Origin of the sequence: Pseudomonas sp. NPDC088444, assembly GCF_044900175.1 — a bacterium.
GTDB lineage: Bacteria > Pseudomonadota > Gammaproteobacteria > Pseudomonadales > Pseudomonadaceae > Aquipseudomonas.
Genome location: NZ_JBJDNK010000003.1, coordinates 286,927 through 344,230, shown reverse-complemented (window position 1 = coordinate 344,230; position 57,304 = coordinate 286,927). Strand labels below are relative to the sequence as shown.

Below are 57,304 nucleotides of genomic sequence, written 5' to 3'. Positions count from 1 at the left end.
GTCGAACCCGGCAGGCAGCAGACCAGCGTGCCATTGGCCAGACCGGCCAGCGCGCGGGATTGAATGGTGGAACTGCCGATGTCCGGCACCGAGATCTGGCGGAACAGCTCGCCAAAACCATCGACCTGTTTGTCCAACAGGCAGGCCACGGCTTCAGGGGTACTGTCGCGCCCGGTGAAACCGGTGCCGCCGGTGATCAGCACGACCTGCACTTCGTCATCGGCAATCCAGGTCGCGACCTGAGCGCGGATCTTGTACAGGTCGTCCTTGAGCAGTTTGCGCTCGATCAAGCCATGACCGGCGGCGGTCAGGCGATCGACGAACATCTGCCCGGAGGTATCATTTTCAAAGGTGCGGGTGTCGCTGACGGTGAGCACGGCAATGTTCAGCGGCACGAATGGGGTATCAGCCTTGGCTTTCATCGGCGAGGTCCAGTTGTAGGGAAAACAGACCGGTGTTATATCACAGGGCCTCCTTTTTCTCTGCTGAACGAGTGCACCATGACCCCGTCCGCCCCCCTGCCCCCCTGCTCGATCCTGCTGCTCGCCGGAGGTCAGGGCCAGCGCATGGGTGGCCGCGACAAGGGCCTGATCGAATGGCGCGGCGAGCCGTTGATTCAGCACCTGCACCGCCTGACCCGGCCCCTGACCGACGACCTGATCATTTCCTGCAACCGCAATCACGAGCACTATGCGCCGCTGGCCGATCAATTGGTGCGGGACGACGAGCAGGATTTTCCCGGCCCCTATGCAGGCATTCGTGCAGGCCTGGCCGTGGCCCGGCATGAATTTCTGCTGGTGATGCCTTGTGACGCCCCGCTGCTGGATGTCGAACTGTTGAAAGGGCTGCGACAAACCGCCGCTGATCATCCCGGCCAACCGGTGATGATTCGCCAAGGTGAACAATGGGAGCCGCTGTTGTGCTGTATTCCGACCGTGCATCGCGCGGTGTTCGAGCGACACTGGCAACAAGGCCAGCGCAGTCCCCGCCAAACCATGGCCGAACTGGGCGCGGTCGCGTTGCAATGCGAGGCTGGCGACCGGCGTTTGGCCAACCTGAATACACCGGATCTATTGATCGATATCACGCCGTAGCCCGGCAGCCGATGTTTCATGGAACTTTGCGCACAACCGCTGCGTCAGAAACCTCACTACACAAAGAATTATCCTCGGAGACACAGTAATGAAACAACGGACTATTCCCGCAGCCTTCCTGCTCGCACTTGGCCTTGCCACCCTCGCTGGTTGCTCTTCGCCCACTGTGATCACCCTGAACGACGGCCGTGAAATCCAGGCAACGGACACGCCGAAGTACGATGAAGACTCCGGTTTCTATGAGTTCAAACAACTGGACGGCAAAGAGACCCGCATCAACAAAGATCAGATCCGCACTGTTAAAGAGCTGTAATAACGGATCGAGATTGAAAAAGACCCGCCTGATCAGGCGGGTTTTTTATGGATCCGCCGTTGGCGCGACACCCTGAGGCACATCGCTCGTCGTCCTGACCTTGAGGTGTCGCCCTCAAAATCGCTGCCGTCGGCAAGACGGACTGCCACAGGGGCTTGGCGCCTGTGAAGCTTGAGGATTGAGGCCTCACAGCGACGAATTGAGCTCGGATATCAATGTCTCCCGGTACTTGAGCGCCGCCACCGATGCCTCGCCCAGCGAGCTGGCCACGGCACTCAACAAGCCCTGCGCCAGGAGCATGAACGCGCACATGCTGTTGCTGAAGAACAGGCTGTGATTAGGCACATAGAAACTGTGAATCGCGCTCTTGGCCAATGGTGAGCTGGCGGAGTCGGTCAGGGCCACGACGTCGATGCCGTGTCGGGCGGCGACTTCTGCAGTCGCTAACACGCTCGGGGTGTAGGGAAAACAACTGGCGACCACCAGCAGGTCCCCTGTTTCCAGTTGTGCAAGGGCATCGGCCACCCCCTGACGGCTGGAATCCAGAGCGCTGACGTCCGGGCGCAGCATGCCCAAGCCATAGGACATGAACAGCGCCAGTGAGTTGAACTGACGCATGCCGTGAATCCGCACCCGCTTCGCGCTGCACAAGCGTTGCACCACATCACCAAACGCGACCGGGTCCACTTGCTCGATCATGCTGGCGATGTTGGCGCTTTCCTGACGGCCGAGGCGGGTCAGTTGATTCAGCGTGCCCATGTCATCGGCGTTCACCACCAGCCGCGACGCCTGGTCGCTGTAGAAACTCTTGCCCTCGGTCAGTTCGCGACGAAACACGTCCTGCAACTTGCTGAACCCCGAATACCCCAACCGCCGCGCCAGCCGCGACAGCGTCGAGGCGTTCACCCCCAGTTGCTCGGCGAGCTCGGTGATCGACGACACCGCTGCGCGCTGTGGTGATTCGATCATCGAGGTCAGCACGCGGGTCGAGCTGCCACCCAGCACGATGTCCACTTCCTGATGCTCGATGGCCGAGAGCAGTTGTTTCAGGTCGGCCACGGTTTCAGGCAGGGATTCGTTGGGCTTGGTCATCGGGGCAATCCACTATCAGGCAAGAGAAACGACACCCCAGGCGTCAGGATGGTCCGTGACGCGGCGCGTATGAACCCGCCATTCTACAGCGCTGGCGGTCAGGGTGAAGACCGCGGTGGCCAAGGTGTTTTCATCGTCCGGGTCATCGGCGGCGCACCGGTAGATCGGCAATACCGAATGATGCTCGTCACGCAGAATCGCCACTGCCCGCTGCGCATCGAACCTCTGCGCCGACTCTGCCAGCAATTGATTCACGCGCTGTTGGCGGGCACCGGAACTGCCTGTGATCACCTGCCCCACGCCATCGAGGGCGTCGTGAACCAAGTGGTTCGAATGCCCCCCAATGGTTGTGACTTCCACCACCGCAACGCCTTCGCTGGTGGCCTCGACGCTGACCACGCGTGACGTCCCGGCCTGCCCGAACGCATGGTGAAACGCGCCCGCTCTGGGCCCATCCCACACCGCCGTAATGGCCTCGTCGACCGATTTGGCGTCCAGAGAAGCACGCCCCAGAATCTGTCGAGGTATGCCTGTTGGAATGTCCATCGGACGAATGTTGTTAACCGTCGCGACCACCCCGAATTCATTGACCGCGAAGGTATGCCCCGGAATCGAGCCCGGATAGATGAAGCTGGTAAACGCCGCTCCCTCGTCAGGACGGGCATGCAGCAGTGCGCAATCGCCCCGCAGTTGCGGCAGACCGTCTTCGTTGTGGGCGATCAAGGTGCCGTGGTCCGTCTGGCCAAACACCGTGGTGCAACCGTCGACGCTGGCCGTGCGGGCGAAATCGCCGCGACAGTTCCACAGGAATACCTCATCGAGCGGCAACGCCAGCCCCGACGCCAGACCTTCTATTTCCTGCCAGTAACGAGGGTAATGCTCGCGCACCAGACGCTGCATCTGCTGCGCCTTGTCGGTGTGCGCCTGGGCTGCCAGATAACGCCACAGCGCCAGCGGCCGCAATTTGGCGTGTACGGCCTCGCGGCCAAATTCGCCCAGACGCCGCCCCAGGTCGAACGCACTGCCACCCGCGTGAATTTCAGTGAACATGGCTGGGCAACCTCAAGAAACGTGCTGAAGAAATTCCCGCAGGCGCGGGCTGGGCGGGTTGGCTATCAGCGTTTCGGGCGCGCCATCCTCGGCAATCCGGCCCTTGTCGATGAAGATCAGACGGCTGGCGACCTTGCGCGCAAAATCGACTTCGTGGGTGACGATGACCATCGTCATGCCCTCCTCGGCGAGCGACTTCATCACCGTCAGCACCTCATGGCGCAACTCGGGGTCGAGGGCGGAGGTCGGCTCGTCGAACAACATCATCTTTGGCTTGACCGCCAGCGCCCGGGCAATTGCCACGCGCTGCTGCTGCCCCCCGGAAAGCTGCGAAGGGTAATGATCGGCGCGCTCTGCCAGACCGACCTTGGCCAACAGTTCACGGGCCAAGGCCTGTGCGTCCGCCTTGCTGGCGCCGCGCACACGAATCGGGCCAAAGGCGACGTTCTCTAGTGCGGTCATCTGCGGGAACAGGTGAAATTGCTGAAACACCATGCCGGCTTCCTGCCGAATCAGCCGCTCATCCACCTTCGGATCGTTGACCTTCAAGCCATCGACCACCAGATCACCTTCGGTGATTTCTTCCAGCTTGTTGATGCAGCGCAACAGCGTGGACTTGCCCGAGCCCGACGGGCCGATAATGACCACCACTTCCCCGCTGTCGATGCTCAGGTTGATGTCGTGCAGCACCTGAGTGCTACCGAAGTGTTTGGAAACGTTCTTGAATTCGATCATAGGAGTTTCAGCCTGGCTTCTGTGCGTCGCAGGATGTAGCTGAGGATCAGCGTGATGATCAGGTAAATCGCAGCCACTGCCGTCCAGATTTCCATGGCCCGGAAGTTACCGGCGATGATTTCCTGCCCTTGGCGCGTCAGCTCGGCCACGCCGATCACGATGAACAGCGAGGTGTCCTTGATGCTGACGATCCACTGGTTGCCCAACGCCGGGATCATGCGGCGGAAGGCCAGAGGCGCGATGACATAGCGCAAGGTGTCGCGTCGGGACAAGCCCAGCGCCAGACCCGCTTCGCGAAAGCCATTGTTGATCGACAGCACGGCGCCACGGGTGATTTCGCCGATGTAGGCCCCGGAGTTGAGCATGATGGTCGTCACGGCAGCACCGAACGGATCGATCCGCACCGGGATCATCAGCGGCAAGGCGAAATAGATGAACATCACCTGCACCATGATCGGGGTGCCACGGATCAGTTCGATGAAAACCAGCGCTACCCGGCTGCTGAAGAAACCACCGTAGGCACGGGCAAAGCCCGCGACCACGCCGATGATGGCGCCACCGATCAACCCCAGGATGGAAATCCACAGGGTGAGTTTGGCGCCGTCCAGCAGAACGGGGAGCGCATCCCAGATGGCGCTCCATTGAAATTGCATAAATAAGACTCTCGATTGACGCGGACAGGATTTACTGCGGCTGGGTGCCGAACCATTTTTCGTAGATGCGGGCGTAGGTGCCGTCTGCACGCAGCTTTTTCAGCGCCGCGTTGACCGGCTCGCGCAGTTCGCTGCCCTTGGGGAAGCCGATGCCGTATTGCTGCGCCATCATCTGGCTGCCCACTGCTTTGACCTGCCCTTCGCCAGCGGTCTTGATGTAATACAGCACGTTCGGCGTGTCGTGCATCGCAGCGTCTACCCGCCCGGTGCGCAGTTCAAGGTAAGCGTTGTCGATGTTCGGGAACTGGCGCAGATCACCAGCCTTGAGGTTGGCCTTGGCATAGTCTGCCGCCGACGTGCCACTTTTCACCGCCAGGCTTTTGCCAGCGATATCGGCTTCACCCTTGATCGAGGTGTTGTCGCTTTTGACCATCAGCAGAAAGCCGCTGTCGTAGTAGCCGTCAGAGAAATCGATGACCTGCTTGCGCTCTTCCTTGATGGTGATACCGGCCAGCGCCGCATCGACGTTTTTCGTTTGCAGGGCCGGGATGATGCCGTTGAAATCCATCGGCTTGAGCTGATAGCTCACGCCCATTTCCTTGGCGATGGCCGCCCACAGGTCAATGTCAAACCCGACGTATTCATTGCCCTGCTTGAACTCAAACGGCACGAACGCGGTGTCCGTCGCGATCAACAGCTCTTTGCCCGCCGCCAGCGTTGAGCCCGCGAACACCAGCGCAACGGCTGCAGCCGATACCTTGAGAAATCTTTTCATCGTCTTTCCTCTGCAAAAAAGGGAGCTCGGTCGCCGTTGTCGGGCCGAGGGAAAGCGGCAGTAAGCAATGCGTCGGGGCTGGCCCCTGATTGTTATGGGCGGCATGTCCATGCCTGGCTGCGTGCTGCTCATCGATCGCAGGCAACGCGTTGGGCGCGTCAGCAGTCAATCCCTGTGCATCGCGCCGAATGCAAATATCCGTTGCTTGTTAACTCAATGCAAGTAATATTTGCACCAACTTTGGAGGGGATCATGAGCCACGTACTGCATCGCAGCTTCAACCACACCTACCCCACAGCCGTTGCCGGGGATGGCCCGTATCTGATCGACAGCACGGGCAAGCGCTATCTGGATGCCAGCGGCGGCGCGGCGGTTTCGTGCCTGGGTCACAGTGATCCGCAGGTCATCGAAGCGGTGCGTCAGCAGATTGGCCAACTGGCCTACGCCCACAGCTCCTTCTTCACCACCGAGGTCATGGAAGAACTGGCCGACTTTCTGGTGGCACGTGCGCCGGCGGGGCTGGAGTCGGTGTACTTCGTGTCCGGGGGCTCGGAAGCGGTGGAAACCGCACTGAAACTGGCGCGGCAATACTTCGTGGAAATCGGCCAGCCTGCACGCAAGCACGTCATCGCCCGACGCCAGAGCTACCACGGCAACACCCTGGGCGCCCTGGCCGCAGGCGGCAACGAATGGCGTCGTCGCCAATTCGAACCGTTGCTGATCAACGTCAGCCATGTCAGCCCGAGCTACGCCTACCGCGATCAACAGCCCGGTGAGACCGTGGAGCACTACGCTCAACGGCTGGGCGACGAACTGGAAGCCGAGATTCAACGGCTGGGGCCGGACAACGTCATGGCGTTCATCGCCGAACCCGTGGTCGGTGCCACGCTAGGCGCGGTGCCCGGCGTGGCGGGCTATTTCAAGCGCGTGCGTGAGGTCTGTGATCGCCACGGCGTGTTGTTGATTCTGGATGAGGTCATGTGTGGCATGGGCCGCACCGGCTCGTTGTTCGCGGCCGAACAGGAAGGCATCACCGCCGACCTGATCACCATCGCCAAGGGTCTCGGTGCTGGCTATCAACCGATTGGCGCGACCATGGTCAGCGGCAAGATTCGTGACGCCATCGCCAACGGCTCGGGTTTCTTTCAGCACGGCCACACCTACATCGGCCACGCCACCGCGTGTGCTGCAGCGCTGGCCGTGCAGAAAGCCATCGAGCAACGCGGACTGTTGCGCCAGGTCGTGACCTTGGGTGAAACGCTGCGAACGCGCTTGAGTGAGCGTTTCAGCGAGCACCCTCATGTGGGCGATGTTCGCGGGCGCGGGCTGTTTCGCGGCATAGAACTGGTGGCCGACCGCGGCAGCAAAGCCCCCTTCGACTCTGCGCTCAAACTGCATGCACAGGTGAAGAAAGCCGCCATGAGCCAAGGCCTGATGTGCTACCCCATGGGCGGCACACTCGACGGGCAGCGCGGCGATCACATCCTGTTGGCACCGCCGTTCATTATCGACTCGGGCCACATCGACGAGATCGTGGATAAACTGGCCACCGCCATCGACCACGCCATCAACGGCATTTGAGAGGTCTCTCACAGACATCATGGACATCCAGTCACGCTTGACCCCGTTGCATGAAGACACCATGAGTGAGGATCAGCGCCGCGTACTCGGCGACATTCTCAAAGGTCCTCGCGGCAACCTGGACGGGCCGTTTCTGGCCTGGGTTCATAGCCCCGCGCTGGCCGATCACGCCCAGCGCCTCGGCGCCTTCTGCCGCTATGGCACGCGTCTGGAACTGCGCCTGACCGAATTGGCAATTCTGACCACCGCAGCCTGGTGGCGGTCCCAGGCCGAGTGGCAGATTCACGAACCCATCGCGCGCGGGGCCGGACTCGGTGAAACGATCATCGACGCACTGAAACAGCAGCAGCCCCCCGTATTCGACTCACCACAAGAGCAATGCGTCTACGACATCGGCAAAGCGCTGTATGACACGCGAAGGGTCGGCGATGAACTGTACCAACGCGCGATCGGCCTGTTCGGCGAAGCGGCGGTGGTCGAGCTGATTGGCGTGTACGGCTACTACACGCTGGTGGCAATGACCTTGAACACCTTTGAAGTCAGGCGTGACCCGAGCGTGCCCTTGCCATTCCCTGAATGAATTCGGTGGCCTCGCATAACCGCGACACAACACCACCGTAGCAGCGCGGCTTGCCTGCGGTGGCGCTCTTGAAATCGCGGCCGTCGGCAAGCGGAACGCCGCCAGGCCGTACTGCTACAGAAGTGGGGTCGCAGGGCCGGAAGATCTCCGGCCACTGCACTTGGCGCAATGGATTACCCCACCAGTTCCTTCAGCCGATACCACATCATCCCCAACGCCAGCAGTGGCGAACGTAAACGCTCGCCTCCGGGAAAGGTGCGATGGGGCACGCGGCTGAACAGGTCGATGCCTCGGCTGTCCTGCTCGGCAATCGCCTGGGCAATGACCCGCGCCGCAAAGTGCGTGACATTCAAGCCGTGCCCAGAGTACCCCTGTGCGTAATACACATTCGGCGCCGACGGCACCCGCCCGATCTGCGGAAAGCGATTGGCGCTGATGCCGATCATCCCGCCCCACTGAAACTCAATGCCCACTCCCTTGAGCTGCGGGAACACCCGCTCCATTTTCGGCCGCATGTATTCGGCGATGTTCTTCGGGTCGCGGCCCGAGTAATTACAGGCACCACCGAACAGCAAACGGTTGTCCGCAGACAACCGGTAATAATCCAGCGCCACCCGCTGGTCACACAGCGCCATGTTTTGCGGAATCAGCGCCCTCGCCCGCTCTTCGCCCAACGGCTCGGTGGCGATGATGTAACTGCCCGCAGGCAACAGCTTGCCGGTGAGTGCGGGTTCCAGTGTGTTGAGAAAGGCGTCGCAGGCCAGTACCACATGCCGCGCCGTGACCCGCCCGTGCTCAGTAAACACCTGCACGTTACTGCCCTTCACGATGCGTTGCACCGGGCTGGCCTCGAACAACAGTGCACCCTTCTCTTCTGCCAGCCGCGCTTCGGCCAGAATCAGCTTGAGCGGGTGTAAATGCCCTGAACCCATGTCGATCAAACCGCCCGTATACACCGATGAGTTCACCACCTCATGCAGCGCGTCCTTTTCCACCAGCCGCATCGGATGCGGATAGCCCTGCTCGGTCAGCGCCTGTAACTCCTCCTGCAAACCTTTCCAGTGCGACGCCGTGTTGGCCAGGTCGCAGTAGCCCCAGCGCAGGTCGCAGTCGATGCCATTGTTTTGCACCCGCTGCCGCACGATATCGACGGACTCGCTGCCCGCCTGTTGCAGAGAGCGCACGCCCTCCTTGCCCACCCAACGCTCGACACCGCTGACGTCATGCCCCAGCCCGCGAATCAACTGGCCGCCGTTACGCCCGCTGGCGCCCCAGCCAATACGCTGAGCCTCCAGCAGCACCACGGACAGCCCGCTCTCGGCCAGCTCCAACGCGGTGTTGACCCCGCTGAAACCGCCGCCGATGACGCAGACATCCGCGCTGACAGCGCTGTCGAGTGCGGGTCGGTCAAGCGCTCGCCCGACCGACGCGGCGTAATAAGAAGCAGTGTGCGGCAGTGCAACAGGCATGGCGCGTCCTTAGCGGCTGGATTTGATGTCGGTCCACTTGCGCGTCATCAGGCGCAGGGTCGCGGGCGGCAGTTCGGTGGAGATGTAGAAACGACTCATCACCTCGGGCGTCGGGTAGATCGACGGGTTCCGGGTGATCGCCTCGCCCATCAGTGCGTTGGACGCCGGGTTAGGGTTGGCGTAGCCCACGGTTTCGCTGACCTTGGCGATCACTGCCGGGTCCAGTAGGTAGTTGATGAACGCCAGCGCTTCGCGAGGGTGCTCGGCGTCCTTGGGGATCGCCAGCATGTCGAACCAGACGTTGGCGCCTTCCTTGGGAATCGAGTAGGCGATGTTCACCCCGTTCTTCGCCTCCTCGGCCCGGGATTTGGCCTGCAACACGTCGCCCGAGTATCCAAACGCAACGCAAATGTCGCCATTCGCGAGATCAGACACCCATTTGGATGAATGAAAATAGGTGATGTACGGCCGCACGGCCTTGAGCTTCGCCGTCGCCGCCTCGTAATCCTTGGCTGATTCACTGCGCGGCGACAGGCCAATGTAGTTGAGCACCGCAGGAAACACCTCGTCCGGCGAGTCCATGTACGACACGCCGCACTTTTGCAGTTTCTTCATGTTTTCCGGTTCGAACAGCACCGCCCACGAATCGATGCTGTCGACGCCGAGCACGGCCTTGACCTTGTCGATGTTGTAACCGATGCCGTTGGTGCCCCACAGGTATGGCACCGCGTATTGGTTGCCGGGGTCGTTGGCTTCCAGCTGTTTCATCAATTGCGGGTCGAGGTTCTTCCAGTTCGGTAACTGGTTGCGGTCGAGCTTCTGAAAAGCCCCGGCCTTGATCTGCCGCCCCAGGAAGTGGTTCGACGGCACCACCACGTCGTACCCCGAACGCCCCGTGAGCATCTTGCCTTCAAGGGTCTCGTTGGAGTCGAACACGTCATAGGTCGGCGCAATGCCGGTGGCCTTCTGGAAATCCGCCAGCGTGGTCGGGCCGATGTAATCGGACCAGTTGTAGATCTTCACGGTCCGGTCTTCGGCATGGGTGACGGCAGCGGCCAACAGCGCGGGCAGCAGCAAGGGCACAGCCAGCGTGGTAACGATCGACTTCATGATTTCCCCCAACGTCAATGGAAAAGCTCAGTGGAATAGCTCACACGCTCATCATCAGGAACTGGCGTTCCCACGAGCTGATGACGCGCTTGTAGTTTTCATGTTCGGCACGCTTCACCGCGACGTAGCCCTGCACGAACTTGTCACCCAGCAACTTGCGCACCGCCGCGCTGCTTTCCATGCGTTCCAGCGCGTCTTCAATGGTCAGCGGCAGACGCAGGTTGCGGCGTTCGTAGCCGCGACCTTGCACCGGAGCGCCCGGCTCGCAGCCCTTGATCATGCCCATGTAGCCGCATAGCAGGCTCGCGGCGATGGCCAGATACGGGTTGGCGTCGGCCCCCGGCAGACGATTTTCCACACGCCGCGCTTGAGGTTCGGAGCCTGGCACCCGCAGGCCAACGGTACGGTTTTCTTCGCCCCATTCGACGTTGACCGGCGCCGAAGTGTCCGGCAGAAAACGACGGAACGAGTTGGCGTTCGGCGCGAACAGCGGCAGCACTTCCGGGATGTAGCGCTGCAAGCCACCGATGTGGTGCAAAAACAACGAACTCGCCTCGCCCTCGGCGGTGCTGAATACGCTCAGGCCGGTGTGGATGTCGACCACGCTCTGGTGCAAATGCATCGCGCTGCCGGGTTCGTCGGTGATCGGCTTGGCCATGAAGGTCGCGGCGACGTTGTGCTTGAGCGCCGCCTCGCGCAGGGTGCGTTTGAACACGGTGATCTGGTCAGCCAGGTCCAGCGCATCGCCATGACGGAAGTTGATTTCCATCTGCGCCGGGCCGTCTTCGTGGATCAGCGTATCCAGGTCCAGCCCTTGGGCTTCACACCAGTCGTAGACGTCTTCGAACAGCGGGTCGAATTCGTTGGCGGCTTCAATCGAGAACGACTGCCGCCCGCTTTCAGGACGCCCCGAACGTCCGGTCGGCACTTGCAGCGGCAGGTCCGGGTCTTCGCAGCGCTGAGTCAGGTAAAACTCCATCTCCGGCGCGACGACGGGCCGCCAGCCTTGTGCCGTGTACAGCGCCAGGACCTTTTTCAGCACGTTGCGTGGCGACAGTTCGACGGGATTGCCGTAACGGTCGAACGTATCGTGAATGACCATCGCCGTAGGCTCGATCGCCCATGGCAATACGTAGACGGCCTGAGCATCGGGGCGGCAGGTCATGTCGATATCGGCGGGATCAAGCAGGTTGTAATAGATGTCGTCATCGACGTAATCGCCGGTCACGGTTTGCAGCAGCACGCTTTCCGGCAGGCGCATGCCGTGTTCGTTGAGGAATTTCTTGGTGGGCAGGATCTTGCCCCGGGCGATGCCCGTCAGGTCACTGACCACACACTCGACTTCGGTGATGCCGTAGCTCTTCAACCACTCGGCGAGTGGGTCTTTCACGCTGCTGTCCATGGGGCCTCTGCTGTTGGACGTTCATGGGGCGCCATGCTGGTGGATCATCGGGCAGCGGGTCTATCCACTTTCGAACGGATCGAATGCATCATTTTGGTGCAAAACGATGGAGCTGTGACGGGGTGTTGCCAGCCCTCCAAACGGGCTGCTAGGGTGCTGACACCCATAACAACACTGCATGCGCAGGACTCCGTATGTCGGTCAAGGTATTCGAAACCGTCGCCGCCGATCAGCAAGGCATCTCCAACGCGGGCTGGAGCCTGCACTACGCGCAAATGTCCGCCGGGCAATTCAAGGGTCGGCTGGTCGAGGCCGAGCTGGGCGGCGTGCAAGTCTACGAAGAGCACATGAACACCCGCATCGAGCAGTATTACAAGGCGCCGAGCGATGCCCTGGTGTTCAGCTTCGACATGGCGGATCACGCGCTGTACCTGCTGGACGCCAGCACCCAGAACCTGTGGATCACCCCGGAAAATTATCGCGAGATTGCAGTGGTGATTCGTCAGGAGGCGCTGGGTACGCAGCACCTGCACCGCACCGTCGAAGAGTTGCTGCTGACCCCGCTCACGTCCCGCCATGGCGCGCTGTTCAGCGGCTGGTTGAGCACGATGCTGACGCGGCTGGCACAGAACGCCGAGGGCCCTGAGTCCGCGCAACTGAGCGAGCAATTGATCGAGGATTGTCTCTACGTGCTCGATCAATCCACACCCGCCCCCACCTCCAGCCGCAGCGTGCGGGTGCGCGAGCAACGCAAGATCGTGCAGCGGGTGTTCGATCAGGTCAGCGCCTGCCCCACCGAGAATTTCAGCGTCGTGCAGTTGGCCGAAACGGCGGGCACGTCCTTCCAGCAATTGCGCAAGGCGTTCAACGACTGCGTCGGCATGGCCCCCACCGCCTGGCTGCGCACCCGACGCCTGAACCTGGCGCGGCAGGATTTACTGCACGCCCGAACGGGTGATACCAACGTGGCGGAAGTCGCGATGCGCTACGCGTTCTGGCATCTGGGGCGGTTTTCCGAGAGTTATCGGGGGTTGTTTCTGGAGTACCCGAGCCAGACGCTGGGGCGACGTATGTAATGGAGGGCACGATCCCTGTAGCAGTCCGGCTTGCCGGCGGTGGCGGGTTTGAATCGCTGCCGTCGGCAAACGGAACGCCGCCCGGCCGTGCTGCTACAGGGGGCGCCCGAAACCAAACGACATTCTCAGGAGCCTGCCTGCTCTTCCCGCAACAAAGCAGGCGGTACGACGGTTTCGATCCGCCCGGTCTCCACGTCGTACACCAGGCCTGACACGATGAAGCCGCCCGGCAGTTTCGGATTGGCCTTGAGGGCCGCGACATCGACCTTTACCGATTTGTACGGATCGTCGATTTCCAGTGCCGCCAGCGCGTGCTCTTCGACGCCCATGTGTTTGGCCAGCATGTGCGGGGCGTGGTGGTAGCAGCCGGAGATACCGCATTGGGTATGGTGCAGCACGATCAAGTTCCAGCCCTCTCCCACCTCGTTTCCGCCCACTTGGGAAACCGTGCGCAAAATGGCCATGGTCTCCAACAGTGCAGGGTTCACCCGCCCACCCACGTTGCGAATGATCGCGGCCTCACCGGGCTTGAGTTTGAGTACATCCATCGGGTCGACGCGAGGGTCGACACAACCGAGAATCATCGTTTTGCGCGACGGTATGATCTTCAGGTCGGCAGAAAAATCGTGCTCGGCAAACTCGGCGTTGCGCTGCATCAGGGTTTCAAGAAAGTCCATGATTCACCTCTTAAACACAGGGAAGGTTGGGCATCAGTGGCCGTTGAGCCGGTCGGCATGCAGGCGGGCGAATTCGCCGACGGTCATCGAACGACGCCCGGTCAACTGTTCGATGTTGTTGTCAGCGCCAGCCATGCGGCCATTCTGGTAGTCCCGCATCGCGCCATCGAGGTGCTGAACGATGTACGGCGGAACGCCCATCTCGCTGATCGACTGCACATATTCGTCAACCGGCACGTCCTGGAACACGATGGTACGACCCAAGGCTTCAGACAGCTCGGCAGCCATCTGTTGGTGATCCATTTCCACCGGGCCAGACAGGTTGATCGTGGTGCCGATGTGGCCTTGAGGGTCTTTCAGCAACACCGCGATGGCGCGGCCCTGATCGTCAGCGGCAATCGGCGAGTGGCGCCCCTTGCCCACCGGCATGCGCAGCACGCCCTGTTGCAGGAAAGGCAGTTGCCACGGGTAGAGTAGCCATTCCAGAAAGTACGTCGGACGCAGGTGGATCACCGGCAGTCCCGACCAGTTGAGGACTTCTTCGACGATGAAGGTGTCACGGCAGGAATCGCTGCTGGACTCCCGATTCGCCGAGCGCTGAGACAGGTTGATCACGGTACTGACGCCGCTTTCCTTCGCCGCCTGAGCGAAGTTGACGGTGGCGTTGATAAGACCGGGTTGCACCGGCCAGACCAGATAAGCCGCCTCCACGCCTTGCATGGCGTCGCGCACGGTGTCGATCTGCAACAGATCGCCCACCACCACCTCTGCGCCCAGCGCCTTGAGGGCATCAGAGCGGGCATCGAGGGTGTGCACCATGGCGCGGACATCCAGGCCCAACGCGATAGACTCACGAACAGCGGCGCGGCCTGTGTCGCCTGTTGCACCGGTGACAAGTACTTTTTTAGACATGATGTTTGACCTTTGAACAGTGAGTGTTCGGCGTGAATCACGCCGGGTTTCAGTTCTGCGAAAGCCGGTGTGCGGCGTTTCGATGGGTCAACTATCTGCCTTCAGCCCTTGGGCCGGTAGCGGTCAAATCAGGCTATGATTTATCTCGTTTCAGCATTAATCCAGATCCCCACAGGCCACCCGACATGGCAATCAAAGACCTGCTCGCCCTCAAGCTCTACACCCGCGTTGCCCGCCTCGGCAGCTTTTCGGCCACCGCTCGGGAAAGCGGGCTGGCGCAATCTCAGGTGTCGCGAATGGTTGCCGAGTTAGAAGCGTCGTTAGGTGCGCGGCTGCTGTCGCGCACCACGCGCGCCGTGGTGCCAACCGAGGCGGGAATCGAGTTTTTAATGCGCATGGAGCCGATTCTCGCGGCAGTCGACGATGCCGAAAACAGCGTGCGCGAGAGCGGAGAACTGCGCGGTCTGTTACGCATCGGCATGCCGTCGACGATGGCGATCCGCGTGGTCATGCCGCGTCTGTCGGCGTTTACCGAGCGCCATCCGCAATTGCATCTGGAACTGCAACTGGAGGACCGCTGGCAGGACATGATCAAAGAAGCCGTGGACATCGGCATTCGCGTCGGTCATCTGCCGGATCTATCGGGCACGGCACGCCAGATCGGCACCATGCACCGGGTCATCGTCGCCTCCCCCGCTTATCTCGCTCGCCACGGCACGCCCACCAGCCCACATGACATCAAGGGCCATCGCATCGTCGGCGGCCCGGCGGGTGCGCAGGGTTCTTCTTGGCAATTTGAGCGTGAGGGCCAAATCAGCCGCGTCGACGTCCACCCGCAGATTTCCACCAACGACACCGCTGGCGCCCTGGCGGCAGCCACCGGCGGGCTGGGCATCACCTCGACCACGTCCTGGGCCTGCGCACTGGAACTGAGCAACGGCGCTCTGGTGCGTGTGCTACCCGATTGGAAAATGGCCGATCTGCCCGTACACGCCTACTTTCCACAGGGACGCAGCACCCGCATGGCTGCACGGGCGTTTGCCGACTTTCTGGCGCAGGCGTTGAGTGAAGGACCGTAGACGCCCTGATGTCCTGGCCGTGATGTCACGAACACGTTTGACTGGACGCAAAAAAATCCCGATCTCTTAACAAGACCGGGATTTTGGGGGAGGTTTGCGAGGGTTACTGACGAGCAATCAACCGATCCAGCGACACCCGACCAGCGCCTTCGAACAACACCGCGAATGCACCGGCCAGCAGGGCCAGACCGAATTCGTAGCCGTTGTTGGCCATGAACAGGCCGTTGTGGATGTGCACCGAGAGGATGGCCACCGCCAGCATCACGATCAGCACCACTGCCGCAGGGCGTACCAGTAAGCCAAGGAACAGGGCCAGGCCGCCGAAGAATTCCGCGCTGCCTGACAACAGTGCCATCAGGTAACCAGGGTTCAGGCCCAGGCTGGCCATGTACTGGCCAGTGCCTTCCAGGCCGTAGCCGCCGAACATGCCGAACAGTTTCTGGCTGCCGTGAGCCATGAAGATGATTCCGACGAGGATACGCAGGATGGCGATGCCGTAACCGGCGTTGGTGTTGAACAGACTGCTTTTAATCCGAGAGAGGATCTGAGTATTCATGGCGCTTATTCCGTTTGGTAAGAAGTAATGGCGCCATGATAATCGGATTAATAAATATGAAAATCGCAAAAAACGCGTCATATCGATCGAATTAATCGATCAGTCTCGTGAGGCCATTTTCCGTGACGAAGGGCTTTCCAGCGAGCTGCGTTCCTGGTCGTACGCCAGATAGTACTTGTTCACACTATTAACGTAGCTGACCACGTTCATCCCCACCTGCTTCATCGCCACACGCTCGACCTGGAAGAACCATTGGTTAGGGTTCAGACCCTGGCGTTTGGCTTCGGTGCGCATCGCCTGCACTCGCTCCGGCCCCAGGTTGTAGGCCGCAAGGGTAAACGCCATGCGCTCGCGCTCGTTGATTTTCGGGCTGGAGAAGAATTTGCGGCGGATCATCGCCAGGTATTTGCTGGCCGCCTGCACGTTGCCATCGACGTCATGGATATTGCCCACGCCCACACGTTGCGCGGCCGACGGGGTGATCTGCAGGAGGCCCGTGGCACCGCTGCCGCCTTTGGCACCGGGGTTGAGCTGGGACTCCTTGAAGGCCAGCGCAGCGAGGTCGAGCCAGTCCATTTTCTGCGCGTCAGCGTGGCGTTGCAGGGTCGGGCGCAATTTTTCCAGACGCTGGCGGTCGTCCCGCGCCAGTGGATAGTGAACCCGGTACAAGTCTTTGTAGGCCTTCTGGAATGCGACGTCCTGATTGCTCGGCGGCGTGTAGGTTTCCAGGAAACGGTCGACCGTGGCGTGAAGCATCACGGCATCCTTGCGCACGAACCAGTTCATGTCGCCATGCTCACTCAGCGCCACTGAACGGTCGACCCGAAGTTTGGGCAAGACCCGCGCCCAGCGCTCGGCGATCGGTTGCTCGACCACGGTCAGGTGATAGATCCCTGCCTGAACCATTTCCAGCACGTCCTCGACGGCCAGGCTGGGATCGACCCATTCGACTTTCACCGGCGGCAGTTTGCGCAACGCCAGCTTCTGGTTGAGCGCGACGATGGCATCGCTGGCCGCGCTGCCGTTGGTCAGCATCAGCGTGCGGCCAGAAAGCTGTTCGACCTTCTTGAAGCTACGCTCGCCACGCACCCCGACCACCACCAACGGCACGTGGCTGACGACCGGCTCAGTGGCGTCCACGTAACGGGCGGCGCTGGCATCCAGCAATTCGCCGGGAGCCACCAGGTCGCCCTCCCCACGCTGGAGTGCGGCGAGCAATTGGTCTTTGGCTTTGGGAATCAGCTTGAGGGAGACTTTCTGGCCATCACGGGCGTGGCCATTGAGGTAGGTTTCGAACGCCTGCAAGCGACGATACTCAACGCCAATCGCCTCACCTTGCACCTCGCCGGAACTGTTACGGCTCTGGTTGACCAACACGCGCAGCACCTTGCTGCTGCGGATGGCCGAGAGGTCGCGCACCTGGCTTTTCTTGATCACCACGGGTGGACCGGCAGGGCGCGCCGACGCATGGGCGGGCATCAGCGACAGGCACAGCAACGAGAACAGCGAGGCTCGGATCATTGACGCTCCGGGAAAAAGCCGAAAAAAGTGGCTTGAAGGCTGTGTCGGGCAGTCACTTGCGCCACAGGCGTTTGCCGTGGCTGGCAACATCACAGGGGTTATTCATTCCAGGCAGTTGAATCTGCTGGATTTTTTATCACTTCAATCGCTCTGGTATTCTTCTCGGCCTCCGGCCTGAGGTGAACCATGCAACTAATCGACATCGGCGTCAACTTGACCAACTCAAGCTTCGCCTCGAAAGAGCGCGAAGTCCTGGATCGTGCCTACGCCGCAGATGTGGCTCAACTGATCCTCACCGGCACCGACGTTCAGGGCAGCGAACAGGCGTGGCAACTGTGTCGCCAACTGGACGACAGCGGCCAGCGATTGTTCAGCACCGCGGGGGTACACCCCCATTCGGCGAGCGCTTGGACACTGGAAACCGAAAAAGAGTTGCAGGCTCTGTTGAAAGAAAAATCCGTGTGCGCCGTGGGCGAATGCGGGCTGGATTTCAACCGTGATTTCTCCCCTCGTCCGCAGCAGGAAAAAGTCCTCGAAGCCCACCTGGCACTGGCCGTCGCGCTGAAGATGCCGGTGTTTCTGCATGAGCGGGAAGCCGACGAGCGGCTGTTGGCGATCCTGCGAGATTACCGTGATCACCTGCCCGGTGCGGTGGTGCATTGTTTTACGGGGGAAAGGCGCGCCCTGTTCAACTACCTCGACATGGACCTGCACATCGGCATCACCGGCTGGATCTGCGACGAGCGCCGAGGCACGCATCTGCATCCGCTGGTCCGGGAGGTTCCGCGTGGGCGACTGATGCTGGAAAGCGACGCGCCGTACCTTCTGCCCCGCAGTCTGCGCCCCAAGCCGAAAAACGGCCGTAACGAGCCGGCCTATCTGCCGGAAGTCTTGCGGGAAGTGGCGCAGCATCGTGGCGAGACGCCCACCGATGTTGCGGCTCACACCACTGCCTGCGCCCGGGCGTTTTTTGGTTTGCCGGATCTGTAAGCCGTCGGCCTACGGGAACTGGGCCAGAATCCAGTCCCGCAGCCGACAGCACGCTTCGTCCTTCTCGCGATCTTCCCGAAACGTCAGGTAGTGCTGGCTCTCCGTCAGCACCATCGCTTCCGGCACCGGGCGCACCAGCCGCCCCTCCTCCACCAGCCGCTTGACCAGATGATTCCAGCCCAAGGCAACGCCTTGATGCGTCAGCACCATGCTGATGATCAGGTTGTAGTCATTGGCGTTGAGCATGTGCGGGCTGTCATGGGGCCGCTCGTCGAGGTCGATGTTGTGAAAGGCGAACCACACGCCCCAATCCACGTGTTCGGCAACTTGCGAACGGCCATAGGGGCTCAGGTTGAGCAGGCCGCCATCGCGCAGGCCTGTCAGGCAGGTCAATTCAGGATGTGCCGCCTGGTATTCCGGCGTGCAGACCGGGTAGATCACGTCATGGAACAGCGGATAACTGCGATAACCGTCCTGAATCTTCGCCATCTTGGTGATGAAGATGTCGGGCCGTACCCCCGGCTCCATCGACAGAAAATTCTGGGTGGTGATCAAGTTCAAATCGATGTCAGGGTTTTCGCTGAAGAAGGTCGGCAGCCTCGCTGACAGCCAGAGCGCTGAAAAGGCCGGCGAGCAGCACAGGGTCAACACCCGCTTCCCGGCGTTGTGGGTGCGGATGCGTTCGGCGGCCTGGGAAATGTTGACGAAGGACATCTGCGCCGCATCGAAAAAGATCGCTCCTGCCTCGGTCAACTCGACCGCCCTGCCCACGCGTTTGAACAGCTCGACCCCCAGATAGGTTTCAAGCTCCCGAACCTGACGGCTGATCGCCGCTTGCGTCACGCACAGGGCTTCGGCGGCGCGGGTGAAACTGAGGTATTTGGCCGCCGCGACAAAGGACTTTACGGCCTTGAGCGAAGGCATTTTCAGCAGTGTCAGGTCGGGATCGATGTGTTTGACCATAGCGAGAATCAGCGATTTCCGTTTCGAGAATGGGCGGGAGCGTAGCGTAACCCTGTAGGAGCGCGCTTGCCCGCGATAGCGTCAGCACATTCCACACATCAACGCCGCCCACAATATTGTCATCGCGGGCAAGCGCGCTCCCACAGGGGAGTGTCGGGGCGAAATTTGCATACATCATAAAAAAACCGCCCCGAAAGGCGGTTTTTCATGCAGTGCACAGGCGGTGAATCAACGCTCCAGCAGGATCCGCAGCATGCGACGCAGCGGCTCGGCGGCGCCCCACAGCAGTTGGTCACCCACGGTGAACGCGCCCAGGTACTGGGAACCCATGTTCAGCTTGCGCAGACGGCCCACCGGAATGTTCAGGGTGCCGGTCACGGAGGTCGGGCTCAGTTCCTGAATGCTCGCTTCACGGTTGTTCGGAACCAGCTTGACCCACGGGTTGTGCTGGCTGATCAGGCCTTCGATGTCCGCGATAGGCACGTCTTTGTTCAGCTTGATGGTCAGCGCCTGGCTGTGGCAACGCATGGCACCGATACGCACGCAGATACCGTCGACCGGAATCGGGCTCTTGAAGCGACCCAGGATCTTGTTGGTCTCGGCCTGGCCTTTCCACTCTTCACGGCTTTGACCGTTCGGCAGTTCCTTGTCGATCCACGGGATCAGGCTACCGGCCAGCGGCACGCCGAAGTTCTCGGTCGGGAAGCTGTCGCTGCGCATGGCTTCGGCCACTTTGCGGTCGATGTCCAGAATCGCGCTGGCCGGGTTGGCCAGATCGTCGGCAACGGTCGCGTTAATGGTGCCCATTTGCTTGATCAGTTCGCGCATGTTCTGCGCACCGGCGCCGGAAGCGGCCTGATAGGTCATGGCATTCATCCACTCCACCAGACCGGCTTCGAACAGACCGCCCAGGCCCATCAGCATCAGGCTGACGGTGCAGTTGCCGCCGATGAAGTTCTTGGTGCCGCTGTCCAGTTGCTGGTCGATGACCTTGCGGTTGACCGGGTCGAGCACGATCACCGCGCTGTCGTCCATGCGCAGCGACGACGCTGCGTCGATCCAGTAACCCTGCCAGCCCGCTTCACGCAGTTTCGGGAACACCTCGTTGGTGTAGTCGCCGCCCTGGCAGGTCAGCACCACGTCCAGGGTCTTGAGCTCGTCGATGCTGTAGGCATCTTTCAACGGCGCAATGTCCTTGCCCACCGACGGGCCTTGGCCGCCGACGTTGGAGGTGGTGAAAAAAACCGGCTCAATGAGATCGAAATCCTGCTCTTCCAGCATGCGCTGCATGAGCACGGAACCAACCATACCGCGCCAACCGACCAGACCTACACGTTTCATCGCAACTACACCTTAATTAAAAGTGGGACCACTGGTGTGAGGGGAGACGACGCATCCGCATGCCTTTTCGCCTCGACATTTCAGCAGTGGGCCCGAGATATTACAGATTGCGCAGCGCGGCGACTACGGCGTCGCCCATTTCCTGCGTACCGACTTTGGCATTACCTTCGGACCAGATGTCACCGGTGCGCAGGCCTTGATCCAGCACCAGACTCACGGCCTTCTCGATGGCATCGGCCGCTACGTGCTGATTGAAGCTGTAACGCAGCATCATCGAGACCGACAGGATGGTCGCCAGCGGGTTGGCGATGCCTTTGCCTGCGATGTCCGGCGCCGAACCGTGGCAAGGCTCATACATGCCCTTGTTGTTCGAATCCAGCGACGCCGACGGCAGCATGCCGATGGAACCGGTGAGCATCGAGGCTTCGTCGGAGAGGATGTCGCCGAACATGTTGTCGGTGACCATCACGTCGAACTGCTTCGGTGCGCGGACCAGTTGCATGGCCGCGTTGTCGACGTACATGTGGCTCAGTTCGACGTCCGGGTAATCCTTGGCCACTTGCTCGACCACTTCACGCCACAGTTGGCTGGACGCCAGTACGTTGGCCTTGTCCACCGAGCACAGTTTCTTGCCGCGTACGCGCGCCATGTCGAAGCCGACGCGGGCGATGCGGCGGATTTCGCTTTCGCTGTACGGCAGGGTGTCATAGGACTGACGCTCGCCGTTTTCCAGCTCGCGGGTACCGCGCGGTGCGCCGAAGTAGATACCGCCGGTCAGCTCGCGAACGATCAGGATGTCCAGACCGGCCACGATTTCAGGCTTGAGGCTCGACGCATCGGCCAGTTGCGGGTAGAGGATCGCCGGACGCAGGTTGGCGAACAGGCCCAGTTGCGAACGGATTTTCAGCAGACCGCGCTCAGGACGAATATCACGTTCGATGGTGTCCCATTTCGGGCCGCCCACTGCGCCCAGCAACACGGCGTCAGCTGCGCGGGCACGGTCAAGGGTTTCGTCAGCCAGCGGCACGCCGTGCTTGTCGATGGCAGCGCCGCCGATCACGTCGTGGCTCAATTCGAACCCCAGCTGATACTTCTCGTTGGCCAGCTCCAGCACCTTGACCGCTTCGGCCATGATTTCCGGACCAATGCCATCACCTGGGAGAATCAGAATCTGCTTGCTCATAACGTCCTCTTATCAATATGTGCATCGGCGCTACAGGAGCGCCGATTGAAAAAGCCTGTGTTGCCCCTGTGGGAGCCGGCTTGCTGGCGAAAGCGCAGTGTCAGACACAGATGTGTTGAATGGCACACTGCTTTCGCCAGCAAGCCGGCTCCCACAGGTTTTGCGTTAACTCAACTGCGGTCCATCAATCAAACGTCGCGAAACAGCCAAGGCTGCGCCGCGCGGTGCTTGCTTTCGAACGCAGCAATCGCATCACCATCCACCAGGGTCAGGCCGATATCGTCCAGGCCGTTGAGCAAGCAGTGCTTGCGGAACGCGTCGACCTCAAAGCGGTACACCTTGCCATCTTCGCCGGTCACGGTCTGTGCCTGCAGGTCAATCTTCAACTGGTAGCCTTCTTTGGCTTCAACCGCTTTGAACAGCTCGTCGACTTCATCTTCAGTCAGAATGATCGGCAGCAAGCCGTTCTTGAAGCTGTTGTTGAAGAAGATGTCAGCGTAGCTCGGCGCGATGATGCTGCGGAAGCCGTATTCTTCCAGCGCCCATGGCGCGTGCTCGCGGCTCGAACCGCAGCCGAAGTTCTCGCGGGCCAGCAATACGCTGGCGCCCTTATAACGCGCATGGTTGAGCACGAATTCGGTGTTCAATGGGCGCTTGGAGTTGTCCTGATACGGTTGACCCACGTCCAGGTAACGCCATTCGTCGAACAGGTTCGGACCGAAACCGGTGCGACGGATCGACTTCAGGAATTGCTTCGGAATGATCTGGTCAGTGTCGACGTTGGCACGATCCAGCGGAGCGACCAAACCTGTGTGTTGAGTAAACGGCTTCATGCTCGGCTCCTTATTGCTGGCTCATGGTACGAACGTCGACGAAACGGCCATTGACCGCCGCTGCCGCCGCCATCGCCGGGCTCACCAGGTGAGTACGGCCACCCGCACCCTGACGGCCTTCGAAGTTACGGTTGGAAGTGGACGCGCAATGCTCGCCACTTTCCAGGCGGTCCGGGTTCATCGCCAGACACATGGAGCAGCCTGGTTCACGCCACTCGAAACCAGCCTCGATGAAGACTTTGTCCAGACCTTCCTTCTCCGCTTGCGCCTTCACCAGACCCGAGCCCGGCACAACGATCGCCTGCTTGATGGTCGACGCCACTTTGCGGCCCTTGGCAATTTCAGCAGCCGCGCGCAGGTCTTCGATCCGCGAGTTGGTGCAGGAACCGATGAACACGCGATCCAGCTGAATGTCGGTGATCGCCTGATTGGCTTTCAAGCCCATGTACTTCAGGGCACGCTCGATGGAGCCACGCTTGACCAGATCGGCTTCCTGCGCCGGATCCGGAACATTCTGATCCACCGCCAACACCATTTCCGGCGAGGTGCCCCAGCTCACTTGCGGCTTGATCTGAGCCGCGTCCAGCTCGACCACGGTGTCGAACACCGCGTCTGCGTCAGACACCAGGTCTTTCCAGGCTTCAACCGCTGCATCCCACTGCTCGGCCGTCGGTGCGAAAGGACGCCCTTTGACGTAGGCAATGGTTTTTTCATCAGTGGCCACCAGACCGACGCGCGCGCCCGCCTCGATGGACATGTTGCAGATGGTCATGCGGCCTTCGACCGACAGGTCGCGAATCGCGCTGCCTGCGAACTCGATGGCGTGACCGTTACCGCCAGCGGTGCCGATCTTGCCGATGATGGCCAGAACGATGTCCTTGGCCGTAACACCGAACGGCAGCTTGCCTTCGACCTTCACCAGCATGTTCTTCATTTTCTTGGCGACCAGGCACTGGGTGGCGAGCACGTGTTCGACCTCGGAGGTGCCGATACCGTGAGCCAGCGCGCCGAATGCGCCGTGGGTCGAGGTGTGGGAGTCGCCGCAGACCACGGTCATGCCGGGCAAGGTCGCGCCCTGTTCCGGGCCGATTACGTGAACGATGCCCTGACGCGGGTCGTTCATCTTGAATTCGGTGATGCCGTACTCGTCGCAGTTGTCGTCCAGGGTCTGAACCTGCAAACGAGACACCTGGTCAGCGATGGCCTCGATGCCGCCCTTGCGCTCAGGGGTCGTCGGTACGTTGTGGTCCGGGGTCGCGACGTTGGCGTCGATGCGCCAAGGCTTGCGACCGGCCAGACGCAGGCCTTCGAACGCTTGCGGCGAAGTCACTTCGTGGATGATGTGACGGTCGATGTAGATCAGCGCCGAACCATCGTCGCGCTGCTTGACCAAATGCGAATCCCAGAGCTTGTCGTAGAGCGTTTTGCCGGCCATCAGACGGTTTCCTCATCAGCTTGTTTCTATGCCCCGGGCATCGACATCACGACGACATCGTAAAACCCCTTGGCTTGTAGGGGAGATGCTATGAAATATGCTTAAATAACTCAAATTCATATTTTTCATGCTTTGGATAACCAACAGGAATTCGAATGGATCTGGCCAACCTCAATGCCTTCATTGCCATCGCCGAGACGGGCAGCTTCTCGGCGGCGGGCGAACACCTGCACCTGACGCAGCCCGCCATCAGCAAACGCATTGCCGGTCTGGAGCAGCAGCTCAATGTGCGCCTGTTCGACCGTTTGGGCCGTGAGGTCAGCCTGACCGAAGCCGGGCGCGCCCTGCTGCCCCGCGCCTATCAGATCCTCAACGTGCTGGACGACACACGCCGGGCGCTGACCAACCTGACGGGGGAAGTGACCGGGCGACTGAGCCTTGCCACCAGCCACCACATTGGCCTGCATCGCCTGCCTTCCTTATTAAGAGCCTTCACCCGCACCTACCCGGACGTAGCGCTGGACATCGAATTTCTCGACTCGGAAGTCGCCTACGAGGAAATCCTCCACGGCCGTGCCGAACTGGCCGTGATCACCCTCGCCCCCGAGCCGCATTCGTTGATCAAGGCCGTGCCGGTCTGGGACGACCCACTGGACTTCGTCGCCGCCCCCGAACACCCGCTGGCCAACACGCCCAACGTCAGCCTGGCCGACATTGCGGGGTATCCGGCGGTATTTCCCGGCGGCAACACGTTCACTCACCACATTGTCAGCGGATTGTGCGAGGCCCAAGGGCTTAAACCGAACATCGCCATGAGCACCAACTACATGGAGACGATCAAGATGATGGTGTCTATCGGCCTGGCATGGAGTGTGCTGCCTCGCACCATGCTCGATGAGCAAGTGGCGCGCATTCCGCTGCCCGGCATACAGCTACGTCGCCAGCTAGGCTACATTGTTCACACGGAACGCACGCTCTCGAACGCTGCTCGGGCTTTCATGGCGTTGCTCGACGCTCAGGCGACCGAGGCCTGAGTGGTGACGCTCACTGATCGACATACTGGCTTTTTCTGACAAGGCTCGTGATCACATGCCCACAATCGCTGACAGCCCGCTGTACCCTCTGACCGGCCTGGCGTTGACAGCGAAGGAGTCGGAGCGGCATTTCGCGACCCTGTTCAACCTGAGCCCCAATGTGGTGCTGCTGACGCGATTCGAAGACGGCTTGATCTGCAACGTCAATCGCCATTTCGAAGCCACCTTCGGCTGGTCGATGGCCGACTGCGCGGGCCGGACCACAATGGAAATAGGGCTTTGGATCAATCCGCAGCAACGCCAGACAGCACTGGACCGGACCTTTGCTTCCGATGAGCCCGCCAGCCTGGAGAGCCAATGGTGCGGGCGTGACGGGTGCGCTCACGACGGCACCCTCTACACCCAGAAAATAGAACTCAGTGACGGGCTGTATCTGCTCAGCACGTTTATCGACAACACCGAACACAAGCGCGCTCAGCGTGCGTTGCAAGCCAGCGAGGAAAAATTCGCCCGCGCGTTTCACTCCAGCCCCGACGCCATCATCATTACCGAAAAGGCGACCGGCAAATACATCGAGGTCAACGACGGCTTTTCCCGGCTGTCCGGCTACAGCGCCAGCGATGTCATCGGCAGCACGGTGTTCGAATTCGTGATCATGGCGGATATTTCCCAGCGTGATCGCCTGATCCAGGAAGTCCAGGAGCATGGTCGGGTGCGCAACCGGGAGTTGTTGGGCCGCAACAAGAACGGCGATCTGATCACCGTCGACGTGTCCATCGACCCACTGACACTCAACGACACGGCGTGCTTGCTGATCACCGCCCGGGACATTAGCCAGTTGAAGAACGCCCAGGCGCAGATTCAGCACCTGGCCTATCATGACTCGTTGACCAATCTGCCCAATCGCGCGTTGCTGATGGACCGCCTCAGCCAACAGATCGCGCTACTCAAGCGCCATGACCTGCGCGGCGCGCTGCTGTTTCTCGATCTGGATCACTTCAAACACATTAATGATTCCCTCGGCCATCCAGTGGGGGACAGCGTGCTGAAAATCATCACCGCCCGCCTGGAGGCCAGTGTGCGACTGGAAGACACTGTTGCGCGGCTGGGCGGTGACGAGTTCGTGGTGCTGATCAGCGGGCTGGAAGGCACCCGGGAGGACGTCATCGAACAGGTTCGAGGCCTGGCCGACACCCTGCGCGAGTTGCTGTCCGAACCGATGTTTCTCGACGGCCATCGTCTGCAAGTCACGCCCAGTATCGGGGTCGCGTTGATTCCCGACCATGGCGCCACGCCCGCCGACTTGCTCAAACGCGCCGACATCGCGTTGTATCGAGCCAAGGACTCAGGGCGCAACGCCACGCAAATATTCCACGGCGCCATGCAGAAAGCCGCCAGCGAGCGGCTGCGAATGGAGAGCGATCTGCGCCAGGCGCTAGGCCGGGGCGAGTTCAGCCTCAATTACCAGCCTCAGGTAGACACCTGGGGTAACCGCATCGTGGGCGCCGAAGCATTGCTGCGCTGGCAACACCCCAGCCTGGGTAGCCTGCCGCCCACTCAGTTCATCCAGGTCATGGAAGAAAGCGGCATGGTGCAGGAAATTGGCAACTGGATTCTCGAAGAAGCCTGCAAAAGCGGCAGCGAGCTGTTACGCAAGGGCCTGATCGACAGTCAGGATTTCAGCCTGTGCGTGAACATCAGCCCCCGGCAGTTCCGCCAGGCCGATTTCGTCGAGCGGGTGGAGCGCTGCCTGCGAACCTATCAGGTCCCCACTCACATGCTCAAACTGGAAATCACCGAAGGGATCGTCATCAAGAACCTGGCAGACACCATTGCCAAGATGCTGGAACTCAAGCAATTGGGCGTGGGTTTTGCGATGGATGATTTCGGCACCGGCTATTCGTCGCTGACTTACCTCAAACGCCTGCCGGTGAGCGCGTTGAAGATCGACCAATCCTTCGTACGCGACGCGACCAGCGACCCCAACGACGCCGAGATCGTGCGCGCCATTGTCGCCATGGCCGCCAGCCTCAACCTGGAGATCATCGCTGAAGGGGTGGAAAAACAGGAGCAACTGGATTTTCTCGCGCAACTGGATTGCCATTTTTATCAGGGCTTTCTATTCAGCGAGCCGTTGACGATTGAAGGGTTTGAGGCGTTGCTGCGGGCGCGAATGTCCCAGACAACGTCGTAATCCGTCGAGGTTCTGCTTGCTAGTGCAATACATTGCGGGAGTCGGCTTGCGGCGGGCGGCGTTCCGACGAATGAGGTGTGCCATTCAACACATCTGTGTTTGAAACTGCGCTTTCGCCAGCAAGCCGGCTCCCACATAAGTTCGCACCGCAACGTAAAGCGTTGCACACAAAAAAAGGCGCTCCTGAGGAGCGCCTTCTTTTTACTGGCTATCGATCAATGCGCCAGGGTTTTCTGACCGTTGATCTGAATGCGTTTTGGCTTGGCCTCTTCCGGCACCAGACGCAGCAGGTCGATGTTCAGCAAACCATTGACCAGCGCAGCATTCTGCACTTCAATGTGATCCGCCAGACGGAACGACAGTTTGAACGCGCGCTGAGCGATGCCCTGATGCAAGAAGGTGACGCCTTCTGCGTCCTTGTCGCGCTTGCTGCCCGTCACGGTGAGCACACCTTTCTCGACCTGCAATTCCAGGTCTTCTTCCTGGAAGCCCGCCGCCGCGATGACGATGCGATATTGGTCGTCCGCGTGTTTTTCGACGTTGTAGGGAGGGTAAGTGCTGGCCGATTCGTTACGGGCCGCCGATTCGAACAAGTCGTTGAAACGGTCGAAGCCTACGGAAGAACGAAACAGTGGAGCCAGAGAAAATGCGGTAGTCATGTGAATCTCCTGATTAATCAGCAAGTGTTTGTCGCCGCGACCCGACTTCGGCATCGCGTAACCCATAGATAGGTTCAGTCACTTCTGTTTCAAGAGTCGCTATGAAATTTTTTTCTCAGGCGGCTTCCGGCGCCATCACACCCAACATCTGACTGATGCGCTCACAATCGGTCTCGCGACGCAACGAATCGAACAGCACCGTGGCTTCAGGGTAGCTCTTGGTCAGCAGCACCACCCACTGCTTCAACCGCCCCGGTGCCTGCACGCGCGTCATCTTGGCCATGGCCTGCAGCCAGAACTCGCGCAGCAACGGCTGAAGCTCTTGCCAGGTCATTTCAAAAACCTCACGCCCCGCCTCGGCCGCAGCGATCTGCCGCCCCAGATCCGGACGCGCCACCAGGCCGCGACCGATCATGATGTCCCGGGCGCCACAGATTTCGCGGCAACGGCGCCAATCCTCCACAGTCCAGATCTCGCCATTGGCGATGATCGGGATCTTCACCACATCCTGAATCTTGCCGATCCACTCCCAGTGCGCGGGTGGTTTATAGCCGTCGACCTTGGTTCGCGCATGCACCACGATGTGCTCGGCGCCGCCCGCCTCCAGCGCCCTCGCGCAATCCAGTGCCGGTTCAGTGCTGTCGTAGCCCAGGCGCATCTTGGCGGTGACCGGAATATGCCCAGGCACAGCGCGGCGCACGTGGCTGAGGATCGAGTGAAGCAGCTCAGGCTCCTTCAGCAGTACCGCCCCACCCCGGGATTTGTTGACGGTTTTGGCCGGGCAGCCGAAGTTCAGGTCGATGACCGGCGCTCCCAACTCGGCCGCAAACGCCGCATTTTCCGCCAGACACACGGGATCAGAACCCAGCAACTGCACGCGCAACGGCACGCCGGCCCGCGTCTTCGAGCCATTGAGCAGCTCGGAAGCGAACTTGTGGAAGTAGTGCTCAGGCAACAGACGCTCAGTCACCCGGATGAATTCGGTCACGCACCAGTCGATGCCGCCAACTTGAGTCAGCACATCGCGCAAGATGTCATCGACCAAGCCCTCCATCGGGGCCAGAGCAATTTGCATGGGTCACACTCGGAAAAAAGTCCGGCAGTTTACGCAGTGGCGCCGCGATTGGGAATCTGCCGCGTGTCAGGAAACAGCCTGCCGTAGCGCAGGCGCGTAACCTTCAATGAACTCGGTCGGCATGCGTTTGGGCTTGCCACTGGACAGCTCGATACAGACGAACGTGGTTTGTGCACGCAACAGCGTCACCCCGTCGCTCGGGCGCCTGAGCTGGAAACGCCGGGTCATTTTGATCTTCTGGTCCCAGTCGACAATCCAGGTGGCCAGTTGCAGGTCATCGTCTTGGTAAGCGCTGGCCAGGTAGTCAATCTCATGCCGCACCACGGCCATGGCCCGGTCCAGACGGCGGTACTCGGTCAGATCCAGCCCCAGTTGCTGGGAATGGCGCCAGGCGCAGCGCTCCAGCCAGGTGACGTAGACCGCGTTGTTGGCGTGCCCCAATCCATCGATATCGTCTTCACCTACCTGTAGGTCGATGACGAATGGCGTTGCCAGATCCCAGACCATGCTCGTTCCTGCCCTCATGAATGCGTTCGCAGGCAGTGTAACCAAAAGCGTCGTCAGCAGGTTTCGATCTGTCGCGAACACCTCACTGCATGGCCGACTTGGCAGCTCGCAACACGCGATCGGACAGTTCGTTAGGACCCAGAGCGCGGGCAAGGGCCAGTCCGCCAAGCATCAGCGCGATGTCGGCCAGGGTTTTGTCGGTTTCTTCGGGGCTGGCCGCCAGTTGCGCGACCATCAGCTCGATGTGTTCGGACAGCGCATCACGAAAGTCGTCGGACAGCCGCGCCATTTCACCAATGGCCGTTGGCAGCGGACAGGCGTGCTCTTCTGCATCGCGGTGTTTGCGTGAGAGGTAAAACGCGGCCAACAAGGCGCGGCGCTCGTCACCCGGCAATTGGTCGTCGATTTTCGCAACCATTGCGCGGCGCTCGCTGAGCAACTGATTGAACGCCTCCAGCATCAGCGCTTCCTTGCTGTCGAAATGCGCGTAGAAACCGCCGACGGTCAACCCTGCTGCGCCCATGATCTCGTTGACGCTGGGCTCCACCGGGCCACGCGCGATCAACGCCATGCTCGCTGCGTTGAGAATGCGTTCGCGGGTCTGTGCTTTTTTGTCGTTCATGTCCGCCTCCGGGATGATGGCGATAATATTATCTGCATCATCAGGGATGGCAAGGGCGCCATGCTCAACGGCCCAAGGCTGGAAACTGTGGGAGCGAATTTATTCGCGAAGGCGGAGTGTCAGGCGACATTGATGCTGTGAGGGCTAACGTCTTCGCGAATAAATTCGCTCCTACACGTTCGGCATCGGCTGATCAGAAGATCGGGGAAAGAGAAATAAAATCCCAGAAAAACAAAAGGGCCATTCAATAATCGAATGACCCTTGGTCTCGCAGAGCGAGAAATCGTGGCGTCCCCTAGGGGACTCGAACCCCTGTTACCGCCGTGAAAGGGCGGTGTCCTAGGCCACTAGACGAAGGGGACGCAAAACCTTCAGTCGGGTTCGTTATAAATTGCCTTACGAACCCTGGCAAAAATTGGTGGAGCTAAGCGGGATCGAACCGCTGACCTCCTGCATGCCATGCAGGCGCTCTCCCAGCTGAGCTATAGCCCCAGATTTACGCCTCTCGGCGGAGATCAACCTTGCGATCGCTCTCGATAAAGTGGCGTCCCCTAGGGGACTCGAACCCCTGTTACCGCCGTGAAAGGGCGGTGTCCTAGGCCACTAGACGAAGGGGACGTAACCCTTGCGTACCTGATCGGTGCTGGCTCCGATTTTCGGTACAAACTTCAAGGCAGTGTAGCCAACCTTGAAGCTTCTAAAATTGGTGGAGCTAAGCGGGATCGAACCGCTGACCTCCTGCATGCCATGCAGGCGCTCTCCCAGCTGAGCTATAGCCCCACATTACACTTTCACATCACACTGCGTTGCCGCCGTGTTTCTGTGTTGCCGTGTGGACGGGGCGCATATTAAGTGCGACCCGGGTAGCTGTCAAACTTTTTTTAAACATATTTCAAAAGAATTTTCCGGGATAACAATCACTTACCGCCCTCCCCTGATTCTGCCTGCGCAAAATCAGGGGCTTGCCGGTCACTCAGCCAATCGCGCCGAGCAGCTTTTCCCATTCTTTATTTTCTTTCTTCGAGACACCGCCCAGCAGGTCCAGCGCCTGACGCAAACGATAGCGCGTCAGATCCGGGCCAAGGATCTCCATGGCGTCGGTCACCGAAACCGAGTTGGCCTGCCCGGTGATCGCGGCAAACATCAACGGCATCGCATCACGCAGTTTGAGTTGCAGATGCTCGACCACCGCCTGAATGCAGCCGGTAATGGTGTCTTTCTCCCACTGACGCAGGGATTCCAGTTTCCACAAAATCAGCTGCATCACCTGACGCACCTGTTCCGGCGAAAGCTTCTTGTGCTCGAACAGCTTCACGTCCGGATTCACGCCACCCGCGAAGAAGAAGCCGCCCAACGGCGCGACCTGACTGAACGTCTCGACGCGGCCCTGCACGTGGGGCGCGATCTTCATCATGTAGTCGCTGTTGAACGCCCACTTTTGCACCCGCGCGGCGAACTCTTCCACCGGCAGCTCACGCAGCCACTGGCCGTTGAGCCAGGACAGTTTCTCAATGTCGAAGATCGGACCGCCCAGGGAAACGCGATTAAGGTCGAAGTTGTCGACCATTTCCTGCAAGGAGAACTTCTCGCGCTCATCCGGCATCGACCAGCCCATACGCCCCAGGTAGTTGAGCATTGCTTCAGGCATGAAGCCCATGCGCTCGTAGAACGTGACCGACGTGGGGTTCTTGCGCTTGGACAGCTTGCTCTTGTCCGGGTTACGCAGCAGCGGCATGTAGCACAGCGCCGGCTTTTCCCAGCCAAAGTATTCGTAGAGCAGAATCAGTTTCGGTGCTGACGGCAGCCATTCTTCGCCACGCAGCACGTGGGTGATGCCCATCAGGTGGTCATCGACGACGTTGGCCAGGAAGTAGGTCGGCAGGCCGTCGGTCTTCATCAGCACCTGCATGTCCATGCGGTCCCACGGGATTTCGACGTCGCCACGCAGGATGTCCGGCACCACGCACACGCCTTCGCTCGGCACTTTCATGCGGATCACATGGGGCTCACCGGCAGCCAGACGGCGCTCGACTTCTTCTTTGGAAAGCAACAGCGCGCGGCCGTCGTAGCGTGGGGTTTCGCCACGGGCCATCTGCTCGGCGCGCATCTGATCCAGTTCTTCGGCGGTGCAGAAGCACGGGAATGCATGGCCGGCATCGACCAGTTGCTGGGTGTACTTCTTATAAATGTCGCCACGCTCGCTTTGACGATACGGGCCATGCGGGCCGCCGACGTCCGGGCCTTCGCTCCATTCGATACCGAGCCAGCGCAGCGCATCGAAAATCTGTTGTTCGGACTCACGGGTCGAACGCAACTGATCGGTGTCTTCAATGCGCAGGATGAATTCGCCACCATGCTGCTTGGCAAAGCAATAGTTGAAGAGCGCGATGTAAGCCGTGCCAACGTGGGGGTCACCAGTAGGCGATGGCGCGATGCGGGTACGAACGGTGGTCATGAAGAATTCCGAATAGGTCGAACAAGCGGCGAATCTTAGCAGGCGTAACCCTCGCGGCTCCAGCACAGAGGACAGTTTGGCGATCGACGAATGAATACCCGAATATCATTTCTGGTCATTATTGCAACGCTGGCTAGTTGCCAGACTTTATTTGCTGCTAGATTCAGAACCATTCCAATAAACAAGAACGACCATGCCCGCCCAACTCAAACGCCGCCTGTTCATCTTTCTTTTGGTGGTCCTGCTGATCGCCCTCGCCTTCTTCGCCCAGTGGTACCTGAAAGGACGCTTTTACGAAACCACCGACAATGCCTACGTTCAGGGTGAAATTACCCGGGTGTCCAGCCAGCTCGGCGCGCGGATCAGTGAGGTGCTGGTGCAGGACAACCAGCACGTCGAGAAAGGCCAATTGCTGGTAAAGCTGGAACCCGATGACTTCCGCCTGGCCATCGATCGCGCCCAGGCCACGCTGGCAACGCGGGAGGCCGAGCGGACGCAGGCACAAAGCAAGTTGACGCAACAGTCGAGCCTGATCGCCGCCAGCGATGCACAGGTGCAGGCCAATCAGGCCACCCTAGGTCGTACGCAACTGGACTTGGCGCGCCTGCAAAAACTGCGCAAACCGGGCTTCGTCTCAGAAGAACAGGTCACCACCATGACCGCCGACAGCCATGTGGCACGTTCTCAAGTGGCCAAGGCACAGGCTGATGCGCAAGGCCAGCGCCAGCAAGTGAATGCCCTGACCGCCGACATCAAGCGTCTCGACGCACAGATCGCCACTGCCCGCGCCGATCTGGCCCAGGCCGAGTTGAATATGCAGCGCACCGAAATCCACGCGCCGATCAGCGGACTGATCGGCCAGCGCGCCGCGCGCAATGGCCAGTTCGTGCAGGCCGGAGCGTACCTGCTGTCAGTGGTACCCGACGAAGACATCTGGGTGCAAGCCAACTTCAAGGAAACCCAGATAGAGCACATGGAGATCGGCCAATCCGCCGAGCTGACGTTCGACAGCTTCCCCAGCACGCCGATTCAAGGCCGCGTCAACAGCCTGTTCGCCGCGTCCGGCGCGCAGTTCAGCTTGCTGCCTCCGGACAATGCCACGGGTAACTTCACCAAAGTCGTACAGCGTATTCCGGTGAAACTGACGTTCGCGCCGGACAACCCCTTGCAGGGCAAGATTCGTCCAGGGATGTCGGTCACCGTGTCAGTCAACGTCAAACCTGCGAACGACGCCGCAAGTGGCCGGTGATGAACTGATCCGCCCGGTCGGCGAGCCGACCCGGCGTGACTGGATTGCGGTGATGAGTGTGATGCTCGGCGCCTTCATGGCAGTGCTCGACATTCAGATCACCAACTCCTCGCTCAAGGACATTCAGGGCGCGTTGTCAGCCACGCTGGAGGAAGGCTCGTGGATTTCCACGTCCTACCTGGTGGCGGAAATCATCATGATCCCGCTCACCGCCTGGCTGGTGCAATTGCTCTCGGCGCGGCGACTGGCGGTGTGGGTATCCCTGGGTTTTCTGGTCTCATCTCTGCTCTGTTCCATGGCCTGGAGCCTGGAAAGCATGATCGTATTCCGCGCCATGCAGGGTTTTACCGGCGGCGCGCTGATCCCCTTGGCGTTCACCCTGACGTTGATCAAGCTGCCCGAACACCACCGCGCCAAGGGCATGGCGCTGTTTGCCATGACCGCGACCTTCGCGCCGTCCATCGGCCCGACCTTGGGCGGCTGGCTGACGGAAAATTTCGGCTGGGAATACATTTTCTACATCAACGTCCCGCCGGGGCTGCTGATGATCGCCGGGCTGATGTACGGCCTGGAGAAGAAGGCGCCGCACTGGGAATTGCTGAAAAGTACTGACTATGCAGGCATCGTCACCCTCGGCGTGGGCTTGGGCTGCCTCCAGGTGTTTCTGGAAGAAGGCCACCGCAAAGACTGGCTGGAATCGGGCCTGATCGTCACGCTGGGCAGTATCGCCTTGTTCAGCCTGATCACCTTCGTGATCATTCAGTTCTCCAAACCCAAGCCGCTGATCAATCTGGGCATCCTCGTCAACCGTAACTTTGGCCTATCGAGCATCTCCAGCGTGGGCATGGGCGTGGGGCTGTATGGCTCGGTGTATTTGCTGCCGCTGTATCTGGCGCAAATTCAGGGTTACAACGCCCAGCAGATCGGCGAGGTGATCATGTGGATGGGGATTCCGCAGCTGTTCCTGATTCCGCTGGTGCCGCAACTGATGAAAATCATCTCGCCCAAAGTACTGTGCGCCCTGGGTTTTGGCTTGTTTGGACTGGCCAGCTTTTTGTCAGGGGTGCTGAATCCGGATTTCGCGGGGCCGCAGTTCAACCACATCCAGATTGTGCGGGCGCTGGGCCAGCCATTGATCATGGTGACCATCTCGCTGATCGCCACCGCTTATATACAGCCGCAGGACGCGGGCTCGGCGTCGAGCCTCTTCAACATTCTGCGCAACCTCGGCGGCGCCATCGGCATCGCCCTGCTTGCGACCTTACTGGATGCGCGGACCAAGACCTATTTCGACTACCTGCGCGAATCCATCTCCCCGGCCAACCCGCAAGTCGCCGAGCGCATGGCACAACTGACAGAGCGTTTGGGCAACGAGACCGCCGCGCTGGGCAAGCTCAGTGAGATCGCCCATCAACAGGCGGCGATCATGGCCTATAACGACGCATTCCATTTCGTCGGACTGGCGTTGGGGATCAGCATGCTGGCGGTGGTGCTGACCAAGAAACTGCCGAGCGGAATCAAGGGCGGCGCGGCTCACTGACAGCTCTTTTTATCAGGCCTTTCCTTGGCATCAGTAGGAGTGTTTGCGGCATTGTCGTAGTCCTTTTCTGAAAATCCCGTCCCTCCTGCTTTTTGTGTTTCAGCGCTCAGACAGGCGCGTTTCAAGCCCTTACATTCCGCGCCTTTCTCAGCGCGGATCAGGGAATGTCTGACGCCCAAGGGGCCGCTCGCCAAGGCGATGCCCTCACTCACAACTCGCTACTGGCCGACATCTTTGGCGGCGTTCTGGAAATCGCTGTCGGCGTTGCCATTGGCGCGGCCGTGGGCGCAGCAGTGGTCGGTGCGACCAGCCTGACCGTCGCCACCGGAGGGCTGGCAGCCTGCCTCATTGGTGCTGCGGTTAACGTCGCCGTCGGCGTGGGCATGAACGCCCTGGGTGCTGACGAGGGCATCAGTACCTTCTGCGACAATCTCGCCAAAGACCTCTTCCCGCCCAGCGTCTGTGCCTACATCAGCAGCGGTTCGCCGAACGTTTTCATCAACGGCAAACCTGCGGCGCGGGCGGCAGGCTGCACCTCCTACGATACCGTGGACTTGCCCGACGATCAGGCCCCTGAAGGCACCTTTCTCGATATCGCCAAGGGCTTTTTCTCCGAGCTGTGGCAACCCACCCTCGCCTCCCCCGCGCCCGGCGCATCACCACGAGCGCAGGATCAGATCACTTGCGAACGCCATCTGCCGATGCCGGTTCAGTACCTCGCCGAAGGCTCAAGCACTGTCTTCATCAACGGCCAACCGGCGGTGCGCAGCGGGGACCGCAGCACCTGCGGCGCGACGGTGTCCTCGGCGCACGTATCGCCCAACGTGCGCATCGGCGGGGGCAATCTGGTGGTGCGCAGCATTCGCAGTGGCAAGACGCCGGGTGTAGGGCTGGCGGTCAATGCACTGATGATGTTGAGGGGCGGGCCGCGCAGGTTCGTCAGCAACCTGCCGTGCATGCTGCTGGGGGGCGTGAATGCCTATGCCGTGAGTCAGGTTTCAGGGGCACTCGGGCGGGCGATTTCAGGCGCGCCGCACCCTGTACATGCGGCCACTGGGGCCAAGGTGCTGGGCAGCGTCGAAGACCTGGACTTTTCCCTGCCCGGCGTCATGCCACTGGCCTGGCAGCGCTTTTACAACAGCCGGGATGAGCGACGGGACGGCCTGTTTGGCGCGGGCTGGAGTGTGACGTTCGAAGTCTGTGTTCACGTTGAAGAAGAGCGGCTGATCTACGTCGACGAACAGGCCCGTCGTATCGACATGGGTCAGATCGGCGCGGGCGAAGCGGTGTTCAGTGCTGGCGAAGGGTTGGTGGTGCGACGGCATGACGATGGCCGGGTACTGATCGAGAGCGAGGACGGGCTGTATCGGTATTTTGAACCTGCTTCCGTCAGTCATTCGATGCTGCGTCTGGTGCAGCTCGGTGATCGCAACGACAACCGCATCGATCTGGCCTATGACGCGCAGGGTCGGTTGAGTGAGCTGCGCGATTCGCTGAATGTTCAGCACTTGCGATTGGGGTACTCGGCGCAGTGGCCGCGGCGGGTTGCGTCCATCGAACGGCTCTACGACGACACGCAGTACCGACCTGAAGCGCTGGTTTATTACAGCTATGACGCGTCCGGGGATCTGATTGAAGTTCGCAATGCGTCGAACAACCTCTTGCGCCGTTTCGCCTACGACAGCGGCCAGCGAATGGTCGAGCATCAGTTACCGACCGGGCTGCGCTGTTTTTATGACTGGGATGTGATCAAGGATCGGGAATGGCGAGTGGTGCGCCATTACACCGATGACGGTGCCGAGTACCGGTTCGAGTACGACCTTGAGGCCGGTCGCACAGTAGTCACCGACGGGCTGGGGCGGCGCAGCGTTCGGCACTGGAATGTGCAGCACCAGATCACCTCGATTACCGATGCGCTGGGGCTGAGCTGGCAATTCGACTGGAACGATGAGCGTCAGTTGCTCGGGGCGACCAACCCGCAAGGCGGCCAGTGGCGCTACACCTACGATGCCGCAGGTAATCTTGCCTCCACTGAAGACCCGCTAGGCCGCCATGAACTAACCCAATGGCTGGAACACTGGGCCCTGCCTCGCGTGGAAACCGACGCGGCAGGCAACAACTGGCACTACCGCTATGACGCTCGCGGGAATTGCACTCATGTGCGCGATCCTTTGGGGCATGTGACGCAGTATCGCTACAACGCCTTGGGCCAGGTTGTCGAAATCCTCGACTCCAGCGGCAAGACCCGTAAGAACACCTGGAACGCCTTCGGCCAGTTGAGCGGGCACATCGACTGCTCGGGCCATCGGACCGAAATTTGCCACGATCCGCGTGGCCACCTGGTGAGCACCACCGATGCCCTGAGCAACGAGACCCGATACATACATGATCTGTATGGCCGTCTGGAAACGCTCAAGACGCCGGATGAGCGCTTGTTTGAGTACCGGTACGATGCCAGCGGACGGCTGATCAGCCAGACCGATCCGACCGGGGCCACCACACGGCTTGAATACGATGCCCGTGGTCAGCTTCGCCAGCGCACCGATGAACTTCGCCGCACGGTGCAATATCGCTACGACGCTTACGGGCGGCTAGACACCCTGACCAACGAGAACGGCGAACACTACCGGTTTGCCTGGGACGCCGGAGATCGGCTGATCGTGCAGCAGGATCTGGACGGCAGCCAGCGACACTTCCGTTATGACGGCCTGGGCAATCCGCTGCGGGTCGAGCAGCGTCCGGCAGCCGTGGGAAATAACGATCCAGTCGACGAGCCGATCATTCACGATCTGAAGCGTGATGCGGTGGGGAGGCTGATCGCCAAGACCACGACCGATGGTCGTACCGAATACACCTACGACCTGCTGGATCAACTGACCGGCATCTCCTTCGCTCCACTTGAAGGCGAACAGCAGCACATTGCGTTTCGTTATGACGCCTTGGGCCAGTTACTCAGCGAACAGAACGCCTACGGCCTTTTGCAACACACCTACGACGAGCTGGGCAACCGGACCCAGACCCGTCTGCCCGATGGCCGCACCCTCAACCGGCTGTACTACGGCAGTGGCCACCTGCACCAGATCAACCTTGACGGCCAGGTCATCAGTGACTTCGAGCGTGATCCCCTGCACCGCGAAGTGCTGCGGGTTCAGGGTCAGATCAGAACCTGCACCCGTTATGACGCCGCAGGCCGCTTGCATCTGCGTATCCCACGCGTCGAAGGGGTACACCCCGACGCCTGGGCCGTTTACGACAAACAGTACGACTACGACCCTGCCGACAACCTCATCTGCCGCTGGACCAGCAAGCAGTCACGCGACCGGCGCACTGATTTGCACTACGACGCCACTGCGCGCCTGATCGTCAGCGACGACGACGCCCTGAAGACGCCCGAGGTCTTCGCCTACGACGCCGCTGCCAACCTGATCGACGGCCGTCAGCAAAACGCCGAACAGGTCCGACACAACCGGATCCAGCGCTATCAGGACAAACGCTATCGCTACGACGGCTTTGGTCGGCTGATCGAAAAACAGAGCATTCGACACGGCACCCAGCGTTTTGAATATGACGCCGAAAGCCGCCTGATCGCCGTGCATCAATACGGTGGCATCACTATTCGAATGGTTTACGACCCACTGGGCCGACGCATCGGCAAAACCGAACATAACGCTCACGGTCTCAAGCGCAACGAAACCCGCTTTGCCTGGGAAGGCCTGCGGCTGCTCAGCGAAGAACGCCACGGCACTCAATGCCTGCACATCTACGCCGACGACAGCCACGAACCCCACGCCCGTATCGACAGCAGAGGCGAGCACCAGGAAGTCCTCTACTTTCACAACCAGCCCAACGGCCTGCCCGAAGAACTGACCACCGCCAGCGGTCATTTCGTCTGGATGACCCACTATCGGACCTGGGGCAACACCCATCAGGAAGAACGCAGCCCCTACCACGCCGAACAGAACCTGCGCTTTCAAGGCCAATACCTTGATCGCGAAACCGGACTGCACTACAACACCTTCAGGTTCTACGACCCGGATGTCGGCAGGTTCACCACGCCTGATCCGATCGGGTTGGCGGGTGGTCTGAACCTGTATGCCTACGCGCCGAATCCGGTGGGGTGGGTGGATCCGTGGGGGTGGAGCTGCTCCCCAAACAAGAAGACGTCTTATCAGGGGCAAAGTCGAAGAGATGCGTTTAGGCAAGCCAAGCGAGATGCAGGGATTCCGATGAGCCAACATCCGGCCGCTCTTACTAGACCAAAACTACTGGATGAGAATAAAAACCCCATTATCGCCAATGGAAAAATTGTAGAGACTAGACAGTATCAGTTCGTCAACAAAAGAGAGAAACCTATCTTCATCCAAGAACATAGCATAGGCCATAAAAAAGCCACACCCACACACGGCGCAGAAGCTCATTTCAACGTGAGACCTGATGACAATGTAGACACTGGTTACGTGGTGGGAACCCACGGCCACTATAACTTTTAGAGCACAAATTGAACATCATAGACCTCATCGATAATAATTTATTCCTGAAAAAGCTATACCCGAACGGGCTATCGGAACAGGTATTTATTGGGCAGTTCGGGCTTGATGTCGAGGGGCGTTTCTACCTAAATATCCACACAAGACAAAGCCCGCAATTCAAAATAGAAAAATGGGGAGAACAAGGTAGAGACTACGACGTTATCGTCATCAAACTAATAGGAACATACTTAACCGAATTTTCAACAAAAAACTGGTTTAACGTTTCTTATGCACCCCTTCACGCCTCATCCAACAGCAACACAATTAGCCTAGCCTCAACAGAGGCAAACTGGGAATTTCATGCAACATTCAAGAGCTTAAGCTTCCAGTCGTGCAGCACCTACTGCGAACTGTAGAACAGTGCCCCAAACAGGCTCATACATGAGGCTGGCCCAAATTTCAACGTACGTTCTGGTGACAAGCTGAGATCGGGTGCGGCAGATGGAACCCATGGACATTACAATTTTTGAGGCTTTATGAATTTACTGGACTGTGCATTGAACAATACTTTTCTAAAAAAAACTTCCCAACGGGTATTACGGGAAAAATGTACATAGCGCATCTAGGGCTCTACCCAGACGCTGATTTTAGTCTCCACATCCACACAAAACAAAAGCCCGCGATAGAAATTCCCAAATGGGGCATATGGCAACCAAATTACGACACCATCGAAATCGATTTAACCGGAACTCAAATTGAAATCATTGAATTGAGAGGGTGGCGAAATATCGACTATCGAGAACCAACCTTGAGCCTCTCGGAGATTAAGTATCATCTAGCGACTGCAGGACCAGATTGGGAAATACAGCTGACGTTCACATCTCTCGTCTTCCAGCAATTCAGGACTTATAAAGAGGCATGCTCCATGAAAACGCTACGGCACTCAATGCCTGTACGTCGACACCGAACACACTTTGGATTACCACTCGGGTGAAGAAGCCCGTATAACAAGCTACTGGAAGGTTTATCGAAACGGGGAAGTACAATGTAGAATTGCGCCTGAAGGATTCATAAAATACGAGAAAATTGTAGACAGCCCAGTTTTCGTTGATGGCAGACTTGTAAACGCACCCACCTAGGAGACGCGATGAGAATAAGCAACTCGATACACCCTAAAGAATCACTGGGCGGCATCCGTATCGGAGAGTAAATTGACGAAATACTAGCTCTCCTTCCCAGCGATTACAAAGTATATAGAGACAACAATTCGACCACCATTAATGGGGGCTTTATCACTGCCTACCATGACCTACAAGGCATTATTTCAGCATTATCTTGTAACTCAAGCCTTACCGGAAACTACCGAGAAAAGGTTTGGCCAGGGATGACCGTCGCAGAGCTACTCACCCATGCTAGAATACAAATTGCATGGTCTGGCTTCATTCAAGTTTATTCCATTGAAGGTATCGGACTATCGCTTCCTGCCGACCATGATAACTTTGAACATCTAGCTGAAGAATTTGACGAAAAATTCGTTTTTTCCGAACTCTGGATTTACCCATAACAGATCCAAAACAGTGAAACTTCGAACAAAACAAAAAAATACAGTTAAAACTTTCCCATCAACGCTCCAAACACAGCGCAGGCACAGAGAAAAGAGCTATCAGATATCAGGAGGGAAACGTCCGCACTTCGTATTGATAAATGTGGACGAGTCATTATTGGAGTATACACCCGGATACGGGCATGCTCGGCATTCCCCATTATCACGCTACTGGACGAGTCCACGCCCAAATTATAAGCAGCGAGGAAATAATATTCAAATGACAGATACAACATTGGAACAAATTATAGAGTTCCCGATCAAGCAAGGTGAGATCTTTACAGAACAACCACTCCTCCCCCAAGCCTACGGCCTTTGCTATCAGTACGATGTTGATCAGCATGGCTATGGCCCCTATGGGTTCAATACCACCAGTGCCTCCAACTTTCTGCGCACACTTTTCCCTAACTTTCTCCGTTGGGAGCCTGAGCGCAAAATTTTGGAGAATACGATAGAACCCACTCAAGAGGGCATATACTTTTCAAAAATACAACCACACACGTCCATACTCGAAGTAGAACTAGAACATCATAAAAAGAATGTAAAAATATATTTGCTTCGTGAAAAATATGAAAAAAACGACACTCTTACCGCTCAACGAACAAAATCCGCACTAGTAGAATCAACCAAACATAAAAAAATATCAGCAGAAGTCATTTCAACATTCATTACCCACAAGCAATTCTTTCTTATAAACCATTTTTTCATGAGCGACGCAAGGAGCACCTTAATTTTTTTGATAGAAAAATCCAAACAGCCGCAAAAAAAATCGCAAAAGACATAAATCTAAATTATATCACCTTAAATTCTATGAACAATTTAGCACCGTGGTAAACACATGCTTTAAAGCATCAGAACGAGTCCATGGCCACGACGATCCAAAAGGCACGGGGCACGGCCATGGTGAGCTTCCACACATAAATATCAAACGTTCAGATGGGACGATGTGCGTATCGATATCACCAACTAATACCATTCATGAATAACATCAAAGTATCAATTGAGTCCGGAAAGCGCAGGGGCTATCAAGAGGTTCGCACCACTGGATCGACGTCATATCTTTTCCAATACGCAATAAAGAAAGAGAGACATCTTTATCAAACGTATACGTTAAAAATAGACGAAACAAAATTTGATGTATTTGAGGACTACGCAGAAGAAGAGGTACAAACATTTCAAACGCTTGAAAAGGCTTTCGAGCACCTGATTACCAAAGGCGCAGATATAGCGAAGCTGGCGGCAATAAAAAACACATTGCCATTTTGATCAAGCCGCCTTGCTTAATAAGCGGATTGCAAAATCAATCCCACCCACCATTTGAAATAGCTAACCCTTATAGAAAACTTGAAAACCAAAATGCCACCTACAAAAGAAAAGAACAAATTAAGAAAAACAAATAGAAAAATAATCATCACAGGCAAACAAGCGATCAAAGCATTGCAGGAAATAGGATTCATGTTTATCTCGTTGAGACAAATGGAAGACTATTACTTTTACAAAGAAATCGAGGCACCAGGTCAAGATCCGGGCACTCGCGCTCGAGAAATCTCTCGTTTCGTAACCCAAAACAGCTTCATTAACAGGCTTGCGGTGGTACGAAAGACAATTTCAGAAAGATTCGATAATTCGTTGGGCAACGATGATATGAGCGACAGCGAGCGTGCGATGGAGCACCTTACATTCTGGGAGAAGCTTGGAGACTAATATTTCCAGGCACGTCTCTAACGGGTTATTTTTCGAGCGGAAACTCCGTTATTAACCGTTTTCAGACAGTTACTCACGATGCAGGCCATCAACCTGACCCACATCGCCTCGCCTAAACTCACCCCACCTTCGGCTCCCACCCCTCCGGCACCACCGCAATCACATCAATCTCCATCAACCACTGTGGCTGGCCCAGCCCCGAAATCACCAGTCCGGTCGAAATCGGAAACACCCCTTTCAGCCACTTGCCCACTTCCTGATACACCGGCTCGCGGTAGCGCGGGTCGATGATGTAGGTAGTGGTTTTGACGATGTGGGACAGGTCCGACCCCGCTTCTTCCAGCAGTTGTTTGACGTTTTTCATGGCTTGTTCGGCCTGGGCACGGGGGTCGCCGAGGCCGACGAGGTTGCCGTCGAAGTCGGTGCCGATCTGGCCGCGGACGTAGACGGTATTGCCCGCGCGGACGGCCTGGCAAAGGTCGTTGTCCAGCGACTGGTTCGGGTAGGTGTCCTTGGTGTTGAACATGCGGATGCGGGTGTGGGTCGGTTGTGCCATGTGGGGCGTCTCCAAAAAGGTGAAAAGGATCAGGCGCTGACGGTTCTGACCGGGCTTGGCGCGATAACGGGCGCGCGCTGTTCGGCGTCACGTTGAGCGGCATCGCGGTAGGTCAGGTATTGGCGTTGAATGGCGATGTGATCGGCGACGTATTTGGCGTCGTGCCAGACGCCCCAGATGAACGACGACCCGCGGCGGGACTGCCACGGCAGGCCCAGGAAGTAGATCCCCGCCTCGGTCGACACACCACGTTGGTGCACCGGTTTGCCTTTGGCGTCGAACGCATCGATCTTGAGCCAACTGTAGTCAGTGGCAAATCCGGTGGCCCAGATGATGGTCGTGATGCCAGCTTTGGCCAGGTCCAGTTCCAGAATGGGCCGGGTGATGCAGTCGGAATCGGGAAAAATCCGACGCGCTTCGGGTTCCAGCGGCAAGTCCAGGCCGTTGCGCGCGATGTAGGCATCGGCGGCGTCGAGGACGGCCAGGTAGTTGTCGTCGCCGCGCTTGAGGTTGTCGATCAGGTCGGGCTGAAAACGCGCGACACCGTTGTCGAACGAACGGGTCACGCCCACCAGTTTCATGCCGCGCTGAGCCAGCTCGCGGAAATTCACGGTGCGCCCGCCATGGGCGCCGCTGACCGCAATCGTCACGTGTTCTCGACCCGGTTTCATGGCCGCCTGGTCCCACTCGCCCAAGACGCCCAGCCACCAGCAGAAATCCCGGTTGCGGTAGGCGCGTGGGGGACGGTCATGCTGGCCCACGGAGAGATACACCTCACGTCCGGCCCGTTGCAATTCATCGGCGATCTGCGTGCCAGACGAGCCAGCGCCTACCACCAGCACGGCGCCTTCGGGCAACTGTTGAGGATTACGGTACTGCGCAGAGTGAATCTGGTGGAGGCGTGCATCGTCAGGGGCGATGGCCGGAATCACCGGGCGCTGAAACGGCCCCGTGGCCACGACCACGCGACGGGCATCGATCACACCGTCAGAGGTTTCGACGGTAAAGCCCGGCCGCCCTACGTTGCGCTCGACCTTGCGCACCTCGACCCCTGTGCGGATCGGCGCTTTGAATTTACGGGCGTAGGCCTCGAAATAATCCGCAACCCGCTCTTTCGGTGCGAAGCCGTCCGGGCTCAGGTCGTCGAACTCAAGGCCCGGAAAGCGATCGTGCCAGGCGGGACCGTTGGCCACCAGCGAGTCCCAGCGCCCAGTACGCCACGCTTCGGCAATGCGGTTGCGCTCCAGCACCAGGTGAGGGATGCCCAATGCACTCAAGTGCTCGCTCATGGCCACGCCAGCCTGACCGGCGCCGACCACGAGGGTATCGATTTCTAAGTTTGCAGCTGTCATACCTGTGTCCTTCACGAAGGCGGGTGTGGGCGCATTCTGTGCAGGATCAGGGGATAGCGAAATTATGATTTTTGTCGTCGCAGAGCAGGAAAAAGCTAGGGGTTGCGTCAGGTATGAACGCCCTTCCGGGCGATGAGGTGCACTCAACCTCTTCAAAGGGCCGCCGATAGTTATACAGAAAACCGATTTTGCATAAGTTTCGGGCCATACTCTGCCGCCGTCAGCGCGCCCTTTCTTTTTCCCGGTGTTCCCATGCAGTTAATCCAAGATTCCGATGCCATGTACCGCTTAAGGACATAACGGAACTGCGCCAGAACGAAGTGCAGGTGCTGGAAACCAAAGAGCTGGCCGAAAAACGCAGCGCCGAGCTGGGCTCGCTGTCGGGCTTCCTCGATTCGGTGATCGCCAACATTCCCGCCAGCGTCGTGGTACAGGACGTGCGATCACACAAGATTCTGCTGGCGAATCAGCAGGCCGAGCGGCTGTTCGCGTCGACGAAAATGGTCGGACGCTTCGCCAGTGAATGCCTGCGGCCGGAAGTGGCTGACTACCTCAATCAGCAAATGAGTCAGGGACTTGTGCAGGGTGAGGTCCGAATTTCGGAAATGCCCGTCGAAACCGCCGAAGGCCTGCGCACGTTGCGCAGCCGTACCGTGTTGAATCAGGGCACCTACAACCATTCGGATTACGTGCTGTACGTGGCTGAGGACGTGACCGCTGAACTGGCAGCCCAACGCCTGATTCAAGTGATTCGCCCGCCCTTTCTGATCGATGGGCACAGTTGCTCGGTGGGTGTCAGCGTCGGGATCGCGCTGTCGCCAGAGGACCACGACCGCCCCGAGCAATTGATGGGCTACGCCGACATGGCGCTCTATGAAGCCAAGCGCAATGGCCGCAACCGCTTCGAACGCTTCCGCCCGGCCCTCGATGAGACCGCTCGTCAGCGTCGCTCGATGGAGGCTGACCTGCGAACCGCCCTGCATCTGGGCCATCTGAAGCCGCATTACCAACCCATTGTCAGCCGCGACGGCAACGAGATTTCTGGCTATGAGGCGCTGATTCGCTGGATGCACCCGACCAAAGGCCTGATTGCGCCCATGGACTTCATCCCGATGGCCGAAGAAACCGGCCTGATCCACGAAGCCGGCAGTCGCGTGCTGAATCTGGCGTGTCAGGATGCAGCCACTTGGGGCACGCAACAAAAAGTCTCGGTCAACCTGTCACCGGTCCAGTTCAAGAACCCCGGCCTGCTGGCCAGCGTGGAGCTGGCGCTGGCCGACTCGGGCCTGGCACCGCGGCGACTGGAGCTGGAAATCACGGAATCCGTACTGCTCGGCGACAGCGACGAAAACGTCGCGATTCTGCGGGCGCTGAAAGGGCTGGGCGTCGCCATCTCGCTGGACGATTTCGGCACCGGATATTCGTCGCTGGGTTATCTGCGTTCGTTTCCGTTCGACCGGATCAAGATCGACCGTTCGTTCGTGCGGGACATGGCGGAAAACAAAGAGGCTTTGGCGATCATCCGGGCCGTCACCGGCATGGGCAACAGCCTGATGATCGAGACGACGGCCGAAGGCGTGGAAACGGTCGAACAGATGGAGCAGTTGAGGGCCGAAGGTTGCTCACACTTCCAGGGCTTTCTCTTCGGGCGCCCGGTGCCGTCGGACGAACGCCTCACCGAGCTTGACGAGGCCCTTTCGTCAAAGGATCAAGACACGTCGCTCAACATCCCGTGACACATCAACTCTAAAACGCTGCGCATGTGCGCAGCATGAGCCTCGCGGTCTGGCACGGGTTCAGTGGCCAATCGGATAAAGGCGAGGTTCGCGTACTGATTGAACAGGGTCGCCGCCACCTCGATGTCAACGGATTCACGCACCTTACCCAACTCGCGAAAATGCAACAGCAACCCCTTGGCCGCTTCCACGACTGCCGCATTCCAGGGCTGAAACGTCTGGGACAGCTCACCCGTGAACAGGAACGGCGCCAACTCTCGCCACAATGAAGCGGGCATCGCTTGCAACTGGTAATGCGTCATCAGCCCTTCAAGCTCGCACAAGGCGTCGAGGGGATCGGAGTTTTCGTCCAGATTCGCCCTCGCCTCGCGCATGGCCTGTTCATCGGGGGCCTTCAACAGCGCCAGCAGGATTTCCTGTTTGCCGCCGAAGTAATTGACCACCGTGGGTGCGGAGACCCCCGCCTGAATGGCGATTTGTTCCAACGTTGTCGCGCCAAAACCGTTGGCCTTGAACAGAATCAACGCAGCTTCCGCGATGTCCTGTCTACGCTGTTCCTTCTGTCGCTCTCTGAGCCCTGTCATGTCGTTCTGCGCTGGCAATACGGGCTGTGGAGCGTACGAAATTTACTTGGCATTGAAAAATATTTTATTTACAAAAATATTGTTATCTGACAAAACTTGCGACACATCCACCCCGGCACGCCCTCGCCGCCTCACAAAAACGCCATGAACCCAGGCAAAGGGCGACCACACTCTGGAGAAGCGCAATGTCCCTTGAACTCGACCCTACCCGCACCACACGCGACTATCAGGCGTCCGATGCCGCCCACCACATTCACGCGTTCGTCGATCAGAAAGCGCTGAATGAAGAAGGCCCGCGGGTAATGGTCAGAGGCGATCGGCTGTCGCTGTGGGACAACGACGGCAAGCGTTATCTGGATGGCATGTCGGGGCTGTGGTGCACCAACCTCGGCTACGGGCGCAAAGACCTGGCTGCCGCCGCCAGCGCGCAACTGGAGCAACTGCCCTACTACAACATGTTCTTCCACACCACCCACCCGGCGGTGATCGAACTCTCTGAACTGCTGTTCAGCCTGCTGCCTGATCACTACAGCCACGCGATCTACACCAACTCCGGGTCCGAGGCCAACGAGGTGCTGATTCGCACCGTGCGCAAGTTCTGGCAAGTCATGGGCAAACCCGAGAAGAAGGTCATGATCGGCCGCTGGAACGGCTATCACGGGTCGACCCTGGCCGCGACCGCACTGGGTGGCATGAAATTCATGCATGAAATGGGCGGCACCATTCCCAACGTCGCGCACATCGATGAACCGTACTGGTTTGCCCATGAAGGCAAGCTGAGCCCGGAAGAGTTCGGCCTGCGTGCGGCCCGCCAATTGGAGGACAAGATTCTTGAGCTGGGCGCTGACAAAGTCGCCGCGTTTGTCGCCGAACCATTTCAAGGCGCAGGCGGGATGATCATTCCGCCAGCGACCTACTGGCCGGAAATCCAACGCATCTGCCGTCAATACGACGTGCTGCTGTGCGCCGACGAAGTGATCGGCGGCTTCGGGCGCACTGGCGAATGGTTCGCCCATCAGGCGCTCGGGTTCGAGCCTGACACCCTGTCCATCGCCAAGGGCCTGACCTCGGGCTACATCCCCATGGGCGGGCTGATCCTGTCGCGCCGCATGGCCGAAGCGCTGGTGGAAAAGGGCGGCGTATTTGCCCACGGCCTGACCTACTCCGGCCACCCGGTGGCGGCCGCCGTGGCCATCGCCAACCTCAAGGCGTTGCGCGACGAGGGCGTGGTCGCCAGAGTCAAGGCCGAAACCGGGCCGTACCTGCAAAACTGCCTGCGCGAGGTGTTCGGTAATCACCCACTGGTGGGCGAGGTTCAGGGCGTTGGGCTGGTAGCCGCGTTGCAGTTCGCTGAAGACAAAGCGACTCGCAAGCGCTTCGCCAACGAGAACGACATCGCCTGGCGCTGCCGCACCATCGGTTTCGAAGAAGGCGTGATCATTCGCTCGACCTTGGGCCGCATGATCATGGCCCCGGCGCTGGTGGCCACTCGCGCGGAACTGGACGAGTTGGTGGACAAGACCCGCATCGCCGTCGACCGCACGGCGCGGGAGTATGGACGCCTGTAACGCGCTCAGAGGCTGATAAGGTTTTACCTAACCAGCCTCCACAAAAATCCTCGTTTCGTCAGGGCCAGCGTCTCGACAGAATGCAGCCATGTCCCATCCTCGCCCAAGCCGTGCCCTACGCATGGCGCGGGCGATGGATGGCGGGTCTGGACGAATCAGGATACTCACACCATGACGTTTTCAATCGTCGGCCGCTGCGCCGAAACCGGGCAACTGGGCATCGCTATCAGTTCTTCCAGCATCGCCGTGGGCGCTCGCTGCCCTTGGCTGCGGCCAGGCGTGGGCGCTGTTTCCACGCAGAACATCACCCTCCCCGCACTGGGCCCACAGGTGCTCGACCAACTGGAAAATGGCCTGTCGCCCGCCGACGCGCTGGACAAGGCGCTGACCAGCAATGGCTACAGCCAGTTTCGTCAGGTGACGGCCATCGATCATCTGGGCCGTGCCGCGCATTTCAGCGGCAGCGAAACCCTGGGCACGCACAACGCCGTGGTGGGCGAGCAATGCGTCGGCGCAGGCAACATGCTGGCGGACCGCGCAGTGATCGAGGTGCTGGTGCAGACGTTCGAAAACAGCGGTGGGCAACTGGCTGACCGCTTGATCGCAGCGATGCAAGTCGCTGTCGCTGCCGGTGGTGAGGCCGGCCCCGTGCACTCGGCAGCCATGGTCGTGGTGGGCGAACTGACCTGGCCGATCATCGACCTGCGGGTCGACTGGGCCGATGAAGACCCCATCGGCAAACTGGCCCAACTGTGGACCGACTACCGCCCGCAGATGCAGGATTACATCACCCGTGCCCTCGACCCGACCAAGGCCCCGAGCTATGGCGTGCCGGGCGACGAATGACAGAGAGCGCCATCCATGAGTGATCGCATGAACGACAGCCGGAATCTGCTGGCCGCGCTGGTAGGGTTCGACACCACCAGCCGCGAGTCGAATCTGCAATTGATCGAGTTCGTGCGCGACTACCTCGCACAACACGATGTGCCTTGCGAGCTGATCTACAACGAGCAGCGCAGCAAGGCCAATCTGTTCGCCACCCTTGGCCCTGCGGAGTTGCCCGGCATCGTGCTGTCTGGCCATACGGACGTGGTGCCGGTGGACGGCCAGCCCTGGACAGTGCCGCAGTTCGAATTGACGGAGCGAGACGGCAAGCTGTTCGGGCGCGGCACGGCGGACATGAAAGGCTACATCGCCTGCGTGCTGGCGGCGGTGCCTGAATTGTTGGCCAAACCACTGCGCATGCCCGTGCACATTGCGCTGTCCTACGACGAAGAAGTGGGCTGTCTGGGCGTGCGCTCCCTGCTGAGCGAACTGGAAAAGCGCCCGGTGAAACCGCTGCTGTGCATCATCGGCGAACCCACCGAACTCAAGCCCGTTCTGGGCCACAAAGGCAAACTGGCGATGCGCTGCGACGTGCACGGCGCAGCCTGCCATTCGGCCTATGCGCCACAGGGCGTGAACGCCATCGAATATGCCGCCGAGCTGATCGGTGAACTGGGTCGCATCGGCACAACGCTGCGTGCGCCCGAATTGCACGACACGCGTTTCGACCCACCCTTCACGACCGTGCAGACGGGCGTGATCAGTGGCGGCAAGGCGCTGAACATCGTACCCGCCGATTGCCGCTTCGATTTCGAGGTGCGCGCCCTGCCCGCCCACGACCCGCTCGATGTTGCGCAGCAGTTGCAACAGTATGCTCGGGAACAGGTATTGCCGCGTATGCAGGCGGTCAATCCCGGCAGCGACATTCGCTTCTGCGAGTTGTCGGCGTATCCGGGGCTGGCGACGGATGCCCGAAGTCAGGCGGCACGGTTGATCGCGCAGTTCTGTGGCTCGGAGGATTTCACGACCGTGGCGTTTGGCACCGAGGGCGGGCTGTTTGACGCCATCGGCATTCCAACGGTGGTTTGCGGCCCTGGGAGCATGGATCAAGGGCACAAGCCGGATGAGTTTGTCAGCGTTGAGCAACTGGATGCGTGCGATGCGATGTTGTGGCGGATGATTGAGACGTTGAGATAAATCTCACCTGCGAACAGCCATACCCTGTGGGAGTGAGCTTGCTCACGAAAGCATCCTGTCAGCCACCTTGGATGTGACGGTCCAAATGCATTCGTGAGCTAGCTCACTCCAACAGGTATGCACCACAGCCCGAATCCCTCTACTTTGGCGCCAGCTCTTCCCGGCAGTGATCGACAAACAACTGCGCCGGTTTGGTCAACTGCGAACGGCGTAGCCAGGCAGCAGACAAACCCGAACCGGTGACCTGTTCAGCCAGCGGCACGCACACCACTTTATGCCCGTCGTAGGTGTATTCGGAGTGAGGCCGTGTGACCAGAATCGAGAAACCAAAACCGGCCCCTACCATCCCGCGCACCATCTCGATCGACGGCGAGCTGAATTGGATGTGCGGCGTCAATCCGCGCTCTTCGAAGATACTCACGAAGTAGGTCCGGCTCGGCTGTACGTCCAGCAACACCATCGGCTCCAGAACCAGATCGTTGAGCGAGACCTTGGCCTGATGCGCGAAGCGATGCCCCTCTGGCAACAACGCATAGGGTTGCTGCGGCGCCATCAAGGGAACGGTGTCGATGGTGCTGTCCAGGTCGTGCTCGTAGAGAATCGCCAGGTCAATGCTGCCTGAGGTCAGCCCCTGCACCAGATCCTGTTGCTCGCCGTCACGCATGCGGATTTCAACCCCCGGCCAGCGCTCGCGAAATCCTGCAATCAATCGCGGCAGGTACAGCGGTGCCACGGTCTCGAAACAGCCGATGTCAATCTGCCCCGCCACCACGTCGTTGTCGGCCAGCGCGTTCTGCTCGAACTCATGGGCCACCCGCAACAACTCCTGCGCCTTGCGATAGAAGCGCGCGCCGCTCGGGGTCAACGAAACGCCCTGCGCGTGATGCCGAATGAATAGCTGCACGGCAAAGCTTTCTTCCAGATGCTTGATCGCGGTCGACACCGAAGGCTGCGCAATGTACAGCTTGCGCGAGGCCTCGGCCACGCTGCCGCATTCCACCGTGGTGACGAAATACTTGAGTTGTCGCAGGTTGTAGGCTGCCATTGAAACCTCGAAAGGGTGAACCGGATTGCAGATCCTTGCGCGTCATTCTGCGGTGTTCGCACGCGGCAGGAAACAAGCAAAATGCTGCCCATTGACGCTAAAAAAACTGACCTCAAAACAGTGCACGCAGGCACCGGAAAGGTGCGGTTTTACAGAGTTTTTTTATCGATAACGACCACATTTTTACTAATTTCCTACCCCCGTCACATCGCCCACTATCGACACCACTGATCGTGAACATGGCCCGCAGAGGCCATCGAAGGAGTGTGCAGTGACGGACTTCAAAAGCTGGCAACAGCGTGCAAAAAAACAGCGGGTGATCGATACCGCCTTGATCGCGGGCCTGCCGCACAACGCCCTGAGTGGCGAAACCTTCCCGGTGGTCAATCCGGCCACGAATCAATTGCTCGCCCACGTCGCCGCGTGCTCGGACGCCGATGTTGACGCCGCCGTGCACGTGGCCCGCCGTAGCTTCGAAAACGGCCCCTGGGCGCGCCTGCACCCAAGGGAGCGCAAGGCTGTTCTACTGCGCCTGTCCGCATTGATCCTGGAGCATCGTGAAGAGCTGGCGCTGCTGGATTCCCTGAGCATGGGCAAGCCGGTGATGGACGCCTACACCCTCGACGTGCCGGGCGCTGCCGGTGTGTTCGCCTGGTACGCCGAAAGCCTCGACAAACGGTACGACGAAGTCGCCCCCACCGGCCCCGGCACTTTGGCGACGATCACCCGCGTACCGCTGGGCGTGGTGGCCGCCGTGGTGCCGTGGAACTTCCCGCTGGACATGGCCGCCTGGAAACTCGCCCCTGCCCTCGCCGCAGGCAACAGTGTGATCCTCAAACCGGCGGAGCAATCGCCGTTCTCGGCGCTGCGTCTGGCCGAACTGGCGCTGGAAGCGGGCGTACCGGAAGGCGTGTTCAACGTCGTGACCGGGCTGGGTGAACAGGCCGGTCGTGCGTTGGGGCTGCACCCGGACGTGGACGCACTGGCGTTCACCGGCTCGACGCAAGTCGGCAAATACTTCATGCAGTACGCCGCCCAATCGAACCTCAAGCAAGTGTGGCTGGAGTGCGGCGGCAAGAGCCCGAATCTGGTGTTCGCCGACTGTCAGGACCTGGACCTGGCTGCCGAAAAGGCCGCGTTCGGGATTTTCTTCAATCAGGGCGAGGTCTGCTCGGCCAATTCGCGGCTGCTGGTGCAGCGTTCGATTCATGACGAGTTCGTCGAGCGTCTGATCGAGAAGGCGCGTCACTGGCAACCGGGCGATCCGCTGAATCCGGCGAGCAAAATGGGCGCCATCGTCGATGCGGGTCAGGCGGCTCGGATCATGGGCTACATCCAGAGCGCTCAGAACGACGGCGCCCGGCTGGTGGCGGGCGGGGATCGCGTGGTGATCAACGGTTCGAACAATTTCGTTCAGCCCACGCTGTTTACCGGGGTCACCCCGGACATGGCGCTGTCTCGCGAAGAGGTGTTTGGCCCGGTGCTGGCGATCACACCGTTCGACGACGAAGACCAGGCCGTGCAGATGGCCAACGATCACATCTATGGCTTGGCCGCTTCGGTCTGGAGCGACGACCTCAACCGCGCCCATCGCGTGGCCAGCCGCCTGAATGCCGGGACCGTATCGGTCAACACCGTGGACGCGCTGGACGTCAGCGTCCCGTTCGGTGGCGGTAAGCAATCCGGGTTTGGCCGCGATCTGTCGCTGCATTCCTTCGACAAGTACACCCAACTGAAGACCACCTGGTTTCAGTTGCGCTAAGCACTTCACCCGATCGTGAGAACCCCCTTCATGCACAACAATGACTCCAGAGCCGCCACGCTCGAACTGAGTACCATCCAACCCATCGCCGCCGACCAGCGCCATGGCCGCGCGCGCGATCTGTTCACCATCTGGTTCGGCTCCAACATCATGCTGCTGACCGTGGTCACCGGCGCCTTGGCTGTCACCGTGTTCAAGCTGCCTTTCATGGCGGCGATGATCGCGCTGGTCCTCGGTAACCTGATCGGCGGGATCTTCATGGCCCTGCACTCGGCACAAGGCCCGCAACTGGGCGTGCCGCAAATGGTGCAGACCCGTGGCCAGTTCGGCTCTTACGGTTCGCTGTTGGTGGTTGCCCTGGTAGTGATCATGTACCTCGGTTTCTTCGCCTCCAACCTGGTGCTCGGCGGGCAATCGCTGCACAGCCGCTACCCGCTGTTCAGCACCAATCAAGGCATCGTGCTGGTGGGGCTGATCAGCGTCGTGGCCACCGTATTCGGCTACCGCCTGATTCACGCCTACACACGCGTCATGTCGTACCTCTCGGGGGCGATTCTGCTGGTGTGTTTCGTCTGGATCGTCGCCGTTCACGGTCTGCCTGCAGACTTTCTGCAACGCAACGAAATGAGCGTCGCGGGCTTCCTCGGCACGCTGTCCGTCGCGGCGCTGTGGCAACTGGCGTACGCACCGTATGTCTCGGATTACTCGCGCTACATGCCCGCCGACACGGGCAGCAAGTCCGCGTTCTGGTCGAGCTACTGGGGCTGCTGCCTGGGGTCAATTCTGCCGATGGCGCTGGGGGTGATCGTCGGCCTGTGCGTGGAAGGCGACATCATCGCCGGGTTGATCGAAATGACCGGCAGCATCGCGACACTGGTGGTTGCGGTGTTCTCCATCGGCATCGCCGCCACCAACGCCATGAACCTGTACTGCGGCACCCTGTCGGCGATCACCGTCGGCCAGACGCTGGTGCCGAAATGGTCGGCAGGCGCGCTCTCCCGGGCGATCACCGCGCTGGTGTTGTTCTCGATTTCCCTGACGCTGGCGTTGCTGGGTCAGGACGACTTCATGGCCAACTACACCAACTTCATTCTGCTGCTGTTGTACGTGCTGGTGCCATGGACCGCGATCAACCTGGTGGACTACTACCTGGTCGCCCACGGCAGCTACGACGTGGCCTCGTTCTTCCGTCGCGACGGCGGCATCTACGGCTACTTCAACTGGACGGCGGTGGGTTGCTACGTACTGGGCATTCTGGTGCAAGTGCCGTTCATGGCCACCGAGCTGTACACCGGCGTCATCGCCAAGGCCATGGGCGGCGCGGACGTGTCGTGGATCGTCGGCCTGGCGGTGATTTCGCCGGTTTATTACCTGGCCAGTCAGCGCCGCAGCCGCAAGCAATCGATGAGCGCTCTGGGGAGAAACGCATGAAAACCGATTACGACTACATCATCGTCGGCGCGGGTTCGTCGGGCTGCGTACTGGCGAACCGGTTGAGCGCGGACCCGACCGTCAGCGTCTGCCTGATCGAAGCCGGTAGCCATGACAACAATCTGCGCATCCAGACACCTGCGGGCACCATCACGCTGTACAAGAGCAAAAAGTACAGCTGGAATTTCATCTCGGCACCGCAAAAGCACCTCAACGGCCGTTCGCTGCACACCCCGCGTGGCAAGGCGCTGGGCGGCTCCAGTTCGATGAACAGCATGATCTACATTCGTGGCCACGCCAGCGATTACGACCGCTGGGCGCAGGCCGGTTGCCCCGGCTGGGACTGGAACGGTGTGCTGCCCTACTTCAAGCAATCCGAGAACAACCGGCTCGGCCAGGACCCGCGCCTGCACGGCACCGGCGGCGAGTTGAACGTTGAAGCAGCTCGCGATCCCAACCCCGTGTCTCGCCTGTTCGTCAAGGCTGCACAACGGGTGGGCATTCGTCAGAACGATGACTTCAATGGCGAGACGCTGGAGGGCTGTGGCATCTACAACCTGACGCAAAAGGACGCCAAGCGCCTGTCGAGCTATCGGGCGTTTGTCGCGCCGGTACTGGATCGCCCCAACCTGACGGTGATCACCGATTGTTCGGTGCAATCGTTGATCCTCGAACAGCGCGTCGCCAAGGGCGTGAACGTGGTGTCGGACGGTCAGAAGCTCGCACTGAATGCGCGGCGTGAAGTGATTCTGTCGGCGGGTTCGCTCGGCAGCCCGAGCCTTTTGCTGGCGTCGGGCATCGGCCCTGCGGATGAGCTGAAAAATGCGGGCATCAAGGTCGAGCATGACCTGCCGGGCGTCGGCAAGAACCTGCAAGACCACATCGACGGGCTGGTCACCGTGCGCTCGAAAAGCCCCCTTACACTGGGCTTCTCGCTGGGGGCGCTGCCGAGCATTTTGCTGTCGCCGCTGCGCTATGTGTTGCGCAAGAAGGGCTGGTTGACGACCAACTACGTCGAGGCTGGGGGCTTTGCCCGCACGCCACTGACTGACGACTTGCCGGACGTGCAATTTCACTTCGTGCCGGGTTATCGCAGCCATCGCGGGCGGCTGTTCGAATGGGGTCATGGCTATGCCGTGCACACCTGTGTGCTGCGGCCCAAGAGCATTGGCGAGATCCGTCTGGACCGCAACGCGCAGCCGGTGATCGACTTCAACTTTCTCTCGGATCCGCAAGACGCTCGCGTGCTGATCGAGGGCCTGAAACTGGCGCGCAAGGTGTTGGCTGATCAAGCCTTCGACGGGATTCGTGGCAAGGAGATGCTGCCCGGTGCCGAGGTGCAGACCGATGAGCAATTGATGGCTTACGTGCGGGAATACGCCGCGACAGTGTTTCACCCGGTGGGCACCTGCAAGATGGGTGTCGACGCGATGAGCGTGGTCAGCCCGGAATTGAAGGTCCACGGAATCGAGGGGCTGCGGGTGGTCGACGCGTCAATCATGCCGACGCTGATCAGCGGCAATACCAATGCACCGTGCATCATGATCGGCGAGAAGGCGGCGGGGATGATTTTGGGTCGTGCTCCCAAGAGCGCTGCGGCTGCGATGGCTGAACACGCTGCTTATTGACCTGCGTACACCCGCTTCTGCCCGCCGGGCAGAAGCGGCATAGGTGGCGCTCATGAATGCGCCGCTCCCCACCCCAGTTTTTTCCTCGT

At 59.6% G+C, this 57,304-nt stretch carries 50 protein-coding genes, 4 tRNA genes and 2 pseudogenes (1 of these 56 cut by a window edge); 25 read left to right on the top strand and 31 right to left on the bottom strand.

The window, feature by feature from the left end; translation table 11 throughout:
- Positions 1-422: the 5' portion of a molybdenum cofactor biosynthesis protein B gene (gene moaB, locus ACI2KB_RS08545; protein ID WP_404633356.1), read on the bottom strand. 118 nt of this gene lie to the left of the window's left edge; 422 of the gene's 540 nt are visible here — the first part of the coding sequence; its start codon is at positions 420-422; the stop codon falls past the left edge of the window.
- A 78-nt stretch (positions 423-500) separates the two neighbouring features.
- Between moaB and mobA the strand changes: the two genes are divergently transcribed.
- Positions 501-1,094: a molybdenum cofactor guanylyltransferase MobA gene (mobA, locus tag ACI2KB_RS08540; protein ID WP_404633354.1), complete on the top strand. Its 594-nt coding sequence runs from the start codon at positions 501-503 to the stop codon at positions 1,092-1,094.
- A gap of 88 nt (positions 1,095-1,182) precedes the next feature.
- Entirely contained in the window at positions 1,183-1,407 is a 225-nt protein-coding gene (locus ACI2KB_RS08535; RefSeq protein ID WP_404633352.1) for a YgdI/YgdR family lipoprotein, read from the top strand.
- A 186-nt stretch (positions 1,408-1,593) separates the two neighbouring features.
- Here ACI2KB_RS08535 and ACI2KB_RS08530 read toward each other — a convergent pair whose 3' ends face one another.
- From ACI2KB_RS08530 to glnH, 5 genes are read right to left on the bottom strand one after another with little or no spacing between them, the layout of a single operon-like run.
- Positions 1,594-2,499, bottom strand: coding sequence for a MurR/RpiR family transcriptional regulator (locus ACI2KB_RS08530; protein WP_404633350.1), 906 nt, complete (start codon positions 2,497-2,499; stop codon positions 1,594-1,596).
- Positions 2,500-2,514: 15 nt separating this feature from the next.
- Positions 2,515-3,549, bottom strand: coding sequence for a C45 family autoproteolytic acyltransferase/hydolase (locus ACI2KB_RS08525; protein ID WP_404633348.1), 1,035 nt, complete (start codon positions 3,547-3,549; stop codon positions 2,515-2,517).
- A 12-nt stretch (positions 3,550-3,561) separates the two neighbouring features.
- A complete protein-coding gene (gene glnQ / locus ACI2KB_RS08520) occupies positions 3,562-4,284 on the bottom strand; it encodes a glutamine ABC transporter ATP-binding protein GlnQ (RefSeq protein ID WP_404633346.1) in 723 nt (240 codons plus the stop codon).
- A complete protein-coding gene (gene glnP / locus ACI2KB_RS08515; RefSeq protein WP_404633344.1) occupies positions 4,281-4,937 on the bottom strand; it encodes a glutamine ABC transporter permease GlnP in 657 nt (218 codons plus the stop codon). The genes glnQ and glnP overlap by 4 nt, the downstream gene beginning before the upstream one ends.
- A gap of 31 nt (positions 4,938-4,968) precedes the next feature.
- Positions 4,969-5,712, bottom strand: a complete 744-nt coding sequence (gene glnH, locus ACI2KB_RS08510) for a glutamine ABC transporter substrate-binding protein GlnH (RefSeq protein WP_404633342.1) — start codon at positions 5,710-5,712, stop codon at positions 4,969-4,971.
- A 252-nt stretch (positions 5,713-5,964) separates the two neighbouring features.
- On the opposite strand from glnH, the gene ACI2KB_RS08505 reads away from it, so the two are divergent.
- Positions 5,965-7,293 (top strand): aspartate aminotransferase family protein, encoded by a 1,329-nt coding sequence (locus ACI2KB_RS08505; RefSeq protein ID WP_404633340.1) that lies wholly within the window; start codon positions 5,965-5,967, stop codon positions 7,291-7,293.
- Between the two features lie 19 nt (positions 7,294-7,312).
- Positions 7,313-7,873, top strand: coding sequence for a carboxymuconolactone decarboxylase family protein (locus ACI2KB_RS08500; RefSeq protein WP_404633338.1), 561 nt, complete (start codon positions 7,313-7,315; stop codon positions 7,871-7,873).
- A gap of 173 nt (positions 7,874-8,046) precedes the next feature.
- Here the strand turns inward: ACI2KB_RS08500 and ACI2KB_RS08495 are convergent, their stop codons facing one another.
- From ACI2KB_RS08495 to ACI2KB_RS08485, 3 genes are read right to left on the bottom strand one after another with little or no spacing between them, the layout of a single operon-like run.
- A complete protein-coding gene (locus ACI2KB_RS08495) occupies positions 8,047-9,342 on the bottom strand; it encodes an NAD(P)/FAD-dependent oxidoreductase (RefSeq protein WP_404633336.1) in 1,296 nt (431 codons plus the stop codon).
- 9 nt (positions 9,343-9,351) lie between these two features.
- Entirely contained in the window at positions 9,352-10,452 is a 1,101-nt protein-coding gene (locus ACI2KB_RS08490) for a polyamine ABC transporter substrate-binding protein (protein WP_404633334.1), read from the bottom strand.
- A 40-nt stretch (positions 10,453-10,492) separates the two neighbouring features.
- Positions 10,493-11,842 carry a glutamine synthetase family protein gene (locus ACI2KB_RS08485; protein ID WP_404633332.1) on the bottom strand — a complete coding sequence of 450 codons (1,350 nt, stop codon included), beginning with the start codon at positions 11,840-11,842 and terminating at the stop codon, positions 10,493-10,495.
- A 206-nt stretch (positions 11,843-12,048) separates the two neighbouring features.
- Here ACI2KB_RS08485 and ACI2KB_RS08480 point away from each other — a divergent pair, with 206 nt between their 5' ends.
- Entirely contained in the window at positions 12,049-12,930 is an 882-nt protein-coding gene (locus ACI2KB_RS08480; protein WP_404633330.1) for a helix-turn-helix domain-containing protein, read from the top strand.
- A 125-nt stretch (positions 12,931-13,055) separates the two neighbouring features.
- Here the strand turns inward: ACI2KB_RS08480 and ACI2KB_RS08475 are convergent, their stop codons facing one another.
- Complete coding sequence (locus ACI2KB_RS08475) at positions 13,056-13,607, bottom strand: carbonic anhydrase (protein WP_404633328.1); 552 nt, start codon at positions 13,605-13,607, stop codon at positions 13,056-13,058.
- A gap of 33 nt (positions 13,608-13,640) precedes the next feature.
- The gene (locus ACI2KB_RS08470) at positions 13,641-14,519 is read right to left on the bottom strand and encodes an NmrA family NAD(P)-binding protein (protein ID WP_404633326.1); all 879 of its coding nucleotides are present in this window, start codon (positions 14,517-14,519) and stop codon (positions 13,641-13,643) included.
- A 185-nt stretch (positions 14,520-14,704) separates the two neighbouring features.
- On the opposite strand from ACI2KB_RS08470, the gene ACI2KB_RS08465 reads away from it, so the two are divergent.
- A complete protein-coding gene (locus ACI2KB_RS08465) occupies positions 14,705-15,598 on the top strand; it encodes a LysR family transcriptional regulator (RefSeq protein ID WP_404633324.1) in 894 nt (297 codons plus the stop codon).
- A gap of 103 nt (positions 15,599-15,701) precedes the next feature.
- Here the strand turns inward: ACI2KB_RS08465 and ACI2KB_RS08460 are convergent, their stop codons facing one another.
- Together ACI2KB_RS08460 and ACI2KB_RS08455 are read right to left on the bottom strand one after the other, a co-directional pair.
- Entirely contained in the window at positions 15,702-16,154 is a 453-nt protein-coding gene (locus tag ACI2KB_RS08460; protein ID WP_404633322.1) for a DoxX family protein, read from the bottom strand.
- Between the two features lie 99 nt (positions 16,155-16,253).
- Positions 16,254-17,675: a transglycosylase SLT domain-containing protein gene (locus ACI2KB_RS08455; protein WP_404633320.1), complete on the bottom strand. Its 1,422-nt coding sequence runs from the start codon at positions 17,673-17,675 to the stop codon at positions 16,254-16,256.
- A gap of 186 nt (positions 17,676-17,861) precedes the next feature.
- Here ACI2KB_RS08455 and ACI2KB_RS08450 point away from each other — a divergent pair, with 186 nt between their 5' ends.
- Positions 17,862-18,665: a TatD family hydrolase gene (locus ACI2KB_RS08450; protein ID WP_404633318.1), complete on the top strand. Its 804-nt coding sequence runs from the start codon at positions 17,862-17,864 to the stop codon at positions 18,663-18,665.
- Positions 18,666-18,674: 9 nt separating this feature from the next.
- Here the strand turns inward: ACI2KB_RS08450 and ACI2KB_RS08445 are convergent, their stop codons facing one another.
- The 5 genes from ACI2KB_RS08445 to leuC all read right to left on the bottom strand — a co-directional run bounded on the left by ACI2KB_RS08445 (position 18,675) and on the right by leuC (position 24,420).
- Complete coding sequence (locus tag ACI2KB_RS08445) at positions 18,675-19,628, bottom strand: LysR family transcriptional regulator (RefSeq protein ID WP_404633316.1); 954 nt, start codon at positions 19,626-19,628, stop codon at positions 18,675-18,677.
- 228 nt (positions 19,629-19,856) lie between these two features.
- Positions 19,857-20,969: an aspartate-semialdehyde dehydrogenase gene (gene asd / locus ACI2KB_RS08440; protein WP_404633314.1), complete on the bottom strand. Its 1,113-nt coding sequence runs from the start codon at positions 20,967-20,969 to the stop codon at positions 19,857-19,859.
- A gap of 100 nt (positions 20,970-21,069) precedes the next feature.
- Positions 21,070-22,152 (bottom strand): 3-isopropylmalate dehydrogenase, encoded by a 1,083-nt coding sequence (gene leuB, locus ACI2KB_RS08435; protein ID WP_404633312.1) that lies wholly within the window; start codon positions 22,150-22,152, stop codon positions 21,070-21,072.
- A 188-nt stretch (positions 22,153-22,340) separates the two neighbouring features.
- Complete coding sequence (leuD, locus tag ACI2KB_RS08430) at positions 22,341-22,985, bottom strand: 3-isopropylmalate dehydratase small subunit (protein ID WP_404633310.1); 645 nt, start codon at positions 22,983-22,985, stop codon at positions 22,341-22,343.
- Between the two features lie 10 nt (positions 22,986-22,995).
- Positions 22,996-24,420, bottom strand: coding sequence for a 3-isopropylmalate dehydratase large subunit (gene leuC, locus ACI2KB_RS08425; RefSeq protein WP_404633308.1), 1,425 nt, complete (start codon positions 24,418-24,420; stop codon positions 22,996-22,998).
- A 155-nt stretch (positions 24,421-24,575) separates the two neighbouring features.
- On the opposite strand from leuC, the gene ACI2KB_RS08420 reads away from it, so the two are divergent.
- The gene (locus ACI2KB_RS08420; RefSeq protein ID WP_404633306.1) at positions 24,576-25,454 is read left to right on the top strand and encodes a LysR family transcriptional regulator; all 879 of its coding nucleotides are present in this window, start codon (positions 24,576-24,578) and stop codon (positions 25,452-25,454) included.
- Between the two features lie 103 nt (positions 25,455-25,557).
- Positions 25,558-27,648 (top strand): annotated as a pseudogene (locus ACI2KB_RS08415) (EAL domain-containing protein); the annotation flags it as partial.
- Between the two features lie 215 nt (positions 27,649-27,863).
- Here the strand turns inward: ACI2KB_RS08415 and ACI2KB_RS08410 are convergent.
- From ACI2KB_RS08410 to gltX, 9 genes are all read right to left on the bottom strand, one after another.
- Positions 27,864-28,307, bottom strand: coding sequence for an Hsp20 family protein (locus ACI2KB_RS08410; RefSeq protein WP_404633304.1), 444 nt, complete (start codon positions 28,305-28,307; stop codon positions 27,864-27,866).
- 115 nt (positions 28,308-28,422) lie between these two features.
- Positions 28,423-29,382 carry a tRNA dihydrouridine synthase gene (locus ACI2KB_RS08405; RefSeq protein WP_404633302.1) on the bottom strand — a complete coding sequence of 320 codons (960 nt, stop codon included), beginning with the start codon at positions 29,380-29,382 and terminating at the stop codon, positions 28,423-28,425.
- A gap of 66 nt (positions 29,383-29,448) precedes the next feature.
- Positions 29,449-29,889 (bottom strand): acyl-CoA thioesterase, encoded by a 441-nt coding sequence (locus ACI2KB_RS08400; RefSeq protein ID WP_404633300.1) that lies wholly within the window; start codon positions 29,887-29,889, stop codon positions 29,449-29,451.
- Between the two features lie 82 nt (positions 29,890-29,971).
- Complete coding sequence (locus ACI2KB_RS08395) at positions 29,972-30,511, bottom strand: TetR/AcrR family transcriptional regulator (RefSeq protein WP_404633298.1); 540 nt, start codon at positions 30,509-30,511, stop codon at positions 29,972-29,974.
- A 286-nt stretch (positions 30,512-30,797) separates the two neighbouring features.
- Positions 30,798-30,873 (bottom strand) — tRNA-Glu (locus ACI2KB_RS08390).
- A 54-nt stretch (positions 30,874-30,927) separates the two neighbouring features.
- Positions 30,928-31,003 (bottom strand) — tRNA-Ala (locus tag ACI2KB_RS08385).
- A gap of 50 nt (positions 31,004-31,053) precedes the next feature.
- Positions 31,054-31,129: transfer RNA gene (locus ACI2KB_RS08380), tRNA-Glu, on the bottom strand.
- An 86-nt stretch (positions 31,130-31,215) separates the two neighbouring features.
- Positions 31,216-31,291 (bottom strand) — tRNA-Ala (locus ACI2KB_RS08375).
- Between the two features lie 193 nt (positions 31,292-31,484).
- Positions 31,485-32,966 carry a glutamate--tRNA ligase gene (gene gltX / locus ACI2KB_RS08370; protein WP_404633296.1) on the bottom strand — a complete coding sequence of 494 codons (1,482 nt, stop codon included), beginning with the start codon at positions 32,964-32,966 and terminating at the stop codon, positions 31,485-31,487.
- A 193-nt stretch (positions 32,967-33,159) separates the two neighbouring features.
- On the opposite strand from gltX, the gene ACI2KB_RS08365 reads away from it, so the two are divergent.
- The 9 genes from ACI2KB_RS08365 (at position 33,160) to ACI2KB_RS08325 (ending at position 43,531) form a co-directional block, all read left to right on the top strand.
- Positions 33,160-34,215 carry an HlyD family secretion protein gene (locus ACI2KB_RS08365; protein ID WP_404633294.1) on the top strand — a complete coding sequence of 352 codons (1,056 nt, stop codon included), beginning with the start codon at positions 33,160-33,162 and terminating at the stop codon, positions 34,213-34,215.
- 49 nt (positions 34,216-34,264) lie between these two features.
- Positions 34,265-35,755 carry an MDR family MFS transporter gene (locus ACI2KB_RS08360; RefSeq protein WP_404633580.1) on the top strand — a complete coding sequence of 497 codons (1,491 nt, stop codon included), beginning with the start codon at positions 34,265-34,267 and terminating at the stop codon, positions 35,753-35,755.
- 164 nt (positions 35,756-35,919) lie between these two features.
- Positions 35,920-40,245, top strand: a complete 4,326-nt coding sequence (locus tag ACI2KB_RS08355) for an RHS repeat-associated core domain-containing protein (protein ID WP_404633292.1) — start codon at positions 35,920-35,922, stop codon at positions 40,243-40,245.
- Between the two features lie 8 nt (positions 40,246-40,253).
- On the top strand, positions 40,254-40,640 hold the full coding sequence (locus ACI2KB_RS08350) for a hypothetical protein (protein WP_404633290.1): 387 nt from the start codon (positions 40,254-40,256) through the stop codon (positions 40,638-40,640).
- A gap of 21 nt (positions 40,641-40,661) precedes the next feature.
- Complete coding sequence (locus ACI2KB_RS08345) at positions 40,662-40,754, top strand: HNH/endonuclease VII fold putative polymorphic toxin (RefSeq protein WP_404633578.1); 93 nt, start codon at positions 40,662-40,664, stop codon at positions 40,752-40,754.
- 854 nt (positions 40,755-41,608) lie between these two features.
- Positions 41,609-41,788, top strand: a complete 180-nt coding sequence (locus ACI2KB_RS08340; RefSeq protein WP_404633288.1) for a hypothetical protein — start codon at positions 41,609-41,611, stop codon at positions 41,786-41,788.
- A 259-nt stretch (positions 41,789-42,047) separates the two neighbouring features.
- Complete coding sequence (locus ACI2KB_RS08335; RefSeq protein ID WP_404633286.1) at positions 42,048-42,611, top strand: hypothetical protein; 564 nt, start codon at positions 42,048-42,050, stop codon at positions 42,609-42,611.
- 194 nt (positions 42,612-42,805) lie between these two features.
- Positions 42,806-43,093 carry a hypothetical protein gene (locus tag ACI2KB_RS08330; RefSeq protein ID WP_404633284.1) on the top strand — a complete coding sequence of 96 codons (288 nt, stop codon included), beginning with the start codon at positions 42,806-42,808 and terminating at the stop codon, positions 43,091-43,093.
- Between the two features lie 90 nt (positions 43,094-43,183).
- Positions 43,184-43,531: a hypothetical protein gene (locus tag ACI2KB_RS08325; RefSeq protein ID WP_404633282.1), complete on the top strand. Its 348-nt coding sequence runs from the start codon at positions 43,184-43,186 to the stop codon at positions 43,529-43,531.
- Between the two features lie 118 nt (positions 43,532-43,649).
- Here the strand turns inward: ACI2KB_RS08325 and ACI2KB_RS08320 are convergent, their stop codons facing one another.
- Together ACI2KB_RS08320 and ACI2KB_RS08315 are read right to left on the bottom strand one after the other, a co-directional pair.
- A complete protein-coding gene (locus ACI2KB_RS08320; protein WP_404633280.1) occupies positions 43,650-44,087 on the bottom strand; it encodes a RidA family protein in 438 nt (145 codons plus the stop codon).
- Between the two features lie 29 nt (positions 44,088-44,116).
- Positions 44,117-45,439: a flavin-containing monooxygenase gene (locus ACI2KB_RS08315; protein ID WP_404633278.1), complete on the bottom strand. Its 1,323-nt coding sequence runs from the start codon at positions 45,437-45,439 to the stop codon at positions 44,117-44,119.
- 290 nt (positions 45,440-45,729) lie between these two features.
- Here ACI2KB_RS08315 and ACI2KB_RS08310 point away from each other — a divergent pair.
- Positions 45,730-47,175: pseudogene (locus tag ACI2KB_RS08310) on the top strand (EAL domain-containing protein); the annotation flags it as partial.
- On the opposite strand, the gene ACI2KB_RS08305 reads toward ACI2KB_RS08310, so the two are convergent.
- On the bottom strand, positions 47,148-47,759 hold the full coding sequence (locus ACI2KB_RS08305; RefSeq protein ID WP_404633276.1) for a TetR/AcrR family transcriptional regulator: 612 nt from the start codon (positions 47,757-47,759) through the stop codon (positions 47,148-47,150). The pseudogene ACI2KB_RS08310 and the gene ACI2KB_RS08305 overlap by 28 nt on opposite strands.
- Before the next feature lie 185 nt (positions 47,760-47,944).
- Between ACI2KB_RS08305 and ACI2KB_RS08300 the strand changes: the two genes are divergently transcribed.
- The 3 genes from ACI2KB_RS08300 (at position 47,945) to argE (ending at position 51,349) form a co-directional block, all read left to right on the top strand.
- The gene (locus ACI2KB_RS08300) at positions 47,945-49,327 is read left to right on the top strand and encodes an aspartate aminotransferase family protein (protein WP_404633274.1); all 1,383 of its coding nucleotides are present in this window, start codon (positions 47,945-47,947) and stop codon (positions 49,325-49,327) included.
- Positions 49,328-49,498: 171 nt separating this feature from the next.
- On the top strand, positions 49,499-50,173 hold the full coding sequence (locus ACI2KB_RS08295) for a DUF1028 domain-containing protein (protein WP_404633272.1): 675 nt from the start codon (positions 49,499-49,501) through the stop codon (positions 50,171-50,173).
- Between the two features lie 27 nt (positions 50,174-50,200).
- Entirely contained in the window at positions 50,201-51,349 is a 1,149-nt protein-coding gene (argE, locus tag ACI2KB_RS08290) for an acetylornithine deacetylase (RefSeq protein ID WP_404633576.1), read from the top strand.
- Between the two features lie 139 nt (positions 51,350-51,488).
- Here the strand turns inward: argE and ACI2KB_RS08285 are convergent, their stop codons facing one another.
- The gene (locus ACI2KB_RS08285) at positions 51,489-52,394 is read right to left on the bottom strand and encodes a LysR family transcriptional regulator (protein ID WP_404633270.1); all 906 of its coding nucleotides are present in this window, start codon (positions 52,392-52,394) and stop codon (positions 51,489-51,491) included.
- A 271-nt stretch (positions 52,395-52,665) separates the two neighbouring features.
- Between ACI2KB_RS08285 and ACI2KB_RS08280 the strand changes: the two genes are divergently transcribed.
- From ACI2KB_RS08280 to ACI2KB_RS08270, 3 genes are read left to right on the top strand one after another with little or no spacing between them, the layout of a single operon-like run.
- Positions 52,666-54,156, top strand: a complete 1,491-nt coding sequence (locus ACI2KB_RS08280) for an aldehyde dehydrogenase (RefSeq protein WP_404633268.1) — start codon at positions 52,666-52,668, stop codon at positions 54,154-54,156.
- Between the two features lie 30 nt (positions 54,157-54,186).
- Complete coding sequence (locus tag ACI2KB_RS08275) at positions 54,187-55,587, top strand: purine-cytosine permease family protein (RefSeq protein ID WP_404633266.1); 1,401 nt, start codon at positions 54,187-54,189, stop codon at positions 55,585-55,587.
- Positions 55,584-57,215, top strand: a complete 1,632-nt coding sequence (locus ACI2KB_RS08270) for a GMC family oxidoreductase (RefSeq protein ID WP_404633264.1) — start codon at positions 55,584-55,586, stop codon at positions 57,213-57,215. The genes ACI2KB_RS08275 and ACI2KB_RS08270 overlap by 4 nt, the downstream gene beginning before the upstream one ends.
- Positions 57,216-57,304 lie beyond the last annotated feature (89 nt).

Bases quoted from the DNA above. Each gene is read 5' to 3' on its own strand.
- ACI2KB_RS08525 (WP_404633348.1), bottom strand. From the start codon at position 3,549: ATGTTCACTGAAATTCACGCGGGTGGCAGTGCGTTCGACCTGGGGCGG.
- ACI2KB_RS08315 (WP_404633278.1), bottom strand. From the start codon at position 45,439: ATGACAGCTGCAAACTTAGAAATCGATACCCTCGTGGTCGGCGCCGGT.
- ACI2KB_RS08275 (WP_404633266.1), top strand. From the start codon at position 54,187: ATGCACAACAATGACTCCAGAGCCGCCACGCTCGAACTGAGTACCATC.
- ACI2KB_RS08400 (WP_404633300.1), bottom strand. From the start codon at position 29,889: ATGGTCTGGGATCTGGCAACGCCATTCGTCATCGACCTACAGGTAGGT.
- ACI2KB_RS08355 (WP_404633292.1), top strand. From the start codon at position 35,920: ATGTCTGACGCCCAAGGGGCCGCTCGCCAAGGCGATGCCCTCACTCAC.
- ACI2KB_RS08465 (WP_404633324.1), top strand. From the start codon at position 14,705: ATGGCAATCAAAGACCTGCTCGCCCTCAAGCTCTACACCCGCGTTGCC.
- gltX (WP_404633296.1), bottom strand. From the start codon at position 32,966: ATGACCACCGTTCGTACCCGCATCGCGCCATCGCCTACTGGTGACCCC.
- ACI2KB_RS08320 (WP_404633280.1), bottom strand. From the start codon at position 44,087: ATGGCACAACCGACCCACACCCGCATCCGCATGTTCAACACCAAGGAC.
- glnQ (WP_404633346.1), bottom strand. From the start codon at position 4,284: ATGATCGAATTCAAGAACGTTTCCAAACACTTCGGTAGCACTCAGGTG.
- ACI2KB_RS08405 (WP_404633302.1), bottom strand. From the start codon at position 29,382: ATGCAAATTGCTCTGGCCCCGATGGAGGGCTTGGTCGATGACATCTTG.
- ACI2KB_RS08365 (WP_404633294.1), top strand. From the start codon at position 33,160: ATGCCCGCCCAACTCAAACGCCGCCTGTTCATCTTTCTTTTGGTGGTC.
- ACI2KB_RS08475 (WP_404633328.1), bottom strand. From the start codon at position 13,607: ATGGACTTTCTTGAAACCCTGATGCAGCGCAACGCCGAGTTTGCCGAG.
- ACI2KB_RS08330 (WP_404633284.1), top strand. From the start codon at position 42,806: ATGAATAACATCAAAGTATCAATTGAGTCCGGAAAGCGCAGGGGCTAT.
- leuB (WP_404633312.1), bottom strand. From the start codon at position 22,152: ATGAGCAAGCAGATTCTGATTCTCCCAGGTGATGGCATTGGTCCGGAA.
- ACI2KB_RS08305 (WP_404633276.1), bottom strand. From the start codon at position 47,759: ATGACAGGGCTCAGAGAGCGACAGAAGGAACAGCGTAGACAGGACATC.
- ACI2KB_RS08395 (WP_404633298.1), bottom strand. From the start codon at position 30,511: ATGAACGACAAAAAAGCACAGACCCGCGAACGCATTCTCAACGCAGCG.
- ACI2KB_RS08340 (WP_404633288.1), top strand. From the start codon at position 41,609: ATGACCGTCGCAGAGCTACTCACCCATGCTAGAATACAAATTGCATGG.
- leuD (WP_404633310.1), bottom strand. From the start codon at position 22,985: ATGAAGCCGTTTACTCAACACACAGGTTTGGTCGCTCCGCTGGATCGT.
- ACI2KB_RS08505 (WP_404633340.1), top strand. From the start codon at position 5,965: ATGAGCCACGTACTGCATCGCAGCTTCAACCACACCTACCCCACAGCC.
- ACI2KB_RS08300 (WP_404633274.1), top strand. From the start codon at position 47,945: ATGTCCCTTGAACTCGACCCTACCCGCACCACACGCGACTATCAGGCG.
- mobA (WP_404633354.1), top strand. From the start codon at position 501: ATGACCCCGTCCGCCCCCCTGCCCCCCTGCTCGATCCTGCTGCTCGCC.
- ACI2KB_RS08445 (WP_404633316.1), bottom strand. From the start codon at position 19,628: ATGGTCAAACACATCGATCCCGACCTGACACTGCTGAAAATGCCTTCG.
- ACI2KB_RS08480 (WP_404633330.1), top strand. From the start codon at position 12,049: ATGTCGGTCAAGGTATTCGAAACCGTCGCCGCCGATCAGCAAGGCATC.
- ACI2KB_RS08455 (WP_404633320.1), bottom strand. From the start codon at position 17,675: ATGATCCGAGCCTCGCTGTTCTCGTTGCTGTGCCTGTCGCTGATGCCC.
- glnP (WP_404633344.1), bottom strand. From the start codon at position 4,937: ATGCAATTTCAATGGAGCGCCATCTGGGATGCGCTCCCCGTTCTGCTG.
- ACI2KB_RS08535 (WP_404633352.1), top strand. From the start codon at position 1,183: ATGAAACAACGGACTATTCCCGCAGCCTTCCTGCTCGCACTTGGCCTT.
- asd (WP_404633314.1), bottom strand. From the start codon at position 20,969: ATGAAACGTGTAGGTCTGGTCGGTTGGCGCGGTATGGTTGGTTCCGTG.
- leuC (WP_404633308.1), bottom strand. From the start codon at position 24,420: ATGGCCGGCAAAACGCTCTACGACAAGCTCTGGGATTCGCATTTGGTC.
- argE (WP_404633576.1), top strand. From the start codon at position 50,201: ATGAACGACAGCCGGAATCTGCTGGCCGCGCTGGTAGGGTTCGACACC.
- ACI2KB_RS08460 (WP_404633322.1), bottom strand. From the start codon at position 16,154: ATGAATACTCAGATCCTCTCTCGGATTAAAAGCAGTCTGTTCAACACC.
- glnH (WP_404633342.1), bottom strand. From the start codon at position 5,712: ATGAAAAGATTTCTCAAGGTATCGGCTGCAGCCGTTGCGCTGGTGTTC.
- ACI2KB_RS08470 (WP_404633326.1), bottom strand. From the start codon at position 14,519: ATGTCTAAAAAAGTACTTGTCACCGGTGCAACAGGCGACACAGGCCGC.
- ACI2KB_RS08295 (WP_404633272.1), top strand. From the start codon at position 49,499: ATGACGTTTTCAATCGTCGGCCGCTGCGCCGAAACCGGGCAACTGGGC.
- ACI2KB_RS08500 (WP_404633338.1), top strand. From the start codon at position 7,313: ATGGACATCCAGTCACGCTTGACCCCGTTGCATGAAGACACCATGAGT.
- ACI2KB_RS08490 (WP_404633334.1), bottom strand. From the start codon at position 10,452: ATGAAGTCGATCGTTACCACGCTGGCTGTGCCCTTGCTGCTGCCCGCG.
- ACI2KB_RS08325 (WP_404633282.1), top strand. From the start codon at position 43,184: ATGCCACCTACAAAAGAAAAGAACAAATTAAGAAAAACAAATAGAAAA.
- ACI2KB_RS08335 (WP_404633286.1), top strand. From the start codon at position 42,048: ATGACAGATACAACATTGGAACAAATTATAGAGTTCCCGATCAAGCAA.
- ACI2KB_RS08410 (WP_404633304.1), bottom strand. From the start codon at position 28,307: ATGACTACCGCATTTTCTCTGGCTCCACTGTTTCGTTCTTCCGTAGGC.
- ACI2KB_RS08420 (WP_404633306.1), top strand. From the start codon at position 24,576: ATGGATCTGGCCAACCTCAATGCCTTCATTGCCATCGCCGAGACGGGC.
- ACI2KB_RS08285 (WP_404633270.1), bottom strand. From the start codon at position 52,394: ATGGCAGCCTACAACCTGCGACAACTCAAGTATTTCGTCACCACGGTG.
- ACI2KB_RS08450 (WP_404633318.1), top strand. From the start codon at position 17,862: ATGCAACTAATCGACATCGGCGTCAACTTGACCAACTCAAGCTTCGCC.
- ACI2KB_RS08270 (WP_404633264.1), top strand. From the start codon at position 55,584: ATGAAAACCGATTACGACTACATCATCGTCGGCGCGGGTTCGTCGGGC.
- ACI2KB_RS08530 (WP_404633350.1), bottom strand. From the start codon at position 2,499: ATGACCAAGCCCAACGAATCCCTGCCTGAAACCGTGGCCGACCTGAAA.
- ACI2KB_RS08495 (WP_404633336.1), bottom strand. From the start codon at position 9,342: ATGCCTGTTGCACTGCCGCACACTGCTTCTTATTACGCCGCGTCGGTC.